The organism is Microbispora sp. H10670 (assembly GCF_014161385.1).
In the GTDB taxonomy this organism is placed as follows: domain Bacteria; phylum Actinomycetota; class Actinomycetes; order Streptosporangiales; family Streptosporangiaceae; genus Microbispora; species Microbispora triticiradicis.
In genome coordinates, this window is the sequence record NZ_JABBWW010000039.1 from 1 (window position 1) to 49,229 (window position 49,229).

The 49,229-nt window shown below is 71.1% G+C and carries 40 protein-coding genes and 2 pseudogenes; 24 read left to right on the forward strand and 18 right to left on the reverse strand.

The window, feature by feature from the left end; all coding sequences use genetic code 11:
- The 3 genes from HHX33_RS32220 to HHX33_RS32230 form a co-directional block, all read left to right on the forward strand.
- The coding region (locus HHX33_RS32220; protein ID WP_182877875.1) for a family 43 glycosylhydrolase at positions 1-1,097 on the forward strand (1,097 nt) is incomplete at its 5' end.
- A 26-nt stretch (positions 1,098-1,123) separates the two neighbouring features.
- A complete protein-coding gene (locus HHX33_RS32225) occupies positions 1,124-2,731 on the forward strand; it encodes a lectin (protein ID WP_182877876.1) in 1,608 nt (535 codons plus the stop codon).
- A 64-nt stretch (positions 2,732-2,795) separates the two neighbouring features.
- A complete protein-coding gene (locus HHX33_RS32230) occupies positions 2,796-3,620 on the forward strand; it encodes an SAM-dependent methyltransferase (RefSeq protein ID WP_182877877.1) in 825 nt (274 codons plus the stop codon).
- Between the two features lie 81 nt (positions 3,621-3,701).
- On the opposite strand, the gene HHX33_RS32235 is transcribed toward HHX33_RS32230, so the two are convergent.
- The 3 genes from HHX33_RS32235 to HHX33_RS32245 all read right to left on the reverse strand — a co-directional run bounded on the left by HHX33_RS32235 (position 3,702) and on the right by HHX33_RS32245 (position 7,588).
- Positions 3,702-4,391 carry a hypothetical protein gene (locus tag HHX33_RS32235; protein ID WP_182877878.1) on the reverse strand — a complete coding sequence of 230 codons (690 nt, stop codon included), beginning with the start codon at positions 4,389-4,391 and terminating at the stop codon, positions 3,702-3,704.
- A 132-nt stretch (positions 4,392-4,523) separates the two neighbouring features.
- The gene (locus HHX33_RS32240) at positions 4,524-5,792 is read right to left on the reverse strand and encodes a hypothetical protein (protein ID WP_182877879.1); all 1,269 of its coding nucleotides are present in this window, start codon (positions 5,790-5,792) and stop codon (positions 4,524-4,526) included.
- A gap of 455 nt (positions 5,793-6,247) precedes the next feature.
- Complete coding sequence (locus HHX33_RS32245) at positions 6,248-7,588, reverse strand: M1 family metallopeptidase (RefSeq protein WP_182877880.1); 1,341 nt, start codon at positions 7,586-7,588, stop codon at positions 6,248-6,250.
- Between the two features lie 394 nt (positions 7,589-7,982).
- Here HHX33_RS32245 and HHX33_RS36800 point away from each other — a divergent pair, with 394 nt between their 5' ends.
- Both HHX33_RS36800 and HHX33_RS32250 read left to right on the forward strand, forming a co-directional pair.
- Positions 7,983-8,111, forward strand: coding sequence for a hypothetical protein (locus HHX33_RS36800; protein ID WP_259403091.1), 129 nt, complete (start codon positions 7,983-7,985; stop codon positions 8,109-8,111).
- A 106-nt stretch (positions 8,112-8,217) separates the two neighbouring features.
- Positions 8,218-10,326 (forward strand): S8 family peptidase, encoded by a 2,109-nt coding sequence (locus HHX33_RS32250; RefSeq protein WP_182877881.1) that lies wholly within the window; start codon positions 8,218-8,220, stop codon positions 10,324-10,326.
- Positions 10,327-10,441: 115 nt separating this feature from the next.
- Here the strand turns inward: HHX33_RS32250 and HHX33_RS32255 are convergent, their stop codons facing one another.
- Positions 10,442-11,227, reverse strand: coding sequence for an SDR family oxidoreductase (locus HHX33_RS32255; RefSeq protein ID WP_220502442.1), 786 nt, complete (start codon positions 11,225-11,227; stop codon positions 10,442-10,444).
- A gap of 109 nt (positions 11,228-11,336) precedes the next feature.
- Between HHX33_RS32255 and HHX33_RS32260 the strand changes: the two genes are divergently transcribed.
- Entirely contained in the window at positions 11,337-11,948 is a 612-nt protein-coding gene (locus tag HHX33_RS32260; RefSeq protein WP_182877883.1) for a TetR family transcriptional regulator, read from the forward strand.
- Positions 11,949-12,002: 54 nt separating this feature from the next.
- Here the strand turns inward: HHX33_RS32260 and HHX33_RS32265 are convergent, their stop codons facing one another.
- Both HHX33_RS32265 and HHX33_RS32270 read right to left on the reverse strand, forming a co-directional pair.
- Entirely contained in the window at positions 12,003-12,470 is a 468-nt protein-coding gene (locus HHX33_RS32265) for a cupin domain-containing protein (protein WP_310741617.1), read from the reverse strand.
- Between the two features lie 112 nt (positions 12,471-12,582).
- Positions 12,583-13,791 carry a cytochrome P450 gene (locus tag HHX33_RS32270; RefSeq protein WP_182877885.1) on the reverse strand — a complete coding sequence of 403 codons (1,209 nt, stop codon included), beginning with the start codon at positions 13,789-13,791 and terminating at the stop codon, positions 12,583-12,585.
- A 184-nt stretch (positions 13,792-13,975) separates the two neighbouring features.
- Between HHX33_RS32270 and HHX33_RS32275 the strand changes: the two genes are divergently transcribed.
- Genes HHX33_RS32275 through HHX33_RS32285 form a run of 3 tightly spaced genes read left to right on the forward strand, consistent with a single transcriptional unit; the run spans position 13,976 to position 16,305 of the window.
- Positions 13,976-14,752, forward strand: coding sequence for a helix-turn-helix domain-containing protein (locus HHX33_RS32275; RefSeq protein WP_182877886.1), 777 nt, complete (start codon positions 13,976-13,978; stop codon positions 14,750-14,752).
- Between the two features lie 10 nt (positions 14,753-14,762).
- Positions 14,763-15,599: a class I SAM-dependent methyltransferase gene (locus tag HHX33_RS32280; protein WP_182877887.1), complete on the forward strand. Its 837-nt coding sequence runs from the start codon at positions 14,763-14,765 to the stop codon at positions 15,597-15,599.
- 49 nt (positions 15,600-15,648) lie between these two features.
- A complete protein-coding gene (locus tag HHX33_RS32285; protein ID WP_182877888.1) occupies positions 15,649-16,305 on the forward strand; it encodes a TetR/AcrR family transcriptional regulator in 657 nt (218 codons plus the stop codon).
- 60 nt (positions 16,306-16,365) lie between these two features.
- On the opposite strand, the gene HHX33_RS32290 is transcribed toward HHX33_RS32285, so the two are convergent.
- Entirely contained in the window at positions 16,366-17,457 is a 1,092-nt protein-coding gene (locus HHX33_RS32290) for a 3-keto-disaccharide hydrolase (RefSeq protein WP_220502443.1), read from the reverse strand.
- A 358-nt stretch (positions 17,458-17,815) separates the two neighbouring features.
- Here HHX33_RS32290 and HHX33_RS36805 point away from each other — a divergent pair, with 358 nt between their 5' ends.
- Entirely contained in the window at positions 17,816-20,194 is a 2,379-nt protein-coding gene (locus HHX33_RS36805) for a PHB depolymerase family esterase (RefSeq protein ID WP_182877889.1), read from the forward strand.
- A 101-nt stretch (positions 20,195-20,295) separates the two neighbouring features.
- On the opposite strand, the gene HHX33_RS32300 is transcribed toward HHX33_RS36805, so the two are convergent.
- Both HHX33_RS32300 and HHX33_RS37810 read right to left on the reverse strand, forming a co-directional pair.
- Positions 20,296-21,078: a DUF4259 domain-containing protein gene (locus HHX33_RS32300; RefSeq protein WP_182877890.1), complete on the reverse strand. Its 783-nt coding sequence runs from the start codon at positions 21,076-21,078 to the stop codon at positions 20,296-20,298.
- A 141-nt stretch (positions 21,079-21,219) separates the two neighbouring features.
- The gene (locus tag HHX33_RS37810; RefSeq protein WP_396786191.1) at positions 21,220-21,606 is read right to left on the reverse strand and encodes a cellulose binding domain-containing protein; all 387 of its coding nucleotides are present in this window, start codon (positions 21,604-21,606) and stop codon (positions 21,220-21,222) included.
- Between HHX33_RS37810 and HHX33_RS37815 the strand changes: the two genes are divergently transcribed.
- A complete protein-coding gene (locus HHX33_RS37815) occupies positions 21,518-21,814 on the forward strand; it encodes a hypothetical protein (RefSeq protein ID WP_396786194.1) in 297 nt (98 codons plus the stop codon). The genes HHX33_RS37810 and HHX33_RS37815 overlap by 89 nt on opposite strands.
- Before the next feature lie 545 nt (positions 21,815-22,359).
- Here the strand turns inward: HHX33_RS37815 and HHX33_RS37820 are convergent.
- A pseudogene (locus tag HHX33_RS37820) lies at positions 22,360-23,436 on the reverse strand (glycoside hydrolase family 44 protein); the annotation flags it as partial.
- 131 nt (positions 23,437-23,567) lie between these two features.
- Entirely contained in the window at positions 23,568-23,819 is a 252-nt protein-coding gene (locus tag HHX33_RS32310) for a LuxR C-terminal-related transcriptional regulator (RefSeq protein WP_138460897.1), read from the reverse strand.
- Between the two features lie 272 nt (positions 23,820-24,091).
- Between HHX33_RS32310 and HHX33_RS32315 the strand changes: the two genes are divergently transcribed.
- From HHX33_RS32315 to HHX33_RS32340, 6 genes are all read left to right on the forward strand, one after another.
- Positions 24,092-25,033 (forward strand): ABC transporter ATP-binding protein, encoded by a 942-nt coding sequence (locus HHX33_RS32315; protein WP_220499146.1) that lies wholly within the window; start codon positions 24,092-24,094, stop codon positions 25,031-25,033.
- Positions 25,034-25,035: 2 nt separating this feature from the next.
- Positions 25,036-25,848, forward strand: coding sequence for an ABC transporter permease (locus HHX33_RS32320; RefSeq protein WP_111700765.1), 813 nt, complete (start codon positions 25,036-25,038; stop codon positions 25,846-25,848).
- Positions 25,849-25,924: 76 nt separating this feature from the next.
- A complete protein-coding gene (locus HHX33_RS32325) occupies positions 25,925-27,088 on the forward strand; it encodes a YcaO-like family protein (protein ID WP_182877892.1) in 1,164 nt (387 codons plus the stop codon).
- 17 nt (positions 27,089-27,105) lie between these two features.
- Positions 27,106-28,449: a TfuA-like protein gene (locus tag HHX33_RS32330; protein ID WP_182877893.1), complete on the forward strand. Its 1,344-nt coding sequence runs from the start codon at positions 27,106-27,108 to the stop codon at positions 28,447-28,449.
- A 152-nt stretch (positions 28,450-28,601) separates the two neighbouring features.
- Positions 28,602-29,861 carry a cytochrome P450 family protein gene (locus HHX33_RS32335; protein WP_182877894.1) on the forward strand — a complete coding sequence of 420 codons (1,260 nt, stop codon included), beginning with the start codon at positions 28,602-28,604 and terminating at the stop codon, positions 29,859-29,861.
- 42 nt (positions 29,862-29,903) lie between these two features.
- Positions 29,904-30,938 carry a methyltransferase gene (locus tag HHX33_RS32340; RefSeq protein ID WP_182877895.1) on the forward strand — a complete coding sequence of 345 codons (1,035 nt, stop codon included), beginning with the start codon at positions 29,904-29,906 and terminating at the stop codon, positions 30,936-30,938.
- A 46-nt stretch (positions 30,939-30,984) separates the two neighbouring features.
- Here the strand turns inward: HHX33_RS32340 and HHX33_RS32345 are convergent, their stop codons facing one another.
- Positions 30,985-33,795 carry a hypothetical protein gene (locus tag HHX33_RS32345; protein ID WP_182877896.1) on the reverse strand — a complete coding sequence of 937 codons (2,811 nt, stop codon included), beginning with the start codon at positions 33,793-33,795 and terminating at the stop codon, positions 30,985-30,987.
- A gap of 231 nt (positions 33,796-34,026) precedes the next feature.
- Here HHX33_RS32345 and HHX33_RS32350 point away from each other — a divergent pair, with 231 nt between their 5' ends.
- A complete protein-coding gene (locus HHX33_RS32350; RefSeq protein ID WP_182877897.1) occupies positions 34,027-34,209 on the forward strand; it encodes a hypothetical protein in 183 nt (60 codons plus the stop codon).
- Positions 34,210-34,324: 115 nt separating this feature from the next.
- On the opposite strand, the gene HHX33_RS32355 is transcribed toward HHX33_RS32350, so the two are convergent.
- The 4 genes from HHX33_RS32355 to HHX33_RS32370 form a co-directional block, all read right to left on the reverse strand.
- Complete coding sequence (locus HHX33_RS32355; RefSeq protein ID WP_182877898.1) at positions 34,325-35,794, reverse strand: NAD(P)/FAD-dependent oxidoreductase; 1,470 nt, start codon at positions 35,792-35,794, stop codon at positions 34,325-34,327.
- Between the two features lie 148 nt (positions 35,795-35,942).
- Entirely contained in the window at positions 35,943-36,245 is a 303-nt protein-coding gene (locus HHX33_RS32360) for a PqqD family protein (protein WP_182877899.1), read from the reverse strand.
- 11 nt (positions 36,246-36,256) lie between these two features.
- Entirely contained in the window at positions 36,257-37,735 is a 1,479-nt protein-coding gene (stsB, locus tag HHX33_RS32365) for a StsB family radical SAM/SPASM domain sactipeptide maturase (RefSeq protein WP_396786186.1), read from the reverse strand.
- An 84-nt stretch (positions 37,736-37,819) separates the two neighbouring features.
- Complete coding sequence (locus tag HHX33_RS32370) at positions 37,820-38,098, reverse strand: StsA-related sactipeptide RiPP (RefSeq protein ID WP_111700756.1); 279 nt, start codon at positions 38,096-38,098, stop codon at positions 37,820-37,822.
- Positions 38,099-38,352: 254 nt separating this feature from the next.
- Between HHX33_RS32370 and HHX33_RS32375 the strand changes: the two genes are divergently transcribed.
- Positions 38,353-39,711, forward strand: a complete 1,359-nt coding sequence (locus tag HHX33_RS32375) for a DUF2786 domain-containing protein (RefSeq protein ID WP_182877900.1) — start codon at positions 38,353-38,355, stop codon at positions 39,709-39,711.
- Between the two features lie 80 nt (positions 39,712-39,791).
- Positions 39,792-40,931, forward strand: coding sequence for an XRE family transcriptional regulator (locus HHX33_RS37545; RefSeq protein WP_182877901.1), 1,140 nt, complete (start codon positions 39,792-39,794; stop codon positions 40,929-40,931).
- 14 nt (positions 40,932-40,945) lie between these two features.
- Here HHX33_RS37545 and HHX33_RS37825 read toward each other — a convergent pair.
- Positions 40,946-41,418: pseudogene (locus tag HHX33_RS37825) on the reverse strand (HNH endonuclease).
- A 192-nt stretch (positions 41,419-41,610) separates the two neighbouring features.
- On the opposite strand from HHX33_RS37825, the gene HHX33_RS32390 reads away from it, so the two are divergent.
- Both HHX33_RS32390 and HHX33_RS32395 read left to right on the forward strand, forming a co-directional pair.
- Positions 41,611-43,707 (forward strand): hypothetical protein, encoded by a 2,097-nt coding sequence (locus tag HHX33_RS32390; RefSeq protein ID WP_310741619.1) that lies wholly within the window; start codon positions 41,611-41,613, stop codon positions 43,705-43,707.
- A gap of 263 nt (positions 43,708-43,970) precedes the next feature.
- The gene (locus HHX33_RS32395; protein WP_182877902.1) at positions 43,971-44,504 is read left to right on the forward strand and encodes an RNA 2'-phosphotransferase; all 534 of its coding nucleotides are present in this window, start codon (positions 43,971-43,973) and stop codon (positions 44,502-44,504) included.
- Between the two features lie 132 nt (positions 44,505-44,636).
- On the opposite strand, the gene HHX33_RS32400 is transcribed toward HHX33_RS32395, so the two are convergent.
- Positions 44,637-47,147 carry a GmrSD restriction endonuclease domain-containing protein gene (locus HHX33_RS32400; RefSeq protein WP_182877903.1) on the reverse strand — a complete coding sequence of 837 codons (2,511 nt, stop codon included), beginning with the start codon at positions 47,145-47,147 and terminating at the stop codon, positions 44,637-44,639.
- 211 nt (positions 47,148-47,358) lie between these two features.
- On the opposite strand from HHX33_RS32400, the gene HHX33_RS32405 reads away from it, so the two are divergent.
- Positions 47,359-47,925: a DUF4365 domain-containing protein gene (locus tag HHX33_RS32405; protein WP_182877904.1), complete on the forward strand. Its 567-nt coding sequence runs from the start codon at positions 47,359-47,361 to the stop codon at positions 47,923-47,925.
- Positions 47,922-49,022, forward strand: coding sequence for a hypothetical protein (locus HHX33_RS32410; protein ID WP_182877905.1), 1,101 nt, complete (start codon positions 47,922-47,924; stop codon positions 49,020-49,022). The genes HHX33_RS32405 and HHX33_RS32410 overlap by 4 nt, the downstream gene beginning before the upstream one ends.
- Positions 49,023-49,229: the final 207 nt, after the last annotated feature.

Here is a 49,229-nt window from a genome sequence, read left to right on the forward strand (position 1 = left end):
ACAACGACACGATGTACGTCGCCTACGGCAACACGCAGATCAGCGTGGCCCAGCTGTCGGCCGACGGCAAGAGCGAGGTCCGCAGCCAGCAGGTGTTCTCCACCCCCTCCAGCGTCGGCACGCTGGAGGGCTCGCGGATGTACAAGCGCAACGGGAACTACTACATCTTCGTCACCCGCCCGGCCAACGGCCAGTACATCCTGAAGTCCACCAACGGGCCCTTCGGCCCGTACGAGATGCGCCAGGTCCTGCTGAACATGTCCGGCCCGGTCTCCGGCGGCGGCGTGCCGCACCAGGGCGGCCTGGTGCAGACCCAGAACGGCGCTTGGTACTACATGGCCTTCCAGGACGCCTACCCCGGTGGCCGGATCCCCGTCCTGGCCCCGATCACCTGGACCTCCGACGGATGGCCGACCGTGCAGACCGTCAACGGCGGCTGGGGCGCCTCCTACCCGAACCCGGTCACACCGCGTCAGGTGAAGTCGCCGACCGGGACCGACACGTTCACGGGCACGGAGCTGGGGCCGGAGTGGGAGTGGAACCACAACCCCGACACCACCAAGTTCAGCGTCGGCAGCGGACTGCGGCTGCAGACCGCCACCGTTACCAACGACCTGTACTCGGCCCGCAACACCCTCTCCCACCGCATCCTCGGGCCGTCCTCGACGGCGACGATCCAGCTGGACTACTCCCAGATGCGCGACGGTGACCGGGCGGGGCTGGCGATGCTGCGCGACTCCTCGGCCTGGATCGGCGTACGGCGCGACAACGGCCAGACCCGGCTGGTCGCGACCAACAACCTGACCATGAACGGCAGCTGGCAGACCACCTCCACCGGCACCGAGGTGGCCTCCACCGCCGTGTCCGGCGGGCGGATCTGGCTACGGGTCAACGCCGACATCCGGCCCGGCAGCGGCCGCCAGGCCAAGTTCTCCTACAGCACCGACGGGGTGAACTTCACCTCCTTCGGCCCCGCCTTCACGATGGGCAACGCCTGGCAGTTCTTCATGGGCTACCGCTTCGGCATCTTCAACTACGCCACCCAGTCCCTGGGCGGCTCGGTCACCGTCAACAGGTTCGACCTCACCACCCCCTGACGAACACGATGCTGAGGAGCAGTCAGATGGGCAGGATTCTCCGCTGGGCGATGGCGGCGGCACTCGCCGCCGGATCCCTGGTCGCGGTCGGCGGTGCGACAACCCCGGCCGCGGCCCTGGACAACGGGCTCGCCCGTACGCCCCAGCTGGGCTGGAACGACTGGAACAGCTTCGGCTGCAACGTCAACGACAGCCTGATCCGGCAGACCGCGGACATCATGGTGTCGAGCGGCATGGCGGCGGCGGGCTACCAGTACGTGAACATCGACGACTGCTGGTCCACCAAGAGCCGCAACGCCAGCGGCGACCTGGTGCCGGACCCGCAGAAGTTCCCCAACGGCATCAAGGCCGTGGCCGACTACGTCCACTCCAAGGGCCTGAAGCTCGGCATCTACTCGTCGGCGGGTCTCACGACCTGTGCGGGCTACCCGGCGAGCCTCGGCAACGAGCGGCGTGACGCGGCCCTGTGGGCGTCCTGGGGCGTCGACTACCTCAAGTACGACAACTGCGGCGACCACCAGGGCAAGAACGGGCAGCAGCGGTACCAGGCGATGCGCGACGCGCTGGCCGCGACCGGACGCCCGATCCTGTTCAGCCTGTGCAACTGGGGCCAGGAGAGCGTCTGGACCTGGGGCATGCAGACCGGCAACTCCTGGCGCAACACCGGCGACATCCAGGCGAACTGGAACTCGGTCATGGGCATCCTGGACCAGCAGGTCGGACTTGAGGCGTACTCGGGGCCGGGCGGCTGGAACGACCCCGACATGCTGGAGGTCGGCAACGGCTCGATCACCGGCACCGAGGGCCGGGCGCACTTCAGCCTGTGGGCGCTGCTGAACGCCCCGCTCATCGCGGGCAACGACCTGCGCACGATGAGCGCCGACACCCGGACGATCCTCACCAACACCGAGGTCATCGCCGTGAACCAGGACTGGGGCGGCCGGCAGGGCAGCAAGATCAGCGACAACGGGAACCTGGAGGTCTGGCGCAAGCCGATGTCGAACGGATCCGTCGCGGTCGTGCTGCTCAACCGGGGCACCTCGACGGCGACGGTGTCCACCACCACCTCCGCCCTGGGTCTCGGCGCCGCGTCCTCCTACTCGGTCCGCGACCTGTGGGCGCACAGCACCGGCTCCTCGACGGGCACGATCAGCGCGTCCGTGCCCGCGCACGGGGCCGCCATGTACGTCGTGACCGGTGGGGGAATCGTCACGCCCTCAGCCACGCCGTCGGCCACGCCGACGCCTCCGGGCCCGACCGGCGCGATCAAGGGGGTGGGTTCCAGCAGGTGCCTGGACGTCGCCTCGCAGACCAACGGCACGCAGGCGCAGATCTGGGACTGCAACGGCCAGACGAACCAGCGGTGGTCCCAGACCAGCTCTGGCGAGCTGCGCGTGTACGGCAACAAGTGCCTGGATGTGAACAACCGGGGCACGGCGGATGGCACTAATGTGATCATCTGGGATTGCAACGGCCAGAACAACCAGCAGTGGCGCTTCAACGCGGACGGCACCATCACCGCCGTCGGCGCGAACAAGTGCCTCGACGTGCCCAACAACGCCACCGCGAACGGCACCAAGCTGACAATCTGGTCCTGCAACGGCGGCGCGAACCAGCGATGGACCCGCGTCTGACCCCTACACGGTGACCTTTCTCGCCGGGGGACCATCCCCCGGCGAGGGACGGCAAGGAGCACGTATGTCCCACTCGACGGCCCACGAGTCCGCTGCCTCGCGAATAAACACGAGCATCCCCCATCCGGCGCGGGTGTACGACTATCTGCTGGGCGGCAAGGACAACTTCGCGGCCGACCGTGAGGCCGCCGAGCAGCTCCTGAAGATGTCGCCGGGCACGCGGGAGGGCGTCCAGGCCCACCGGGCCTTCCTGCGCCGTGCGGTGGGCTACCTCGCGGCGGAGGCGGGGATCACGCAGTTCCTCGACATCGGGACCGGCATCCCCACCCAGGGCAACACCCACGAGATCGCGCAGGAGGCCAACCCGCGGGCCAAGGTGGCCTACGTCGACAACGACCCGATCGTCCTGGTCCACGGCCGCGCACTCCTGCGGGGCAGCTCGGCCGGGGCGACGACGGTGATCGAGGCCGACATGCGGGAGCCGGAGACGATCCTGTCCCACCCGGAGGTCCGGGAGGTGATCGACTTCACCCGCCCGGTGGGCGTCATCCTGGCCGGGGTCCTGCACTTCCTCCCCGACGACGAGGGGCCGTACGCGCTGGTCGAGCGGTTCAAGGAGGCGGTCCCCCCGGGCAGCCACCTGCTGCTGTCGCACATCACGCTCGACTTCGCCCCCAAGGTGGACCGGGAGGAGTTCACCAAGCCGTACGACAACAGCACCGCCCCCATGGTGCCCCGTACGCTCGCCGAGGTGCTGCCGTTCTTCGACGGCTGGCGGGTGATCGACCCGGGCCTGGTCGAAGTGGTGCGGTGGCGGCCGGACGACGGCTACGAGTACATCCCGGGCGGGCACGCCTGGGCCTACGGCGGCGTCGCCGTGAAGCCCTGACGGCGCCCTGACGGCAGGCATCCTCGCACCGGCGCAGGCCGGCCGGCCCGTGCGGTCCCGTGAGGCGGGACCGCACGGGCCTCAGCGTGCCGGGATGAGCGTGGGCCCCGCCTCGACGACCTTCAGCGGCGCGGAGCCGTACCGCCGCCGCAGCGCGGCGGAGGCCCGGGCCACGCCGGTGACGCCGACCTCCACCGCGGTGCCGTCGGGACGGACGGCCACGGAGGTGACGGACACCCCGCGCCGGCGCCAGTAGCCGATGTCGCCGCGCACGCGGGCGGCCAGCGCGTCCAGTTCGCGGGCCGCGTGCGGGGCGTCGCGGATCTGAACCGGCGCCCCCGGAAACCGTCTGCGCAGCGCCGCGTCCAGGGTGGCCGACGGTCGCCGGTAGACGATCAGGCGGTGTCCCGAGGGGGCGAGGACGACCCCGGCGTAGTGCCGGGGGAAGTCTCGCCGCAGGATCGCGTCGATCCGGTCCGCGGTCCGGGCGAGCTTCACCTGGTCGACCGGTGCGCCGCCCGGCGTGTCGCCCACCGCGCGGCCCGTCGTGTCCGACGCGCCGCCCGCCCCGCCCGGGGCCGCGGGGCCGCCTCCGCCGGAGGCCGGCGACGCGCAGGCCGCCGTGGTGAGCAGGCACCCCGCGGCCAGCGCCCCGAGCAGCGCCGCTCCGGCCCTGCCGGCGATCTTCGCCCGGCGTCGCGGGGGCGCGGTGGCACCCAGGCCCGCCACGGCCCCTCCGGTGACCGGATCGTCCTGCTTGTGCCGGTTCATGGGCCGCCCTTCCTGTCAGTGTGAGCCACTGTGGCCCGCACCCTCCTCGCTGAGGGTACGGGCCGTGGTGGTGGCGGGGGCGGAACCGCGGTCGCGCCGCGGTCCCGCCCGATGCCAGGCCGGTCGGCCGGCTCAGCCGAGTGTGATCGCGATGCCGGGGAACGCGGAGGTCGCGTTGCTCCACGGCGAGTAGTACATCCGCCAGGCGCAGGTCCGGCCGCTGGTCACGTAGCCGGTGCAGGTGACGGCGGTGCTGGTGTCGATGGCGGTGTTGACGCCCGCCGCGTACACCTGGCTGGTGTTGGCGGAGTTGACGACCTCCACCGAGCCGCCGCTGTCGCCCTGCCCGACGGCGTTGGTGTGGGCCGTCTGCTCGGCGCGGACGGTGCCCGTGATCAGGTAGCCGACGTTGATGGTCACGCCCGTCTGCTGGACCTGGATGCTGCAGTTGGTGCCGGAGTAGGCGCCGGAGGTGCACAGCCACATGCCGACGTAGCTGCTGGTGGTGCCGATGACCGGGTTGTTGTACTCGGTGGACACGTTGCCGACGGGGTTGTTGAAGACCCGGCCCGCGGCGCTGGTGTTGATCAGCAGGACGTCCAGGCCGTTGTTGTCCTGGGTGACACTGCCGATCACCTCACCGGTGGGGTCGGTGGCCGTGTTGCCCGCCGCGGCGCAGTGACCCGCCGACAGGATCTTGCTCGACCCGCCGTAGGTCACCGCGAAGCCGGTGCTGCAGCCTCCGCCGGGGGACTGCCACGCGCCGCCGCCGTACCAGGGCGGTGAGTCGTTCCAGCGGGTGGCCAGCTGCGGGCGGACGCCCGCCTCCACGGTGATCGGCACGGTCTCGCCCGACGCCGCCGAGCGGGCCCTGCCGGCGTCGACGCCGGTGACGGTGAGGCCGGAGCCGTCCACGCGGGGCGCGATGGACGTGATCGCGCTGCCGGCCCTCTTGGTGATCCGGGCCATCGCGGCGGTGAGCTCCGCCGCGGAGTGCCGGGCGGGCAGGACGCTCACCGCGACGTCGCCGCGCAGCTGGCCGACGAGCCCGTCGATCGCCTGGGAGGTGCGGCCCTTCCAGTACAGGCGCAGCTCGTGGTTCTCGGGGGCGACCACGATGCCGGCGTAGCCGCCGCCGTTCCGCTCCTGCGCGACGGCGGCGGTGATGCGGTCCGCGGCGCGGACCAGCCGCTCCTGGGTCGCGAGGAGGTCCTTCCAGGACGCGAAGCCGCCGGGCACCGCACCGGCGGGCTCGATGGCCTGTGTCGTGGTGTCCTTGCCCGGGTCCTGTGCGGCGGCCGGGTGAGCACCGGCGACGGCCACGAGGACGAGGCCGGCGCCGAGCGCGGTCGCGAGGCGGGCGAAGCGTCCTGTGGTCCTGGTGGTGGGGGAGAGTTTCACGAAGGATTTCCTCCTTGCCGATTCGATCGGGGCGAATCCGGTATTTCACGAATTGCGGGTCCGATCAATGGCTTGACGCAGAGGTCTACCGGCGGTATTGCGCGAAGTCAGACAGCCGTATACGGGGATTGTGGTCGAGAATTATGCGAGCCTCGTCAGTGCCCTGTGCTGCGGTGATGGCGCTGCCTGCGGGGACTTCCGCGCTACCCGAATATCCCGTATCGGAATGTCTTCGGCGGAGCGGAATTGGTGAACCGAAAGCGGGGATGAAGGGAGCCCTGAACAACCATCCGGGCCGTCCGCGCGGGGAAAAGAGCGCGTGAGAATACGGCGCGGGCCGAGGGCGTGGGCCGGGGGCGCGGGCCACTGCCGCGGCGGTGCGACGGCCCTCCGGGCGCACGCCGAGATCGCGATCCGGCCGGGCGGGCCCGGCCGGATCGCGATCCGTCTCGCCGTCAGCCGTCGATGCGGTGCGTGGTCCAGAACGACGACAGGTCGGCCGAGGTCGCGGCCTGGGCCGCGGCCTTGAAGTCCGCCGTGGTCGAGACCCCGTACCAGTGGGCGGCGGCGTAGTTTCTCAGGAGGTTCTCCATGGCCGTCGTGCCGATCGCGCGCCGCAGGTCGTGCAGCGCGCACTTGCCGTAGCCGTAGACGACCGTCGAGTACCGGCTCGGGTGGGCGTCCCAGTAGGCCATCGAGTTGGTGATCTTCTCCGCGGACGACTGCCAGGAGACGCTGTTCCAGCAGTTGGTGCCGGAGAGGCCGTTGTAGAGGTCGGTGGCGTAGTCGGCGAACGACTCGTCCAGCCACGGGCTGGTGTACTCGTCGTCGCCGACGATGCCGTACCACCACTGGTGGGCCAGTTCGTGGGCGAGCGCCGTGGAGCTGATCACGTCGAGCACGAAGCCGGGATACTCCATGCCGCCGAACCAGAAGTTGTTGTCCAGCACCACGTCCACCTCGGCGTACGGAAACGCGCCGAACCGCCCGGCATGGGCGACCAGGGCGTTCTTCGCCGTGGTCATCATCGAACTCGCGCTGCTCGAACTGATCGAGCTCACCCGGTAGACGTTCACCGTGACGCCGGTGGTCGTGGTGCTGGTGGTCTTCGTGAACGGCCCGGCACCCCAGGCGAACTCACGGACGTTCTTCGCCGTGGCCCTGGTGACCGTGCGGCCGGAGGCGCCCGGCGTGTCGACGGAGGTGCCGGTCGCGGGCACGAGCAGCGACGTCGGGTGGTCGAGCGTGACGTCGTAGTCGCTGATGAGCGCGTAGAAGGACTCTCCGTTGTTCGTGTAGGGGTCGAGGTGCCATCCGCTCGCGTCCCGGACCGCCAGGACCGGCAGCGCGTTCCCGACGAAGTTGTACGACCCGTCGCGGCCGAAGCGGTCGGCGCCGCTGGGCACCACGATGCTGAGATCGAACCCGACCGAGGCGCTCTGGTTCTGGGCGAGGGCAGCGGGCAGCGTGATCTTCATCGCGGTGCAGCCGGCCGAGAGGGCGGACGGCGTGCCCCCGGTCACGTTGGTCACCGTGATCGGGGTGGACGGGCACGACCCGTGGGCGTTGTCCCACAACCGGAGGTAGACCTCCGTCAGGGGGTCGGCGGACGCGTTCGTGAAGGTGACGCTTTCGTGCCCCGTCCAGGTCGTGCCCGAGGTGTTGCTGCTCAGGGTGACGGTGTAGGAGGGCTTCGACGGCGTCCGGATGCCGTCCGCGGCGTGGGCCGCCGGCGGGACACCCAGGACGAGGAGCGACGCCGCGGCCGCGGCGGAGATCAGGACTCGTCGCAGCATGAGGACGGTCTCCCTTCAGGTACCCGGCCCCCGAATCTGCCGACGTAATCTAACTTTTTGTCAACAGCCGGTCAATGGACCTCCACGCCGGTCGCCCACCCCCGCCGCGTCCGGGCACGACGCCGGCGGCGCCGCCGAGTCGCATTCTGAGCGGTTCGTACGGCCGTTTTCGGTCGTCCTTTCCGCCCGCGTGAAACGGCGTCGTCTCCTCGATGTCATATCGGGAACGCCCCGCGCCGTCATTGCCGGTGACCGGACCTGAAATGGCCAAAATTTCAACGAACAAAAACTCTGGTTACACGGCTTTCACGCAATGTTCCGCCGTTCGAAACTCGGATCCGGTGCCGGGCGGTCAGGGATGCGGGGCGGGCGGGCGGCCCGTACACCAGGGCCGGTGGAGAAGACAACGTCGTCGGGCGTGATCGAGACCACAGACGCGCGGCTCGCTGCCGATCTCGTCGTACGGTCCGGCCCGCCACCACTGAAACCGATTTCAGCGGCGCGCGACACGCCGATTTTTTGATCACGAAGTCCGCTCAAAAACACGAATTTCGCACAATTCCCAATAACCCCGGAAAAGCCTAGCCTGATGCCGCATTGATCAACTCGCAGCAACCGGGAGACAACCCTTGCGAAGTTCATCCATGGCCGTCGCCCTCACGACGGCCGCCCTTCTCGGCCTGCCCGCCGTGTCCGCCGCGGCGCAGACCGTCCCGCCGGCCCTCTCCGGTGCGGTCCCCTCCGGCTCTTCCGCGGCGACGGGAGCCGCCGCGGCGTCCCCGGCCGGGGACCACACCGTCACCCTCGTCACCGGCGACACCGTGCGGGCGCGTCTGGAAGGCAACGACCTGCGCGTCCTGTCGGCCGAGCCGGGGGAGGGGCGTACGGGGATCACGTTCGACGTCACCGACCGCGGTGACCAGGTGTCGGTGGTCCCCTCGGACGCGGCCGCCCTCATCAAGGCCGGCCGCCTCGACCCCGAGCTCTTCGAGGTCGGCACCCTGATCGCGGACGGCTATGACGACGAGCGCAGCCAGTCCATCCCGGTCATGACCACGTACGGCAAGAGCACGACCACCGAGAACGCCGACCGGGCCCGTGCCGCGTTCGGCGGGGCGGCCAAGAGCCGGCGCGTCTTCCCCCGGCTGGGCATCAGCGCGCTCGCCATCGGGAAGAAGACCGCGCCCGACGCCTGGCGCGGCCTCACCGGCGGCTCCGCCAGGCCCACCGGCCTGCAGGGCGGTGTCACCAAGCTGTGGCTGGACGGCAGGGTGACGGCCGGGCTCGACCAGAGCGTCCCGCACATCGGCGCGCCGACGGCGTGGGCGAGCGGGTACGACGGCACCGGCGTCAAGGTCGCGGTGCTGGACAGCGGGTACGACACCGACCATCCCGACCTGGTCAACCAGGTCGTCGCCTCCGCGGACTTCACCGGCAACGCGAACGGGGTCGAGGACGGCCAGTCGCACGGCACGCACACCGCCTCGACCGTAGCCGGGACCGGCGCCGCCTCCGGGGGCCTGTACAAGGGGGTCGCCCCCGGCGCCGACCTGGTCATCGGCAAGGTCCTCAACGACGAGAACTGGGGCTACGACTCCTGGATCATCGACGGGATGAACTGGGCGGTCGGCCAGCAGGGCGTCAAGATCGTCAGCATGAGCATCCAGAGCGGCCCGGGCTACCCCGACCACCCGATCGCGACGGCGATCAACAGCCTGACCTCCGAGTACAACGCGCTGTTCGTGGTCTGCTCGGGCAACTACGGCTCCGGCACGTCCACCATCAGCTCCATCGGCGTCGCCGACAAGGCGCTGACCGTGGGCGCGGTGGACCTGACCGACACCGTGGCGGGCTTCTCCAGCCGCGGTCCGGTGGGCGACCAGGGCCTGAAGCCGGACATGACCGGCCCCGGCGTGGACATCACCGCGGCCGTGCCCGGCGGCGGCTACGGCACGATGAGCGGGTGCTCGATGGCGACGCCGCACGTCGCCGGGACGGCCGCGCTCGTCAAGCAGCGTCACCCCGCCTGGGGCGCGCAGCGGCTGAAGGACGCCCTGATGGGCACCGCCGCGGCCGCCGCCGGCTCCACCCCGTACACGTACGGCACCGGCCGGGTCAACGCGGCCCGGGCGGTCAGCCAGTCGCTCACCGCCAACCCGCCGAGCGCCGCGCTGTCGGTCACCGCGGCCCAGCCCACCGCCACGCAGACCGTGACCTACACCAACGACACGACCTCCGCGGTGACGCTGAACCTGGCCGTGTCCGCGACCGACGCGGCCGGGACGACGGCCGCCCCGTCGGGCCTGTTCACCCTGAGCGCGAGCACCGTGACGGTGCCCGCGAACGGCACCGCGCAGGTGACCGTCACCCTGCACCAGGTGAGCTCGGCGATCAGCCTCTTCGGGGGCGTCCTGACCGCCACGTCCTCCGGCGGCGCGTCGGTGCGCACCGCGCTGGGCGGCCGCATCCAGGCGACCTCCACCTACAACACCACGGTCCGCGTCCACTACAACCCCGGCGCGGGCAACACCATCACCCTCCGCGGTGACTCGCCGCTGAGCTGGTCCAGCGGGCAGAACTGCGTCAACACCGCGGCCGGCCTGTGGGAGTGCGGGTTCAACCTCGCCACCGGACAGGCGTTCCTGTACAAGCCGCTGATCAACGACACCGTCTGGGCCACCGGCTCCAACTACTACGGTGTCGGCGGCGGGACCTACGACATCTACCCCAGCTTCTAGCACCTGCTGACGAGACCCCGGCCGGACGCCTTCCGGCCGGGGTTCTCCGTTTCCGGCGGCGTACGAAGCCGCGGTCGCGGCCCGGGCCGGTCCCGCGGGGGGCCTCCGGGCCGGTTCAGGTGAGGGACTCGCCGCCGTCGACGGTGACGACCTGGCCGGTGACGTAGTTGTTGGCCATGAGGAAGAGGGCCGCGGCGGCGGCCTCCTCGGCCGTGCCGATGCGGCCGAGGGGAGCGGTCGACCCGGCGGCGGCGATCGCGGCGTCGGAGTCGAGTCCGGGCCGCGAGCGGATGAGCGGCGTGTCGATGCGGCCGAAGCGGACGGTGTTCACGCGGATCCGTGCAGGGGCGAGTTCCACGGCGAGGGCCTTGGTGAGGGTCTCCACGGCGCCGGCGACCGACAGCGGGGCGGTCAGCCCGGGGGCGGGGCGGACCACGAGGATCCCGGAGCTGAAGGTGAGCGAGCCGCCCGGCGGAAGCCGGTCCGCCGCCGCGCGGGCGACGGCGAAGGCCGGCCAGAGGCGGGAACCGAGGGTCGTGCGGATGTCGTCGGCCGACAGGCCGGTCAGGGGGCCGGCTCCGCTGAGGCCGCCCGCGGTGACGAGCGCGTGGTCGGCGTGCCCCGCCTTGTCGAAGGCCTCGGCGAGGGTCCGCTCGTCCCCGGCGTCACCGGGGACGGCCAGCACGGCGTCGTCGGGATCCTCGGCCGGGCCCGCGCTCCGCACCCGGGAGACGGCGGCCTTCAGGCGGCCGGGGTCGCGGCCGACCAGCACGACGCGGGCGCCGACCGAACGCAGCAGGACGCCCGCCGCCAGGCCGATGCCCGAGCTGCCGCCGACGAGGACCGCGGTCCTGCCGGAGAGGGCGCCCGGCAGCGGCGTACGAACGGGGATGGGAGCCATGGTTGTCACTGGAGAGCCTCCGATGAAATAAACCATCTGGTTGTTTTATTTCTGGCGCCGATCCTGCCGTCTGTACGGAGGGGAGTCAACCGGATGGTTTAATCCGTCCATGGCCTACGACGCGGAGCACACCAGGCGACGGATCTTCGAAGCCGCCGCCGCCGAGTTCGCCGAGCACGGACTCGCGGGGGCCAGGGTCGACCGGATCGCGACGACCGCCAAGGCCAACAAGCAGGCCATCTACCTGTACTACGGCGGCAAGGAGAAGCTGTTCGCGGCCGTCCTGCGGGCGAAGCTGGAGGAGGTCCGCGTCTCCGTCTCCATAGATCCCGACGCGGTGGCCGAGTCGGTGGGGCAGATCTTCGACTGGTACCGGGAGCACCCGGAGCTGATCAGGCTGCTGCTCTGGGAGGCGCTGGAGATGTGCGACGAAGTCGCCGAGAGCGAGCGGGAACGCCGTGACGGTTTCCGCGAGAAGGTGCGCCATCTCGCGGGCGAGGGCGTCGCCCCCCATCTTCCCGAGCGTGCGCGCGTCCGCGCCGCCCAGGACCTGCTGTTCACTCTCATGGGACTGATCGCCTGGAACTTCGCGGTGCCCCGCATGTGCCGCCTCGTCCTGGACGAGGAGACCGACCAGGCGGCTCTGGCCCGGCGCCGTGAGACGGTGATCGAAGTCGCTCGTGCGCTCGCCGCCGCCCCAGAGGTGTTCGGTGCGATATGACGCTCCCCGCGGCCGGTTCCCGGGGAGCGGGTACGGCCTGACCGCCGGCACCTGTCAGGCCGTGGTCCGGACCGGGCCGGTCCACTTCAGTTCCGGCAGGTTGACCACGATGGCCTCCTGGGTGCTCCGGGCGATGACGACGACGGCCTCCAGGCCGGGGTCCGGGTTCTCCTCCCGGTGGGGCACGAACGGAGGCACGAAGATGTAGTCTCCCGGCTTCGTGTCGATCCGCACCTCCCGCGGCTCCTCCGCGTCGACGTCGAGGAACACGAACGACGGGGTGCCGCTGACCACGTAGATGGCGGTCTCGGAGTCGCCGTGGTGGTGGTTCGCCGAGACGGTTCCCGGGGCCACATGCGTCTGGCCCATCCACAGGCGGCTCGAACCGACGGTGGCGCCGCTGATGGCGGCGCGCCGGGTCATCCCGCCCGTCTGCGCGGTCTCGGACGTCAGACCGGCCGGCGCCACGTGGTGCAGCCTGCGGTGGAACGGGTCCTCGGGAAGGACGATCCTGCTGCTCACGTGGCGCTCCTCCGGTGGCGACGGGTATTCACCCATCAAACCAGTAGGACGTGCCGGAATCTTCCGGGTGAACGGTAAACGGTCCGGCGACGCCGGCGAGTCCCCGCGGGGATCACGCGTCCCAGGTCACGGGCAGGCTCTTGACCCCGAAGATGTCGGCGGTCTCGGGGCGCAGGCCGACCTCCTCGGCCGGCACGGCCAGGCGGAGCGTGGGGAAGCGGTCGAGCAGCGCGGGGAAGGCGACCCGCATCTCGACGCGGGCCAGCTGCTGGCCCAGGCACTGGTGGATGCCGTGGCCGAAGGCCAGGTGCCCTCCGTTCTCCCTGCGGAGGTCGAGCACGTGGGGGTCGGCGAAGCGCTCGGGGTCGCGGTTGGCGGTGTTGTAGGACAGGATGACCGTCGTGCCGGCCTCGATGGTCCGGCCGGCCAGCTCGACGTCCTCCAGCGCCGTCCTCATGAACGTCTTGGCGACGCTCAGATACCGCAGCAGCTCCTCCACGGCCTGGTCGGTGAGCGCGGGATCGGCGCGCCACGCGGCCTGCTGCGCCGGGTGGCTCAGCAGCGCGAAGGTGCCCAGCGCCAGCATGTTCGCGGTGGTGTCGAATCCGGCCGACAGCAGGATCAGGGCCATCCCCCTCAGCTCCTCGTCGGTCAGGTCGCTGTCGGTGAGGTCGCTGAGCACGTCGTCGGTGGGGTTCGCGCGCTTGGCGGCCACCAGCTCCGCGAGATACCGCTGGGTCGCGGTGTAGGCCGCGATCAGCTCCTCGTCGCCGGCCTCTCCGCCGAGGAACTTGTCGATCTGGTCCTGGAAGCGGCCCCGGTCCTCGTACGGCACGCCCAGCAGCTCACAGATCACGATGGAGGGGATGGGCCTGGCGAACGCGGTCACCAGATCGGCCGGCGGCCCGGCCTGCTCCATGGCGTCCAGGTGGTCGGCGGTTATTCGTTCGACGCGCTCGGTGAGCTGTCGCATCCGCCGGACGGTGAACCTGCCCACCAGCGGTCTGCGATAGCGCCCGTGCTGCGGCTCGTCCATCAGCAGGAACTCGCCGGGCGGCGCCGGCGGCACCTCGACGTCCCCGTAGTCGACCAGCGGGTGGTGACGCATGAGCTCCCTGCGCGAGCTGAACCGCGGGTCGGCGAGAACCGACCGGACCAGGTCGTATCCGGTGATCAGCCAGCCCTGGTGTCCGTCGGGGAAGGGGAATCGGCTGATGGGGCCGTGCTCGCGGGCCTGGATGAGCTCCTTCGGCGGGTCGAAGGGGCAGCCGGGCCGACGGGCCGTCGGCAGCGTCGTGACGGTGTGGAGGGAGTCGCCCATCGCCGTTCCTCTTTTCGCGATAGTACGTGTTTGATGCATAGCGAAAGCTACGTTGCGTTCAGGGTAGATGTCAATGTCATAGTTGGCCTTTGCCCAGCTAGACGGCGATAATTTGATGCAATGGCACTGGAGGTGAATGCAACAGTGCGTTGCAATGAATGGAGGCGAAGGCAATACTGGCGGCATGCCAGGAGGACGACTGACCCAGCAGGAGCGTCAGCGCATCGCGGCCGGGCTCGCCGACGGGCTCTCCTACGCGGAGATCGCCAGGCGGCTCGGCCGGCCGACCTCGACGATCAGCCGGGAGGTCGGGCGCAACGGCGGCCCCGGCGGCTACCGGCCCCAGCAGGCGCACCAGGCGACGGCCCGGCGGGCGCGGCGCGGCGCCCCGGCGCCCTCGCACACGGCGGGACCACCGGGTGGCGCGATGGAAGAGGAGATCATCGAGATGGCCGTGCGGACGGGCCTCCCGAGGATGATCGCGCGCGTGCACCTCGACCTGTTGCTGTCCGAGGACGGCCGGCGCACCGCGGCCGAGCTGACCCGCAGGCTGAAGGTCAGCCCGGCCTCCGTCTCCATGTCCGTGAACTACCTGGTCCAGCACGGGTACGCCCGGCGTGAGCGCGATCCGCGGCGGCGTCGCGACGTCTACGTGGTCGACAACGAGGCGTGGTACCACTCGATCGTGACCGGCACGCGGCAGACGCTCGAAGCGGCCCGGGTCGCGATCGCCGCGGCGGAGACGGTCGGGCTCGACGGGCCCGTGGGGCAGCGGCTGGCCAGGGGAGGGGCGTTCCTGGAGCGGGTCAGCCTGGACATGATCGAGTCGGCCGACCGCTGGCGCGCCCTCCTGACCTGTGACGGGCGGAAGAGCTCACCGGGCTCCCCGCCCGGAAAGCCGTTGACGGGGGAGAACGGCCACGAGCATTATGAACACAGGTTCATGAACGACTGTTCATAATCTTGGAGGCATGGTGATCGTCAACAGCGAGCAGGCGGCGGCGTGGAACGGCTACGAGGGCGAGCACTGGGCCTCCCACCGCGACCGCTACGACGCGGTGAACAGCGGCTTCAACGACGCGCTCCTCGGCGCGGCGGCGATCGGCGAGCACGACCACGTGCTCGACCTCGGCTGCGGCAACGGTCAGGTGACCCGGCTCGCCGCGCGCCGGGCGGGTTCGGGAGGGGCCACCGGCGTCGACCTCTCCGAGCCGATGCTGCGCACCGCCCGGCTCGCCGCGCTGCGCGAGGGCGTCGGCAACGTGACCTTCGAGCGCGGCGACGTGCAGGTCCACCCGTTCCCGGACGCGGCGTTCGACGTGGCGGTGAGCCGCTTCGGGGTGATGTTCTTCGCCGATCCCGTCGCCGCCTTCGCCAACGTCCGCCGTGCCCTCCGTCCCGGGGGACGGCTGGCGTTCCTGTCCCTGCGGCAGGCCGGGAGCGGCGACCTGGAGGAGGTGTTCGCCGCCGTGGCCGAGCACGTTCCGGCGCTCCGGCCGGCGGAGACGGGCAGCGGCCCCGCCTCGCTGGCCGACCCGGACCGGGTCCGGGACGTCCTCGCCGCCGCGGGTTTCCGGGACGCCGGGTGCGCGCCCGTGACGGCTCCGCAGATCTGGGGCAGGGACGCGGCCGACGCGGCGGAGTTCCTCGGCGGCTGGGGGCCCGTGCGCCACCACCTCCGCGCGGTGGACGACGCCTCGGCGGCCCGCGCGCTCGACGCGCTGGAGACGGCGCTGCGGCGCTTCGAGGAGCCCGGCGGGCCGCTGCGGCTCACCGGCTCCGCGTGGCTCGTGACGGCCGTCCGGTGAGACGTGCGACCTGGGCGGGGCCGAGGGCGCCGCACTAGCATGCGGGGTGATGTCACCGAGGAAAGCGGCCGCGCTGCGAGACGGCGGGCGGAGCCTGCGTGAGCACCTGATCGCCACCGCCGAGCGGCTGATGGCCGAGCGCGGGGCGGCGGGGCTGACCGTGCGCGCCATCGCCCGGGAGGCCGGAGTCGCCGACGGTGTGCTCTACAACCACTTCGCCGACAAGGAGGAACTGCTGGCGTGCGCGCTGCGCGCCCGCGTGCGGGCCGTCGAGAGCGGCCTGGGCGACCTTCCCGAACCGGGCGCCGGCACCGTCGAGGCCGGTCTGCGCGCCTTCGTGGCGTACGGCATGGCCCTGCACGCGGGCATCCTGCCGGTGCTCGCCGGGCTGGCCGGGCAGCCGGCCGTGCTGGCCAGGTTCGCCGGCGGGCCCGTCCCCGGCCTGGACTGGCGCGACCGCCTGCTCGCCTACCTGAAGGCCGAACGGGACCTCGGCCGCCTGGCCCCGGACGCGCGGGTCGAGGCGGCGGCGCGGATGATCGTCGGCGTTTGCCACGAGCCGGTGACGTCCGCCATGGCCTCCGTGCCGCCGGCGGATCCGCCCGCCCCCGCGCCGCCCGCTTCAGCACCGGGCGCCGCCGGACCGGACGACGCGGGCTTGGACGATCTGGTCGCGGCCGTGCTGCACGGCCTCGGGAGGCGGTGAGCCGCGCCCGTCCCGGCCGTCCGGCCCGCGGCGTTCCCCTCGGCAGCCGCCCTGCTCCGCCTACCGGCCCAGGTCGCGTACGCGGATGTCGCGGAACGCGATGACCGACTCACCGTCGTGGTTCTGCAGCCCGATGTGACCCCGGGCGAACTGGCGGCCGCTCGTCCCGGGGTCCGCCGGGCGCCCGGGGAACGGGAGGCCGGGGCTGTTGTCGAACTCGTTCACGACCTCGCCGTTGCGGATCACCGTGTAGTGCTGCCCGACGACGCGGATCTCCAGGTCGTTCCAGACGTTCTTGGCGGTCGGCCGGGCCCGGGCCGGGCCGAGGTCGGCGAACCCGTAGACGGACCCGGTCTTGCTGGGGTCGCCGGCGCCGCCCTCGGGGGTGTCGTTGATCTGGATCTCGTGGCCGCAGTTGACCGCGACCCAGGCGGGGTCGCCGGTCCCGCACTCGGGGTCGGCGGCGGGGTCCACACCGGGGAACCGTACGAAAACACCGCCGTTGGACCTCGCGTTAGCGTCCCCGGCCCGCTCGTCCCGGAACCGGAGGCGCAGCGAGAAGTCGCCGAACCGCTCCGGCCGGTACCAGAGCAGGCCGAGCCCGCCGCCGGTGGGCGTGCCCAGGGTCACCACGGTCCCGTCGTCGCGCAGCGCGAAGCCCCGGTCGCCGACGTAGCCCCAGTCGCCGAACGACGCCCGCGTGCCGTCGAAGATCCACCGGTACGGCCTGGGCCCGTCCGGCCGGCCGATGCGGGACCGGGCGGCGGCCCGCGTGAGCGCCGCGCGCTCCCGCCCGCCGATCACCCCTGAGCGGCCGAGCCGCCGGGCGACCTCGCCCACGTGGGAGACGAACGCGCCGTGGTCCGGCCACGCGCGCTCGTCGTCGACCAGGTCGTTCACGGTGCAGCCGCCCCCGGCGGGCCGGTTCGCCACGCCGGTGTCGGCGTCCAGGAACCTGACCGTGGGCCGGGCGTCGGGCACCGCGCACGACACCGCCCGGGCGGCGGTCGCCGGAGGCGTGATCCCGCTGCTCGCGGCGGCCGCGACGGCGAGCAGGGCTCCGGCGAGCGTCGATCTACCCGCACGAGAGACGCCCGTGCCGGCCGTGGCCCTCGTCGCCGTCGGCCCGGTGGATCGCCAGGGCAGCCGCACGCGTGGTCCCTTTCACAAGGACGCGGCGCCGAACGCGTCATGGCCGAAAGACCGCCCCGGCCCTGCCGGCGTGCCGGCACCCGTCGAGCCCGGAGCACACACATTGTCACGGGCGTGCGACAGCGCGGTCAACAGCGGGCGTGGCGGTGCCTCCCGGCGTCCTCCTGCGTACGCGTGACGCGCGGTTGGAATTTTTCGGTAGTCATATGAAAGTTTCCGGTGTCCGACTCCTCCAAGGCGGCCTGGCCGACTCATGAGCTTTGGCTCTTTCGATTGCCCTTGCCACGTAACCGCCGCCGGTTGTGGCACCAGAAACTTTTAGGCAGTCTTCTGAAAAATTAAAGGAAGGAAACCTCACGTGAGACGACGCATCGTGGCCGTGCTGACGGCCGTGCTGATGCCCGTGGTCGCGATGGCCGCGTTACTGGTCGCCCAGCCGGCCGCCGCGGCCTCGCTGACCCGGGTGACCGGCTTCGGGAACAATCCGAGCAACCTCAACATGTACATCTACGTGCCGGACCGGGTGGCCTCCCGGCCGGCTCTGCTGGTCGCCGTCCACTACTGCACGGGAACCGCGTCCGCGCTGTACAGCGGCTACTTCCGGGACTACGTCACCGCGGCCGACCAGTACGGATACATCATCGTGTTCCCCGAGGCCACCCGGAGCGGGCAGTGCTTCGACGTGTACTCGCCCCAGGCGCTCAGGCGGGGCGGCGGCAGCGACCCGGTGGGCATCATGTCGATGGTCGACTACGCCCGGTCGCGCTACAACGTGGACCCCGGCCGGATCTACGTCAGCGGCGTCTCCTCCGGCGCGATGATGACGAACGTGCTCGCCGCCGAGTACCCGGACGTGTTCAGGGCGGGCTCGGCGTTCATGGGCGTCCCGGCGGGCTGCTTCGCGACGACCGACGGCTCCACCTGGAACAGCCAGTGCGCCAACGGGCAGGTCAGCAAGACCGCCCAGCAGTGGGGGGACCTGGCCCGCTCGATGTACTCCGGCTACAGCGGCTCCTACCCCCGGATGCAGCTGTGGCACGGCACCACCGACAGCACGCTGAACTACAACAACTTCGGTGAAGAGATCAAGCAGTGGACCAACCTCAACGGCGTCGGCCAGACGCCGGCCGCCACCGACACCCCGTCGTCGGGCTGGACCCGCACCCGGTACGGCGGTAACGGCACGCAGCCGCCCGTCGAGGGCGTCAGCGTCTCCGGCCAGGGCCACTCGCTGCCTCTCAGCGGCCAGATCGCCTACGCCATCAACTTCCTCGGCCTCAACAGCACGACGCCGACCTCGCCGTCTCCCACCCCGTCGCCCACGCCCCCGGACAGCCCGTCGCCGACCCCGCCGGCCAGCCCCTCGCCCAGCCCGTCGGTCAGCCCGTCGGCGGGTCCGCCCGCCTCCGCGCTCGGCGCGGCGGCGGCCCGCAGCGGCCGTTACTTCGGCACCGCGATCGCCTCGGGCAAGCTCGGCGACTCGCAGTACACGACCATCGCGAACCGTGAGTTCAACATGGTGACCGCCGAGAACGAGATGAAGATCGACGCGACCGAGCCGAACCGCGGTCAGTTCAACTTCACCAACGCCGACCGGATCTACAACTGGGCGGTGCAGAACGGCAAACAGGTACGCGGCCACACCCTGGCCTGGCACCAGCAGCAGCCGGGCTGGATGCAGTCGCTCTCGGGCAGCAGCCTGCGCCAGGCGATGATCGACCACATCAACGGGGTCATGTCCCACTACAAGGGCAAGATCTACGCCTGGGACGTCGTCAACGAGGCCTACGACGACAGCAGCGGCGGCCGCCGCGACTCCAACCTGCAGCGGACCGGAAACGACTGGATCGAGGTGGCCTTCCGCACCGCGCGCGCCGCCGACCCGGCCGCCAAGCTCTGCTACAACGACTACAACACCGACAACTGGTCCTGGGCCAAGACGCAGGGCGTCTACAACATGGTCAAGGACTTCAAGCAGCGCGGCGTGCCGATCGACTGCGTCGGCTTCCAGTCACACTTCAACAGCGGCAGCCCCTATCCGGGCAACTACCGGACCACCCTGCAGAACTTCGCCGCGCTCGGGGTGGACGTGCAGATCACCGAGCTGGACATCCAGGGCGCCTCCGCGCAGACCTACGCCGGCGTGGTCAACGACTGCCTCGCGGTGCCGCGCTGCAACGGCATCACCACGTGGGGCGTGCGTGACAGCGACTCGTGGCGCTCGGGTGACACCCCGCTGCTGTTCGATGGCAACGGCAACAAGAAGGCCGCCTACACGTCGGTCCTCAACGCCCTCAACGCCGCCGTCCCGAGCGAGTCGCCCAGCCCCACGCCGCCGGTGAGCCCCAGCGCGACGCCTTCCGACAGCCCGAGCCCGTCTCCTTCGGACAGCCCCAGTCCGACGCCGCCGGTCAGCCCGTCGCAGTCGCCCACGGCGGAGCCCGGCGGGTGCGGCGCGACGATCCGGACGGTCAACTCCTGGCCCGGCGGATTCCAGTCCGAGGTCACGGTGCGGGCGGGCGGTTCGGCGATCAGGGGCTGGACGGTGAGCTGGAACTGGTCCGGCTCCCCGTCCATCACCCAGCTGTGGAACGGCGTCCGGTCCGGCTCCGGCTCGGCTGTCACCGTCCGCAACGAGTCCTACAACGGCACGGTCGCCGCGGGCGGCACCACCACCTTCGGTTTCACCGGCAGCGGCAGCGCCGAGACGCCCAGCCTGACGTGCGACGCGTCCTGACCGGCGAAACCCGATGACGCGCTCCTGACCAGGAGGAGCGCACGACCGGGGGCGCCCCGTACGTGCGGGACGCACGGGGCGCCCCCGGGACCAGGCCCAGATCAGGGGTGGCCGGGCGGCGGCGGGAGGGACGCGAGGCCGAGGTAACGACCCGCCGCCGCCAGAGCCCGGTGCAGATCGGCGGCGACCTCCCGCTCGACGTCCTCGTCGGGGAGCGGATGCGGGTGCCCGAAGTCGATCCACGCCTCCGCGGTGAGGCGACCCCGGGAGACCTGTTCCGCGTACGGGCCCGTCGCGAGCGTGCCGAAGACGAGCAACTCGTGCAGGCCGGACGGACGCCACCACTCGGTCCAGGCCGGCGTCTCGTTGAGAGCGGAGACGAGCCGGCCGGCCGCCACGGCGTACGGCGAGCGGGCCGGGAGACTCCCGTTCCGGTGACTCCAGGTGGCCCACAACCAGCCCTTGGAGAGGTCCGGAACCGGCGGGGCGGGCGCCTCCTGAGGCTCCCCGGCCAGCGCCTTCCGGTACGGCTCGACGTGGGCCAGGAAGTCCTCCCAGTCGGAGCGCAGGTCGGCGAGCGGCCCGTCGGGTCGGGTCGCGAGGGCGAAGGCGGCGACGGCCAGACGGCGCAGGTCCTCGGTGACGTCGAAGGGGTTGCGGTCCAGCCAATGGTGGGCCTGCTCGTCGGGGGCGATCCCCGACATCCGGGCGGCGACCAGACAGGCGACCGCCAGGGCGGCGTCGACGGCGTCGGCGAGCTCGTCGCCCTCGTCCAGTTCCCCGAACCGCACGAACTCGCCGAGCAGTCCGGTCATCGCCGCCACCCCGTCGGCGGCCTCGTCGCTGTCGAACGGACCCTCCAGGAAGCCGAGCTCATCGTCCATGGCGGAGATCTTGTCATGCTCGCTCACGCCGCGCGGCGATCTCGCCGGCCGGAGTATCGAGGGACGGAGCCGGGCCGACGGGCCGGAGGGCGGCGCGGGATCGCGCCGCCCTCCCAGCCCTCAACTCACGCGGTCCTCAACTCACGCGCCGCACGCGGCGCCGTTCAGGGTGAACTGCTTGGGTGCGGTGTTGGAGCCGTTCCAGCCGCCGAGGAAGCCGAAGCTCACGCTGCCGCCGTTGGCCGGGATCGTGGCGTTGTAGCTCGCGTTGGTCACCGTCACCTTCGAACCGGTCTGGGTGTACGAGCCGTCCCACAGCTGGTTGACGGTCTGCCCGTTGCCGTACGTCCAGCCGAGCTGCCAGCCCTTCACGGCGGTGGCGCCGCGGTTGACGATCCGCACCTCGGCCTGGAACCCGCCGGGCCACTGGTTCGTGAGGGTGTACGTCACCGAGCAGGAGCCGGGCGGAACCGGAGTCCCGCTGGGCGACGGCGACGGGCTGGGGGAGGGGCTGCGCGAGGGCGACACGCTGGGCGAGGGAGAGGCGCTGGGCGACGGGGACGTGCTGGGGGAGGGGGAAGCGCTGGGAGACGGGCTGGGGGACGTCACGGTCCCCGCCGGGACGACGATCGTGCTGATCGAGTTCGCCGGGAACGTGCCGGTGAAGCCGCCCGCGCCCACCTGCACGTCGGCGTCCCTCTTGATGGCCGAGGTGTCGGCCGCGCCGTACCGGTAGACCTGCGCGGTCGCGCCGCCGGTGCGGCCCTTGATCGCGATGTCGCTGGTCAGGGCGTCGCCGGTCTTGTTGACCACCACGAGGGTGAGGGCCTTGTCGGAGGCGCGCTCGGCCGCGTACACCGCCAGCTTGCCCTGGTCGGCGCTGACCGAGCCGACCGCGGTCTCACCGAAGCGGCCGCCCTTGCCGTCGTAGTTCAGGTACATCCGGAAGGCGTACGCGCCGGGCTGGGAGGCGGTCGGCGGGCTCCAGAGGTTGGCCAGGTCGAGTCCCTCGCGGCCGAAGATGCCGAGGACGTCGGCCTGCGCCAGGGCGCCGTTGACGTGGTCGAGGGCGCCCCAGTTGTACTCGGTGATCGCGGTCCTGGTGCCCGGATACTCGGCGGCGACCAGCTCCTTCATCCGGGGGATCAGCCGGACCTGGGTGTTGATCCAGCTTTCGTCGGTGTACGACGGGTCCCACAGGGCCCGGGTGGAGCGCAGCCGCAGCGCGTCGGTCGTGGGGTCGCCGCCGCTCCCGAACGCGACACCCGAGGCCTGGGGGTAGAAGTGCTCGTCGAAGTAGTCGAGGACGCGCAGGCCGTGCGTGTCCTCGTACTTCTTCATCTGCCGCAGGTACCAGGTCGTGAAGGGCAGGCCGTCGCGGGCCGCCTTGTCGGGCGGGTTCGACCAGCAGTTGGTCCGGCCGCAGACCTCCTGGTCGAGGCCCGAGTAGTCCCACGAGGACCAGCCCCAGCCGACCGGTCCGAGCGTCTTCGCGCCGGGGTCGGCGGCCTTGATCGCGGCGCCGATGAGGTACGCCTTGTCACGCAGTTCGACCGAGCTCGCGCCCTCGGGGTGCACGTCGCGGTGTGTGCCGTGCCAGATGTCGGGCTCGTTGTCCAGGCTGTAGAACTTCACCCCGCCGGCGGCCGCCGTGCCGTACTTGCCGGTGAGGTGGGCGATCCAGTCCTTCACGTACGCCGCCCCGGCCTCCACGCTCGTGTCGTGGGGGTCGTTGCCGGTGATCTTCGTGCCGTCCGGCTTCACGCCGTTGCCGCAGTCGGGCCGCCACTGGTCGGTCTGCTGCTGCGGGCCGTACTTGGCGACGGAGAAGCCGCAGGAGGCGTCGCGGCCCTTCGGCACCCAGCCGATCAGCGGCATGGTGAGGATCGTGTCGGTGCCGGTGCGCCGGTCCTGCTCCACGAACCGGTCGACGCTGGAGCCGTCGGGGAGCGCGGAGGGGTCGGTGTTGTCCTCCGCGATGTTCTCGAAGAACCAGTCGGAGGCCCGGTTGCTGGTGTCGTACAGGTAGTTGTAGCGGGTGGTCGCGTTGCCGCCCCAGCGCCGTACGGGCAGGCGCAGCTCCTTGGCCAGCGTCTCGTCGGCGTGGTTCATACCGTAGACGTACGGGCTGATGGCGTGCCTTCCGGCGGTCACGTCCACCGTGACCGCCGGGCCGGTGGCGGCGGCGAGGGCGGCCGGAGCCGCTCCGGCCGCTGCGGCCGCGCCGGCGGCCAGGGCCATCGCCACCGTGAGAGCGGCGGGAAGCGTTGTTCTGAGCACGGGTTTCCTTCCGAATCCCTGGAATCTGCCGGCCTGACGGCGAGGGATTACCGGGAGTCGCCATCGCGGCCAGGGCATCACGCTGGCCAAGGGCCGGGCGGGACACAAGGAGGAAGGCCGCCGGGGCGCCGGAAGCGGGCGGTGAGCAGGTACGCCCCGTCGCGCGGGACGGAAAGTTTCAGAGCCGGCCGGGACCGCGCCGGGCCGGCCTACCCGAGGGCGTCGGAGACGCTGGGCGGCCAGATGCCGACGTGCAGGAGCCGGTGCGCGTAGAAGTAGGCCACGAGCTGGCTGCGGTTGCTGCAGGCGAACTGGACGAGCAGCTTGCTGATCCGCTCGGCCACGGTGTACCGGCTGAGGTGCATCTCGCGGGCGATCTTCGTCGTCGTGTAGCCCCTGGCCAGCATGACGATCAGCCATCGGTCGCGATCATTGATCAGGCCGTCGGAAACAAGGTCCATGCGCTGTCCCGCTTCGGATCGCCGTTCCATGAGTGACCTGGTGAGGTCCCTCTGCGGCGACCCTAGAAAGGGGCGCTTAACGATCGGTATGGCCTGACCATGGCCGTGGTTATGGCCCTCCGGGCCACGCCGGTAGCCCACGTTTGTGGGGTTGTGTCACCTGCTCGTCCCCGGCTCATACTCGACCAGCGACGCGTTCCGAGCAGGCCGGGGGACGATCGGAGGGCGACTCACATCGCTGAGCAGCGGGAGGGCGAAGTGAAGGGCAGGCTGTGTTGAGAGACGTCGTGACGGCCGTGGGGCTGACCAAACGCTATCGGGGCAGCGAGAGACCGGCCGTGGACGACGTCTCCTTCGAGATCGCCCAGGGGGAGACCATCGGGCTCCTGGGCCCCAACGGCGCCGGCAAGACCACTCTGATCAAGATGATCTGCGGCGTCACCACTCCGACCTCCGGTGAGATCCGGGTCTTCGAGGCCGATCCGGTGCGCCAGCCCGTCCTCGCCAAGAGCGGCATCGGCGCGATGCACCAGACCGGTCCGTTCGACATGATGCTTCCGGCGCTGGACAACCTGCGGATCGCCGCACGGTTCCGCGGGCTGCGGTGGCGCGAGGTACGGCCCTGGGCGTTCGAGGTGGCCGACTTCCTCGGTCTCAGCGGTGCGATGCAGCGCCTGGTGTTCCAGATGTCGGGTGGTCAGCGGCAGCGGCTGCAACTGGTGCGGGCCCTGCTCACCATCCCGCGGCTGCTCATCCTCGACGAGCCCTCCGCGGGCCTGGACGTCGCGGGGCGGCGCCAGGTCGAGCGGTTCGTGACCTGGCTGCGCGAGGAGCACGGCGTGACCGTGCTGTGGACCAGCCACCACATCGACGAACTGGAGCGCAACAGCCAGCGCGTCCTGGTGGTCGACCGCGGGCGGGTGGTGCGCTTCGCCAAGCCGCGCGAACTCGTGGAGGAGTTCGGCAGCACCCACCTGCTGGTGACCGTCGAGGACCCGGAGTCGGGCGGCCTGGTGGCCGCCTGGGCGGAGTCGGCCGGGCTCAGGGCCAAGGCCGAGGACAACGAGGTGCGCATCGACGACGCGAAGGCACGCGACCTGCTGCCGGAGCTGTCCCGGTACTGCCAGGACCACGCCATAGCGATCAACGGGGTGTCGACCGCCGTGGACTCGCTTGAGGAGGTCTTCCTCCGGATGACCGGGAACGAGGGGTGACGATGGCCGCCGGGCTGCACTTCCACACCGCGCCCCCCGCCCCCATGGCGAGGGCGACGGACCTGCTCGCGGTGCTCTACCGGGAGTACGCGCTGCTCGCCCGCAACCGGGTCTACCTGATCCTCGGCCTGACGCCGATGCTGGTCTACCTGCTGCTGGTGAACACCTCGCTGAGCAACCTCGTCAGGGTCGTCGACTACAAGGGCGTCAGCGTCGGGTTCGCGGTCTTCCTGCTCCCCATGACGCTGGCGATGTCGGTCGTGAGCGCGGCGGCCACGTCCGCCATGGCCGTGTTCCAGGAGGAGATGAGCGGGGTGGCGACCCAGTTGTGGTCGTACCCCATGCGCAGGTCGCGCTTCCTGCTCGGCAAGATGATCGCCGGCGTGTCGCTGGTGCTCGGGCAGACCCTGCTGGGCCTGGCCGTGGCGGCGCTCATCTTCGACCTGCCGTTCGGCCCGGAGAACTGGGTGGGGCTGCTGTCGGCGCTCACGCTGTCCGCCCTGGCGCTCAACGGGCTGTACCTGGCGGCGGCGATCACGATCACGGACTACCAGGCCTTCATGGTGCTGTCGAACGTGTCGATGCCCGTTCTCGTCTTCAGCGCCCCGTCGATGTACACCACCGAGAGCATGCCCACGGTGCTGCAGTGGATCTCCGTGGTCAACCCGCTGACGTACGCGATCAACGGCATGCGGGACGCCGCGGTCTTCGGTCTCGGCGAGGCCTGGGTGGACCTGCTCGTCCTGGCGGTCATGGCGGTCGTCGGCTACACCGTGGGCGGGCGCGCACTGATCAACCGCGCGCGCAACATCTGACATTCGGCACCTGACACTCGGCATCTGACACGGACGGCCCGACAGGGCGCCTCACCTCGACACGGGCAAGGGGACGATGCGGACAGAAACCTCCTCCCACTCCTGGCTCCTCTCCGGTTCCGACCAGTCGAAGGTCCGGCTGCCGGGGACGGACCGGGCCCGGGACCCCGCCGCCACACTGGAGATGGCCGGCCGCGCCGCGCGCCGGGCCGGGGTCACCCGGGTCGCGGACATCACCCGGCTCGACACCCTCGGCATCCCGACGTACCAGGCGATCAGGCCCACCGCGCGGACCCTCGCCGTCTCGCAGGGCAAGGGCGTCACGGCGGACCTGGCGAAGCTGTCCGCCATGATGGAGGCCGTCGAACTCTGGCACGCCGAGCAGCCCATGCGGCCGGTCACGACCGCGTCCCCCCGTGACCTCGCCGGGGAACTGGGCTACGACGTCGGCGCCCTCCCGCGGTGCGCGCCGAGCCTGCTGCACGACGGGCTGCCGGTGGACTGGGTCGCCGCCAGATCGCTGGCCGACGGCTCCCCGACGCTCGTCCCGATGGAGCTGGCGCAGTTCACCCTCGTCCGCAGGACAAGCTGGAACCCGCCGGTGTTCTTCTCCTCGACCAACGGCCTGGCCAGCGGGAACACGCTGACGGAGGGCGTGCTGCACGCGTTGTACGAGGTGATCGAGCGGGACGCCGTGACGGCCTTCATGACCGGCGGCGACCGGGGAACCCGGGTCGACCCGCGCTCGCTCGGCTCGCCGGTCGTCGACGACCTGTGCGTGACGATGGAGCGGGCCCGGGTCCGCATGGAGGTCAGGTCGCTGGCCTCGCCGACCGGGCTGCCGTGCTTCCTCGCCCGGATCACCTGCGACGACTATCCCCCGCCGTTCCTCGGCTTCGGCTGCCACCTCGGCTCGGAGATCGCGCTCAGCCGGGCCGTCACCGAGGCCGCGCAGGCCCGGCTGGGCTACATCGCGGGCTCACGCGACGACCTGCACGCGAACGTCCACGACGACCGGGGCGCGCCGCGACGGCCGGAGCCGGCGCCGGAGCCCGGCGCGCCGATCACGCCGCTGCACGCGCACGAGAGCCTGGTCGACGACCTGGACGACGTGGTGAAGCGCGCCACGGTCGCCTTCTCCCACGCGCCTCTCGTCGTCGACCTGACGAGGGAGGACCTCGGCGTGCCGGTCGTCAGGGTGCTGGCGCCGGGGAGCCGTGTGTGCCCGGAGGTCTTCTAGTGAGCGGGGGTGTTTCGATGAGCTCGCCGAACGTGGTCGTCTACGCGGGTCCGACGATCTCCGCCGACGAGGTCCGCGGCGTCGTGCCGCACGCGCGGGTGCGGCCGCCCGTCGCCCGGGGCGACCTCCTCAGCGAGACCTGGAGCCCGGACGACACCGCCGTCATCATCGACGGCTACTACCGCGAGAAGCTGGCGGTGGGCCACAAGGAGATCCTGTGGCTGATCGACGAGGGCGTGCACGTCGTCGGCGCGGCCAGCATGGGCGCGTTGCGCGCGGCCGAGCTGAGCCCGTACGGCATGAGCGGCGCCGGGACCGTGTTCGACATGTACGCGACGGGCGAGGTCGACGGCGACGACGAGGTCGCGGTGCTGCACGGGCCCGCCGACCTGGGGTACCCGGCCGGGACGGTCGCGCTGGTCAACCTCCGGTACGGCTGTCGGGAGGGGGCGAGGACGGGCCGGATCCCGGCGGAGGCCGGGGAGCGCATCGTCCGCACGGCCAAGGCGATGCCGTTCGCGCACCGCACCTGGCAGGAAATCGACGCGGTGGTGGACTCCGGCGACCGCGCCTGCCTGGAGACGCTGCGGCAGATGATCGGCACGGGGGAGTGGGACGTCAAGCGGCTGGACGCGCTGGCCGCGCTGCGGGCAACCGGAGAGCGCCGCGCCGGAAGGCCCGGCGAGGAGTCCGTGGCCTGGACGGCCGACACGGCGCTGACGGGGATCACCCACTACGAGGCGCTGAAGTGGCGGTCGAGGCGCGAGTACGCGGAGGGCCGGTGGATGACCGACCTCGACGTCGTCACCGCGGGACGGCTGTTCGGCGACGACTACCCCCGCCTGCACGAGGAGACTCTGACGGGCCTGCTGACCGGCTTCGCGGCCGCCCAGGACCTCGACCTGGAGGCGTACGCGCGGGCCACGCTCGGGGTCGCCGCGGCCGAGCCCCTGCCGCCCGTCCTCGCGTCGTGGCTCACCGAGACGGAACGCGCGGCGCTCCCCGCCGGAGAGCAGCTGCGGCTGGTCATGGTGCGGGTCTGGCCGGTCTGGCAGTCGGAGGACTGGCGGCCGGTCGTGCTGGAACGGGTCCGGGAGTCGGCCCACTGGCAGGAGTGGTCGGAGATCGTGGCCCGCGCCGACGAGGCGGCGGAGCGGACCCGCGGGCGGCTCGCCGTCCCGCCGCCGGAGATCTGCGCCAGGATCTTCCTGCGTCATTGGCACGGGAAGGGGACGTCGGCCGAGGTGGAGATGGCCCGGCGCGGATTCACCGGCCCGCAGGAGCTGGGACACGCCGTCAGGAGGTTCTTCGCCCTCGACGTCCAGAACGCGCGTGCCCCCGAGCGGCGAGCCAACGAGTGAGCGGAGTGGCGGGCCGAGGGACGAGGCCGCGCGCGTGGCGAACGAGGAGGGGAGCGCGACCATGAGCACGGGAACCGCTGGCGCCGGCCCGGCGCGGGGGCAGGTGCGGCCCGCGTCCCGGAACGTCCGTGCATCCGCGTGAGGAGAGGGTCATGACCGTGACCACACCCGGGCAGCCGCCCGGCCCGGCCGCGCAGCCGTTCGACCCGGCGGCCGCGCGGCACCGTCCGGACCCCCATCCGCTGTTCCACCGCATGCGCGAGCACGCGCCGGTCTACCGGTACGTGAGCCCGGCGAGCGGCCGGGTGCTGTGGTACCTGACCCGGTACGCCGACGTGCAGCGCGCGCTGCTCGACCCGGACGTCGGGCGGCAGCTCGACCGGCTGCCTCCCGGCCTCGCCGCGCCGCACCGCAGGGCCGAGCTGCGCGACCCGCTGGCCATGCTGCGGCGCAACGTCTTCCACCTCGATCCGCCCGACCACACCCGCATCCGCAGGCTGATGGCGCCGGCCTTCGGCGCCCGTACGGTGGCCGCGCTGGAAGAGCGCGTCCACCGGGTCGCCGGCGAACTGGTGGACGGCATGGCCGCCGCGGGCGGCGAGGCCGACCTGATCCGGGAACTGGCGCTGCCGCTGCCGGTCCTGGTCGTGGCCGAGCTGCTCGGCCTGCCCCCCGGGGACCGCGCCCGGCTGCGCGGATGGAGCGACGAGATCGTGGGCAGCGGGGACGCGGGCCGGGTGCGCCGGGCCGGCCTGGAGTTCGTCGCGTACGCCGACGAGAGGATCGACGAGCGCCGGGCGCACCCGGGGGACGACCTGCTGAGCCGGCTCGCCGAGGCCGAGCAGGCGGGCGGGATCAGCCGCGCCGAACTGGTCTCCAGCGTGTTCCAGCTGCTGCTCGCCGGGGACGAGACGACGGTCAACCTGATCGGGAACGGGGTGCTGGAGCTGCTGCGGCACCCACGCCAGCTGGATCGGCTGCGGGCGCGCCCGGAGCTGATCGGCTCGATGGTCGAGGAGGCGCTGCGGTACAACGGCCCGGTCGGGCACTCCCGCCCGCTGTACGTCCTCGCCGACGTGGAGATCGGCGGGACCGTGATCCCCCGGGGGGACGTGGTCGTGCCGGTGCTGCTGGCGGCCAACCGCGACCCGGCGGTCTTCCCCCGGCCGGACGTCTTCGACATCGGCCGCAGCCCGAACCGGCATCTGGGCTTCGGTCACGGCGCCCACTTCTGCCTCGGCGCGGCGCTGGCGCGGCTGCAGGCCGCGGCCGCCATCGGGGCGCTGGTGCGCCGCTTCGCCGGGATCGCCCTCGCGGTCGACCCCGCCGGCCTGGAGTGGACGCCGGACCTGTTCCTGCACGGCGTACGCCGCCTGCCGCTGCGGTTGCGGCTGGAGGCAGGCGTCGCGTGACACCTGCCCCGCACCTGTCAGAGACCCCGAAGGAGCAGGACCATGAGTGACCGACCGCGAGGCCTCACGGGGCAGGCGAACCTGTCCAGGATGGCCTTCGGCTACGCCACTTCGCAGATCCTCTACGCGGCCGTCCGGCTCGGCGTGCCGGACCTGCTCGCGGAGGAGGCCGTACCGGTCGCGCGGCTCGCGGAGCGCACCGGGTCGGACCCCGGCGCGCTGCACCGGCTGCTCCGCGCGCTGGTGGTGCTGGGCGTGGCGGAGGAGGGGGAGCCGGGAAGCTTCACGCTGACGCCGCAGGGGCGGCCCCTGTGCGCCGATCACCCGTGGTCGATGCGCTCCAGCCTCCTGCTGCTCGGCGACCCGGCCACGTGGCAGGCGTGGGGGGCGCTGACCCACAGTGTGCGGACCGGTGAGACGGCGTGGGACCACGCGCACGGCAGCCCGCTGTTCGACCACCTCGCCCGCCACCCGGACCTGTCGGCGGTGTTCAACAGGGCGATGCGCGAGGGCACCGAACGGATCGCGCCCGCGCTCCCCAGGGCGTACGACTTCAGCGGCGCGCAGACCGTGGTCGACGTGGGCGGCGGCAACGGCACGCTGCTGGCGGCGGTGCTGGCGGCCGTCCCGGGCCTCAAGGGGATCCTGTTCGACACCGCCGAGGGGGTCGCGGGCGCCGACGAGAATTTCCGGCGGGCGGGTCTGTCGGACCGGTGCGTCATCGAGACCGGCGACTTCTTCGAGGCCGTGCCCGGGGGCGACGTCATGCTGGTCAAGGGCGTGCTGCACGACTGGGACGACCGGCGCTGCGTCGCCCTGCTGCGTAGCTGCCGCCGGTCGATCGCGGCGGACGGACGCCTGCTCGTGCTGGAGCCGGTGATGCCGTCCGCCCTCGGCACGCTGGAGGCGGCCGGTGCCGTCATGAGCGACATCGCGATGCTCGTCTACACCGGCGGCCGGGAACGCGGCAGGACCGAGTTCCGGGATCTGCTCGCCGCGGCCGGGTTCGACCTGACCGAGGTCACACCGCCGCTCGGCGGCTCGGAGATCCGGATCCTCGTCGCGCGACCGTCCTGAGCCCCGCCCGGCCGACCGCCGCGGGTGTGGCCGCGGGGGTCGCCGTTCACTCCAGATCCTCCCACCCCCACCGGTCGGCGGCGCTCCCGTCAGGTTCCCGCCCGAACCGGAACCGCTCCCCGTAACCGTCGGTCCGCAGCAACTCATCGAACAATCCTGCGGCGGGCAACCGTTCGGCCAGTGCGACCATCTGGTCGTGTGCCTCGACCAGGCCCAGACCGAACATCAGCAAATACGGTGCGTCCGGGACAAGCGGGTTGAGCGTGGTGTTGGCGGCGGGATCGCGGGCCAGCAGCGTGGCGATCTGGTCATGCGCCTCGTCCAGGCAGTGCAGGTCGAACAGCAGCGCGCCCAAGCCGGCCGCGTTGTCGAGAAGAACGCGGCCGGCGGGATCGCGGGCCAGTAACGCGGCGACGTGGTCACGAGCTTCGAGAGAGCTCAGCGTTCTCAGCAGCGTTCCCACGGTGTACGGGTCGTCGAGAGGGGCGTGGGCGGCGGCTCGCCGGGCGAGCGCGGTGAACTGTTCGTGCGCCCCGACCTTGCGCAGGGCGTTCAGCAGCGCACGCACATCAGCGGTGTTGTCGAGAGGAACGCGGCCGGCGGGATCGCGGGCCAGCAGCGCGGCGATCTGGTCGTGCGCCTCGATCCCGTACAGGCTGTCCAGCAGCCGCGCCACTGTCAGCGCGCTGTGGCGGTTGTCCAGCGTAAGGCAGGCAGGGTGGCGAGCCCACACCGCCGCGATCTGCGCGTGCGCCTCAGCCGCATGCAGGCTGTCCATCAGCAGCCGGCCCTCGCTCAGCGGGTCGCCGTCGAACGCGGCGTGGGCGGCGGCTCGCCGGGCGAGCGCGGTGAACTGGTCGTGCGCCCCGGCCCTGCGCAGGCTGCGCAACAGCCGCCGCAGGCTCAGTGCGCCGTAGTGGGTGTCCAGTTGGACATGGGCGGCGGGATCGCGGGCCAGCAGCGTGGCGAGCTGGTCGTGCGCCCCGGCCTTGTGCAGGCTGTCCAGCAGCACACCCACGCCGAGCGGGTCGAGCGGGGCGTGGGCGGCGGCTCGCTCGGCCAGCGCGATGAACTGCTCGTGCGCCTCGACCTTGTGCAGGCCGTCCAGCAGCACACCCAGGCGGGCAGGGTTGTCGAGAGGAACGCGCCCGGCGGGATAGCGGGCCAGCACCGTGGCGATCTGGTCGTGCGCCCCGGCTCTGTGCAGGCTGTCCAGCAGGTTCCCCACGTGGAACGGGTCGTCGAGACAGGCGTGGGCGACAACCCACCGGGCAGGGCGTCGATCGGCGGGATCCAGTTCGTGAAGGCGACGGACGAGGGTGCCGGCGGCTACGACGTTCCCTTGGCGGACGGCCTGTTTGTGGAGCCGGGCGGCTTCGCGGCACAGGCCGCGGGCCCAGGCGGCGTCCCCCAGGACGCCCAGGTCGGCGGGGTGGGCATGGGCGGCCGCGGCGGTCCAGAGACCGACGGGTGGGATCTGGTCGGCACGGGTGACGCGGCCATGCTGGTCGAGGTAGTCGGCCAGCCGGTACACCGGCTCACCGTCAGGGTCTACCGCCGCAGCCGCACGGCCCTGGCTACGGCGAGGGCGGACGCGGGTGAGCGGCCCGCGGGCGCCCTTACACGGCTCGGCGGTGTAGGCCAGTGCCTGTCCGAGCCAGTCCTCCCCGGCCGCGTCCCACTCGGTGTCGGTCAGGTAGGCCGGTGCGGCCGCCTTGAGCAAGGCCAGCGGGATGGTGGTGCGGTGCCCGAGGCGGCGGAGGTCCATGGCCGCCCAGATGACCGCTTTGGCCGCAGGCTCCGCGGTTTCGAGCCGCTTCAGCAGCGCCGGGCCACCGGCCAGATACTGGTTGATCTTCCCGTCTACGGCGTGCTCGACCGCCTCGGCCAGCCTGGCATCGGCCTGGGCGGCCCGCCGCATCGCCTCCAGGGCGGCCCCGGTGAACGCCTCCGGCACCTCGATCACCACATCGTCCAGCAGTTGCGCCACCTGTGACCCCGAACTTCGGGTCAGGTCGGCGTGGTGCTTCCGCCACAACGTGCCCAGCACCAGCACCGGCGCCCGCGCCCGGTCGGTGAGCAGGGCACGCAGCTTGGCCGCGACCCGCTCCCCGCCCTCGCCCACGTACTCCTGGGTCTCGTTCAACCAGAGCACCGTGCGCGGGCCCACCCGGTCCAGCTCCTGCAGCGCCGCTTCGCGCCGGGTCGGGTCGAAGGGGTGCCACAACCGCCACCCGCCCGCCGCACGCAGTGGCCCAAGGGCTTCCCAGCACGCCCGGGTCTTGCCGGCCGAGGAGCCGGCCACCAGCACCGCCATCGCACTCGTGCCGCCGAGAACCCGATCGACCACCTGGCCCAGCCGCTCGTCGTGCACCCGCCGGACGTACGACGGCAGCACGCCCACCGTCGCGCCGTCCACAGTGATCGGCCGGTGCACCTCCAACATGAACGGGTCGGTCACCTGGTCCAGAGGGGTGCCCGGCCGTCCCGACTCCAGCACCGACCGGGCGTCGGCCGCCCGAACGGCCCGGCTGGTCTCTCCGGCGCGCCGGCGGGCCTCGGCGATGTGGGCATCGCGCCAGCACCGCTTGTCCCACAGCTCGGCGGGCTCACCGGCCCAGGCGTGCGTCGTCCGGCGGGCGTGCTCTCGCACCGCGTCCACAATCCTGATCAGCGGGTCGATCTGCTGGGGGAAGCGGGCGCCGCGCAGCCACGCTCCCACCGTGGTCGGGCTCACCCCGGCAGCTTTCGCCAGCGTCCGGTCCGACGGCTGCCCATCCAGTGTGATCTGACGGCGGACCCGAGCCAGTGCGGTGAGCAGCACGGCCAGGTCCGGTTCCCGGTCCGCTGCCCCCACTGCTGCTCCCTCTCCACCGATCGCCGGCCTTGGGTGTCCATCCGCCCTATGGACACTCCACGCCCTCGCCCCTGCCTTGTTGCGCACAGTAGGCCGTTCACCGGCCGCTACGCGGCATTGTGTCCAACCTGCGACCAACCGGCTCCAGGACACCCGTCTGGTCGGCAATCCTCGGCTCATCAACCCCTGGCCTCGTCCGCCAGGGCCACCCACCGCCCAAGGGAGCACCCGATGAGCCAGGCACAGATCCTGTCCCTGCTGCTGGCCCTGTCCTCTGCCCTCAACATCGCGATCACCGCCGCACTGATCGCCCGCCGCAGCAGCGCCGGCACCGCCAACGCGCTCCTCACCGGCGCGGGCGCGGCAGCCACCTTCCTCGGCCTGTACTTCGCCGCCGTCGCCGCCTACCAGTGAGCAGGCCGTTCACACGATTCCCGGCATCCGCGTACATGACGTCGGACATCGACGCGGAGGGATCGCGCGGCGTGGAGCCTTCGGGGTGCGAAAGGGCTCCGGCGGGCGCGCGGTCTCAGGGGGCCGCGGCGGCGAGGCGCGAGCGCAGCCACGCGGCCAGGCCGGGGTACTGCCCGATCGCCTCCTCGCTGGTGAGGAGGGGCTCCGGCCGCCCGGACAGCACCCGGGCGATCTCCGGCCTGTCCGTCGCGGTGTCGTCGGAGAGCAAGGTCTGGGCGGCGAAGAGCTTGGCGGCGATCCGCGGGTTGCTCAGCTTCGCCTGCGCCAGGCGGGTGCGGACCTCGCGTTCGAAGGCGTTCGGCTCGCGTCGCGGCGCGCCGTCCCGGCCGGTCCCCGCACCGGCCCGTTCAGCCGCGCCTGCGCCGGTACCTTGAGCCCGCTCTCCTGTGGCTGCGCCGGCCTGTTCGCCGTCCGCCTCCACTGCCATGCGCCAGGACTGCTCCGCCTCCGCCGCCAGTGCGAACTGCAGCCCGGGGAACAGGGCCGGTCCGATCCCGCCGTGCCGAGTCAGCTCCTCGTCGAGCCGGAGCGCGCAGCGCGCGGCGACCGACATCCCGTGCGAATGGACGGGGTTGACCGCCACGGCCGCGTCGCCGATCACCGCGAACCCGGCGGGCAGCCGTGCCCGCTCGAAGAACCGCCTCCTGTTGACGGTGTCCCGGTACGGCCGGATGAGTCCGAGGGGGGTGGCCTCCGCCATGAGGTCCGCCACGAGGGGGTCGCGCAGCGCGCGGGCGAAGGCCGCGAAGCCCTGCTCGTCGGTGGGCGGCTCACCACCCCGGGTGCCGGTCAGCGTGACGACCCATCTGCCGTCCTCGACGGGGAACAGCGTCGCCCCCCGGGCCGGCAGTCCCGGGCCGGGCCCGGGATGCAACATGATCGCCGGAATCGCCGCGGCGAGGCCGGCGGGCGCCCGGTAGAGCCGGGTGGCGTAGGCCAGGCCGGTGGCGACGGTCGTCTCCTCGACGTCCCGGACGCCGATCTCGGCGAGCCATCGGGGAGACGCCGACCTGCGTCCCGTGGCGTCGACGACGAGGTCCGCGCGTACGGTCTCGGGCGGGGCGCCCCGCCTGCTGACCGCCACCCCGCCGACCCGGGCCGCGTCCCCGAGGAGTCCGAGCGCGCGCGTGTCCTCCCACACCGCGACGGCCCCGCTCGCGAGCGCCCGGCGCCGCACCACCTCGTCCAGCAGCCCGCGGGTGCAGGAGATCAGGTGGGCGTCGGTGCGCATGCGGCGGAACCAGCCGTCGGCGGTGAGGATCAGGGCGTCGCCGGGGAGGCCGCGCAGCTGCGCGCCGTGCGCGAGGAGGGTGCCGACCGTGCCGGGCAGCAGCGCCTCCAGCGCCCTCGCGCCGCCGGCCACGAGCACGTGGCTGTGGTGCGACTGGGGCAGCCCCCGGCGCGGGCGGGGCCCGGCCGGGTAGCGGTCGCCCTCCACCACCACGACCTCGTCCACGTGGCGCGCGAGCACGGCGGCGGCGAGCACCCCCGCGAAGCCCCCGCCGAGGACGACCGCCCTGCTCATCGGCCCGAAGCCGGTGGACGCGGCACGGCGGTGACCGTCCGATTGCGCACTCCTCCAGCCGGCTCCCGGCCGATCACGACCGAGCTGATCACGACCGATCCGGGCGCGTCCGGGCTGGTCGCGTACGGGGCGGGCGCGGCCGGGCCGGTCACGTGGCGGCCTTCTCGGCCTTCTCGGACGGGACCTCCTCGATCAGGCCCTGCTCGATCATCGTGCCGATGAAGTCCCGCACGTCCGCCACGATCTGCCTGCTCATCGCGGAGTTGCTGCCGGCGAACTCGCGGGACAGCTTGAACATGACCGGCTCACGTTCGCCGTCGCTCGCCACCAGCTTCCATATCCGGGAGCCGGTGTCGTTCAGGCTGTGGAAGTCGCCCGTCTCCGTGTGGTAGAGCGAGACGCCCTCCCCGGTCTCCTGCCAGATCACGGCCTCGCTGATCCGGATTGACACACTGACCTCCTCTATACCGGCGTGATGGGAAGCAGCTCGCCGACCCTGACCGAGCCGGGCGAGGGGGGAACATAGGTCTTCCAGTCGTCGAAGACGGGATGGACGTCGCCGTTGACGACCAGGCGGGGCGTCGTCATCTCGCGGTCCTTGGCGGCGAGCTCCGACCGGTCGACCCCGGCTTCGAGCCACAACTGCGTGGCGACGCCGTGCCGCAGGATCCGGCACTGGTGACGGCTGTTGCGCCGCAGGTCCTTCGACTCGGACATGTGGGAGGCCCGGCATCCGCCGCCGCAGGACGCCTTGATGTAGCACTTCGCGCAGTCGGCGTGGTAGTCGCCGCCGAGCACGGTGCTGGTGCGCATCCCGCGCAGGAGCGGTCCGCCGAAGATCTCCGCCAGCGACTGCCGCCGTACGTTGCCCGCGTGGTGCGACCGCCCGGTGACCAGCTTGCACGGATACACGTCGCCCAGCGAGTTGATGTAGATCTCGTTGCCGCCCATCCCGCAGTTGGCCTTCACCGAGCACGGCGTGATCGGCCGGGGACCGTCCGGCAGTAGCTTGCCGGCGGCCGGTGACGTCCAGGTGAGCCGCTGGATCCGCATGTGGTCGTCCCAGCCGAAGTCGTACTCGTCGCTCTCTCCCCGGCCCAGGTCGTTGTGGTACATCAGCCGGATGCTGTGCACCTCGAGCCCTTCGGCGAACTTCGCGAAGTCCTCCAGCTCGTCGACGTTGTCCGAGGTGACGATGTGGTTGATCCGCGGCACCACGCCGGCCTCGTTGAGCAGCTGGAGGGCGCGGTAGGTCCGGGCGAAGGAGCCGGCGCCGCGGGTGCGGTCGTGGGTCTCGGCCGTGCCGCCGTCGACGCTCACCGTGACCATGCCGAACAGCTCGGCGAACCGTCTGGCCTGCGCGAGCGTCCTGATCATCGTGGCGTTGGTGATGATGTTCGACGTCAGCCCGCTGTCGTTGGCGTGCTCCACGATCTGGAACAGGTCCTTGCGGAGCATCGGCTCGCCGCCGGTGAAGATCATGTTTTTGGCGCCGAAGGCGGCGACCTGGGAGACCAGATCGAGTGATTCGGCGGTGGTGAGCTCGCCGGGGAGGCACTTCTCGGACGAGGCGTAGCAGTACGGGCAGCGGAGGTTGCAGCCGTCGGTGATCGCGTAATACACCTGGTGGAGCGACGGCTCCCTGAAGGTGAGCTCCGGGCGGTTCCCGTCGTAGTAGACGAGATAGTTCAGGATCAGCTTGGCGAGCGTCCGATCGGTCTCGTCGGACCCGCCGGCTTCCGTCTCGTCGAGGCGGGCCTGCTCCCCGCCCGCCCCGGGACGGGCCAGGGCCGCCAGGACGGCGAACTCGCGCGCGTTGAGCACGCACCGGCCACCCACCTGCGGGTTGACGACCAGGTACTCATCGTCGTGCACGAAGTAGGTCAGGTCCGCCGGTACTTCCATCAACGAGCGGTTCCGGGCGAGTTTCCCAGACATCATTCCCCTTACGCTCCCAGCCGCAGGTGCGGCCCCAGACCTCTGTGGGCGACGCGCGGCCGGAGCCGCACCCGCGACCTGTCCGGACTAGTCCGCCGCGCCGGATCCGGAGCCCGACCAGGCCCCGCACAGGCACTTGGACTCGACGGGCACGGTGTGGGCCTCCACCTCGGGCCGGGACCACTCGCCGCCCGCGCCGGCGTGCGCCAGCACACCGGGCAGCGCGGTGGGGAGCTTGTCCTTGAGCGAGATGAGCAGGTTCACTTCCTCCTGGGTCAAGGTGGCGAACGCCGCCTCGACTTCGGCTGCCAGGGGGCTGTTGAGGACGCCGGCTTCACGCAGAGCTTCCCTCGGATCGAAGGCCATGCCTTCACCTCTCTGTCTGACGGGGGAATGCGGTGTGAATCGAGTATGCGCAGGTGAGAAGGGGGTGAGAAACCCCACAAACGTGGGGATAGCCGCTGCCCGCCGGTCGGGTGACGGCCGGGAGGCGCGGCTCGACCTCCATGCGCGATCCACCGGCAGCCGGCCTGTGGACAACGTCCTCGGCGCGGCCGGGACGCTGTCAGAATCGTGAACTCCGTGAGCCCCCGGCGGGGGAGGCCGAGGCAGGAGGACACATGGGCAGGACGGACCGGGAGCGGAGCAGGGCCGGGGAGCAGACGCGTGGAAGCCGGTGGCAGGGCCCGCCCGGCGGAGCGCGGGCCTTCCCCCGGGAGCGGGGAGAGTCGTCGCCGGAGGAGATGGTGGCCGGACTGCTGTCGGCCGCGGTGGACGCGCGACTGAATGCGGGCAGGCCGGAGTTCCCGCGGCTCGTGGAGACGCTGGCCGGCGACCCCGGCCTGCGGCCCGTCGTCGACCGCGCGTTGCTGGGCATGCTCGGCGGCAACCTGGCGCGGGCCTGGCGGAACGGGTGGATGCCGGCCGACGTGGTCCGGCTCGTGGGGCGGCGGTTCGGGCCGCGGCACGCGTGCCTGGCCGTCGACGCCGTCGCGGCCGAGATGCGGGCCTACGCCCCGGCGACCGTGGACGAGCGCTGGCAGGACCAGCTGACCGCCCTGGACGCCACCGTCTGGTGGGGGAGAGACGAGGACTACCTGCGGGAGGACGGCGACCGGACCGCGATGGTCGCCCGGGCGCTGGAGGTGATCATCCTCCTGGCCACGCTGCAGCCGCTGGAACGGCTGTGCCCGCCGCCCGGTTCCGCGCGCCGTACGGCCCGGACGGCCGGGCGGGTGGACGAGCGGATGCTGGCGCGGGTGCGGGCGCTGCTGGCCAAGGCCGAGTCGACGGAGTTCGAGGCGGAGGCCGAGACGTTCACCGCCGCCGCCCAGTCGCTGATGGCCCGTTACAGCATCGACGCGGCGCTGCTGGCCGCCGGAGCGGCGAACCGCCCGGACGACGAACCGCAGGGGCGGCGCCTGGGGATCGACGCGCCCTACGAGGAGCCCAAGGCGGTGCTGCTCGACGTCATCGCCTCGGCCAACCACTGCCGGTCGATCTGGAGCCGCCACCTCGGGTTCGCCACCGTGCTGGGGTTCCCGGCCGGCCTGGCGGCGGTGGAGGTGCTGTTCACCTCCCTGCTGGTGCAGGCCACCACCGCGATGCGGCAGGCCGGCGCCCGCCGGGACGGCGCCGGCCGGTCCCGCACGCGGTCGTTCCGGCAGTCGTTCCTCGCCGCCTACGCCTATCGGATCGGCGAACGGCTGCACGAGGCGGCGGGGGAGGCGGTCCGGCAGGCGGCGGCGGAGACCAGTAGAGACCTGCTGCCGGTGCTGGCGGCCAGGGACCAGGCCGTCGACGCGGCGATGGAGAAGATGTTCCCCGAGCTCAGCATGGTCAGGACGGGCTCGGTCGGCAACCGCGAGGGCTGGATCTCCGGCCGCGCCGCCGCCGACCAGGCCGTGCTGGACGTGCACCCGAAGATCCCCTCCGGAAGCTCGTCTCGTGGGCGGGATCGCGGCACGGGGAACGGTTGACTCGACGTGCCGCCTCACATCACTGCTTTTTGTTAGTGTTTCGCCGGGATCGTCGCTGGGTCGGGCTTGGGAGGATCGTCGTGTCAGGTCCGTTCGGCGCGCCTCCGCAGCCCGATGGGCTCACCACGACCGCCGAGTTCGTCGCAGCACTGGGCAGTGTGCGCCAGTGGTCCGGCCGGACCTTCCGGCAGCTCACCGCCGCCGCGAGGGCGAACGGCGACACGCTCCCCGCCAGCACCATCGCCGGCGCGCTGGGGCGGGCGACCCTCCCGAGGGAGGAGTTCGTGGCCGCGTTCGTACGGGCGTGCGGGCTGGACGAGGCGGAGTCGGCTCGCTGGGTGGCCGCGAGGAAACGCCTGGCCGCCGAGATGCCGCTCTCGTCCGGCACGCCCGGCGGTCCCGCCGGCCGGGTCCCTGGGAGCCCGGCGCGGCCGGAGTCCCTCGCTCCGGCCGGACCCGGAGACCAGAACACACCGGACGGCGACGGCCCGGGCCGAGACTCACCGGACCGTAACGCCCTAATCCAAAACGCATCGGACCTGAGCGCACCGGACAGGCGACCCCTGCGCCCGGCGTCACGAGGGCCGCAGTGGCCGGCCCTGGTGGGCGTGGGAGCGGGTGTCCTCCTCCTGCTCCTCGCGGTGGTCTCGGTCCTCCCGTCGCTCTACGGTCCCCAGCCCGGTGGCGCGACCCCGCGGCCCGTGCCTACCCGCGCCGACGCGACCGCGGCGAGCGACCGCCTGCCGTCCGACGGGTGGTATCACATGGTTCCCGCGCACGTCGCGGAGGGCGGCCTGTGCATCGGGGAGGGGCGCGAGCGCAGCGGAAGGACGGATCGCCCGCTGGCCGTGCAGCGTCCCTGCGCGGGCCTGGTCCCGGACACCTTTCTGCGTGCGGTCGGTGACGGCGCATGGCAGATCGAGTGGCATCATCCCGTGGAGGGCCCCGGCTGTCTCACGGTGGACGAGGCGCTGAAGGCCTCCGGTGCGCTGATCGCGCCCGCGGAGTGCACGGGAGCGCCTCACCAGCAGTTCCTGCTGAAGCCCGCCGGATCGGGATTCGTCGTCCAACCCCTGCACAGCGGCCTGTGCGTCGGCGCGCTGTACGGCGAGTCCGACATGCGGGCGGGGGCGGAGATCGCTCAGAAGACCTGCACGGGACGGCGCGACCAGATCTTCCTCTTCCGCCCGGCGCTCGCGCCGACCTGGACGCCACGCTGACCCGGCGGAACGGGTCAGCGCCGGGCGGGGGCGCGGAACACCTGCCGGGTGTGCCAGTCGATGTGGCCGCCGTCGACGGGGTCGAGCCCGCGCAGGGGTTCCCGCAAGGGCCGTCCGGCCAGGGAGAGGACCATGTGCCCGGCCGCCGGGCTCCGGCTCGCGAACTTCCGGGAGACGGCGATCGTACGCTCCGGAGTGAGCCCGAGGACGCCCTTGTCGAACAGCTTGTGGTGGATCGCGCACAGGCACAGCCCTTTGGCCACGTCGTCCGGCCCGTCGAAGGCCCACCAGGACTGGTCCTGCGTGGCGGCCCGAACTCCTTGAGCAGGAGTCCTAACTCCGCCTCGGCCGCGCTGAAGGGGATCGGCCGGCCGCCGTCGCGCTGGAACCGCCCGAGCGCGTAGAGCAGCAGGAGCGGTTTGTGCGGCGCCCGTTCGCCGTGGCGCTTCCAGGGCTTGATGCCGGCGACTCGCCCGACCCACTCAATGACCGGCACCCTACGGTGATCTTCGCCCCTGCCGGGCGCCTTGTGCCCTAGTCGATACCCGCGCACGCTCCGAGGAAGGCCTCGTCGAGATGTCGCCGGCGGCCGACTCCTTCCGGAACATGGCCCGTCACCGTCGACGCGGCCCGGTATTCGAGTGGCGATCCGCCTGTAGTGGCCATATATCGTGCCTGCGTGGAAGATCTCGTCATTTCCCGGCGCCTGCGCGTTCCCGTCGACGCCGAGGGGGACGGCACGCCCGGTTGGGGTGAGGTGGCGGCCCGGCAGCTCGACGCGGCGCTGCTCAGCGTCGGCTTCACGTGTTCGCCGGCGCTGCTCGACCGCCTGGCCCGGCTCCCCGGCGAGCAGGTGATCGACCTCGGCGTGCGGGTCCTGGCCGCGGTCCGCCGCCTCGTGGGCGACCACGTCGTACACAACGCCTACTTCGTCGACTTTCCGAGGAACGTCCCGGACACCCTGGAGTTCTGGGCGGGGCTGCTGCGCGAGGCCATGCTCGACCCGGTCGCCGCCGCCCGGCTCCAGCCGGGCACCCTCAACCTGCTCGATCTGCCGCGGTACGGCCGCTACCAGCACACCTACGCCGACCTGCTGGCGGCGCACGACGAGCTGATCCCCCTGGCCAAGGACCGGGTGACCGTGCTGGAGCTGGGCGGGAGCCTCCGGGACGAGGCGCGCGAGCTCTACTTCTCGCTCGCCGGCTCCGAGGTCCCGCTCGCCGCCGAGGACCTCACGGCCCTGCGCGCCCTCGCCGCCTTCTGCGCCGGCGACCGGCCCGAGCACGTCCCCGTACGCGAGAACCGGGCCGTCGTCAACGAAGTGCGGCTGGCCGCCGGGCAGCCGCTGCTCGTCGACACCGTGACGGACGTGCTCAGGGTGGCCGCGCTCTGCTCCGAGGGCGACGTCACGCTGTCCACCCCCACCCGGCTGCGCTCCTTCCGCCGGGCCGAGCGCCGGATCCTGCTGGCCGCTCTCGACGCCGTCCCGGCCGCCAAGCACGGGGACGTGCTCCGGCACCGGGAGCAGTGGAAGCGGCTCGGCGAGCGCCTGCACCCCCACGAGTACCAGCAGTTCCCGAGGGCGGCCGAGGTCTTCGACGTGGCCAGGGGCGTGCGCGAGGCGGCCAGTTTCGGCGGCCGGGTCGAGGCCGCGCTGGCCGGGGGCCGTACCGGCGATGCCGTCGCACTGCTGGAGCACACGCCCGGCGCGCTGCTGCGGCGCCTCGACCACCTGCTGCGTACGGGCGGCGGCTCCGCCGTGCTGGAGGCGGCGGAGCGGGCCGCCGCGCACGCCTCCGGCCGCGTGCTGCTCTCCCTCCGCGAGCACCTGCAGAACCGGCTCGCCCCCGTGGACCGGGTCTTCACGAATCGGCACGGCAAGGCGTGGGCAACCCCCGACACCCGCTCTCCGCTGGACGAGGAGGCACTCACCCGGACCCTCGCCATCCTCGACGAGGAGATCACCCGCCGTCTGCCCGACCCCGGCGAGCTGATCGTCGAGGATGGCGTGCTCGACGTGGCGCTGCCCCTGTCGGGCAAGAGCGCCGCGCCCGGACTCGGGGTGCTGCCCCGCGGCTCGCTGTCACCCATGGACGGTGAGCTGCTCCGCTTCTTCGTGTACTGGCGCCAGGCCGGCCGGAGCACCGACTACGACCTGTCCGCGCTCATGCTCGATGCCACGTATGACAACCCGGTGCACATCTCGTGGACGTCCTACGGCAACGACTTCGCGACCTACTCGGGTGACCTCACCGACGCGGCCGACGGCGCCTCGGAGTTCATCGACATACGACTTCCGCATGCGACTCAGCCGATCGTCATCCCACAGGTCCACGTCTACGCCGGGGAGCGGTTCGACGAGGCCGCCGAGGCGTTCTTCGGCTACATGACCAGGGACGCCGCGCAGGAGGGCAGGCCGTTCGAGCCGCGCACCGTACGCATGAAGTCCGACCTGCGCGGGTCCGGCCGCATCGCGCTTCCGCTGGCCTTCCTGCGCGGGGACGACGGCGCCTGGCGGGTGAAGTGGCTGCATCTCTACCTGTCCGGCCATCCGGCGTTCAACCAGGTGGAGGGCAACCGCGTCACCACGTCGCTGCTCGTGCGCTCGATCGTGGAGCGGGACTACCTCCGGGTCGGCTACCTGGCCGACCTGCTCCGAAGCAAGGCCTCGGCGGGCGGTCACGTCACGTACATCGGGCTTGAGACACCCCCCGGCCTCCCGGAGGGGGCGCGCGTCTACACGCCCGCGACCCTGCACGAGCTGATCCCCGCCTGATATCGTGAAGATCGCGAGGCCATGGGAGGGCTTCCTTCTACCTCTTTGGGAACCGGTTTGCCCGCAAGGGCGCCTGTCTAGTCCGCCCGCTTTCCTCGCGCTCCGGCCCGGTGAGGCCATTCGGGGGCTTCCTTCTCTCCTGGTTCGATTCCAGGTGGGCCCGTGACGGGCCTGCTGGCACATCCAGCCTCCGAGCCCTCCTCACCCGGCCGGCCAGTCCCCGCGGCGTTCAGCGGGCTCATCGAGGACACCGGGAGACGCCCATGGACCAACGCAGGATGGTGCGGGTCTCGAAGTACCTGGCCAAGCATCTGCGCCACGAACCCGAGCGCATCGGCATCGAACTGGACGCGCACGGCTGGGTCGCCGTCGACACGCTGCTGACGGCGGCAGCCGCGAACGGGTTCCCGATCTCGCGTGCCGAGCTGGAGCAGGTGGTCGCCGACAACGACAAGCGGCGATACGTGATCGACGGCGATCGCATCCGCGCCAGTCAGGGGCACTCGGTGTCCGTCGATCTCGACCTGCCGGCGGCCGAGCCGCCCGCGATCCTCTATCACGGCACGGTCGCCCGGAACGTGGAGGCGATCCGCGAGGAGGGGTTGCGGCCGATGGCACGTCACCACGTCCACCTGTCGCCGGACCGGGAGACCGCCACCCGCGTCGGCGCCCGCAGGGGCAAGCCGGTCGTCCTCGTGGTGGACGCGGCGGCGATGCACGCGGCCGGGCATCAGTTCCGGCTGAGCGCCAACGGCGTCTGGCTTGTCGACCACGTCCCCCCGGCCTACCTCCGATAGCGCCGCACTCGATAGCCGCTCTTGCAGTCCACTACCAGCCCGATCCGGTCTACGGTGGTCGCGCAGTCGTGCGGGCCGCTGGACGGCGGTTCGGTGATGATCGGCCCGCCGTCCGGCCCCTCAGTCATGCGCCTACTGCTCTGGATTCAGTCCTGCCTGGGCAGCACACCAGTCGAGGGCCGCGACGACCACATCCCACACCTCGTCGTTAGCGAGCAGAGTGATCGGGAACGACGGGTAGAGCTCCAGCTTCGCCGCCGGAATGTCCACTCCAGGGGCTTCGTTGATCCGTCGCCGCAGTTCCTCGCGGAGTTCGGGATCCTTGAAGGGCATGCGCTTCCTCAATACGCCGAAAGTTACCTCGACCGTCTTGGCGTAGAAGCGGATGGGGTGCAGGGTCTCGCTCACCCCTTTGACCGTCGGAGCGCAGGACGCCCCGGCCGAACGGCCGAACTGCACATCCCCGCCCCGGTCCCTCCACCATTTGAGCAGGTGTGAGACCGCTCCCGCGGTCTGCGGGCCGCTCGCCTCGCCCAATTGCTGGAAGAAGCGCTGCTCCCACTCACTGATCGTCCCCACCTCGTCGGAGGACGCGGGTTCCGCCTCAGCGATGTCCTCCGCTCCCGGCAGGCCAAGCAACTCGGCGAGTTCCCGAGCACTGATGCGCTGCGCGGGATGGGCCCGCCAGCGGTCGTCGAACGTGATGCCGTCCGCTCGGAGGACTTCGTACGCATTGCGTTCGTCGTCCTCGTCAGCCCAGTAGAAGTTGTCCGAGACCTCTCCTGTCGACTTCAGCACGCGATGACCGTTGAGGATGCGACTGCCGGCGAGATGGGCGCCGACGGGCACCGCGTGCGAGCCGATCAGCTCAGCGAGATCGCCGTAGCTCGTCCAGGTGCCGGGCGGCAGCGCGGCGAGCGCCGCGTGCAGAAGGCTCCAGTCACGGGAAGGGCCGACCGGGCCCGTCTCGACAGGACTTGGCCAGGTGTCCACCGCACGGTCAGCCATCTCCTCGGCTCGGGCCGTGATCTCCGCCTTACCCCATCGGTCCTGCTTGGCGACGCGCTGGTTCATCACCAGCCCGCTGCGGGAAAGGAAGTCCTTCTTCTTGTCGAAGGACATGTTGCCGAGCTCGGAATTGTAGCCGGTGAGTGTGAGGTTGCCGAGTGTGTGTACCAGCTCCTTGTGCAGGGTCTCGGGATCCCCTTCGCCGACCAATTCCTTGAGCCAGTCGACGCCCGGGCTCTGCGGGAGGATGTGCTCAATGGTGATCTTCTTGTCGGACAGGTCCACGAGCTCCTTGGAGCCGTAGGACTCCTCCAGGCGCCGCAGGACCAGCTTCTGCTGCACCGTACGGCCCTGCCAGTAGAACGCCTTCTCTCGAATGTCCCTGCGGAACTGCTCATCTGTCGACCAGTAGAGACGGGGAGCGGACAGGGCGGTCCGCAGCACCTTCGCCACCGGTTCCTCACCGGTCAACTGGCGGGTGACCCGCATGAAGATCTTGTTGAGGCTCCCCGAAGTGACCCCGCCGATGAGTCGACGGACGAGGAAACTCTCGAGATAGCCGAGCGCCTCGACAACCTCGTCCTCTGTGGCATCCCCCTGGTCCTGCAGCTCCAGGAGCCTCATCACGACGGGGTAGACCGTGTTCGCCTTCCAGTCGTTGAGGAAACGCAGCCGGGCATCGATGGCGTTGTCGCCGTCCGGCTCCAGGATGTGATGCAGATACCGCGCCCTGCGGGCCAGGTCCTTGACGTACTGCTCGATGCGCTCCTCGCTGCCGCCGGTCGCGCGGAGGAGATCCTGATGACCTCGATAGGCGTCCTTGTACTGGGCCTCGTCTCCGTGTTCGAGGACCAGAACCAGGTACATGAGCTGGTCGAGGCCCTTGGCACCGAGGAGCTTCTGCGTCGGGAGCCAGTAAGTGTCGTAGACATGGCGGCTCTTGGTCGGCAGGCACATGAAGACGTAGTTGCGGATGAGGTCGACCTGGCTGAGGCCCATGCCGGTGTTGTTGATGGACTCGAAGATCCGGAAGGCGTTGTCGTCCTTGTCTACCTGGATGTGCACGAGGCTGAGCCGGTCGAGCACGACCCTCTCGATGCGGTGCACGTCTTGGTCGTCCGCCGGATCGTCGATCTCGACGAGCTTCGTACGGAAGAACTGGTAAGCGTTTCCCACCCGGCTGTCCAGGTCGGAGTTGGGATATCCCTCGATGCAGGCCTTGAACGCCTCACGGTCGACCTGAGTCGGCAGCAGCCGATAGCGCAGGGCGCCGTCCTTGTACTTGTTGATCAGGTGGAGTTCGTTGATGCGCTCGACGCTCCTCGGATCCTCGGCGGCCTGGTGGTCGCGTAACGCGCATAGCGCGAGCAGCAGCGTGGTGAGCCGCTGCTGGCCATCCACCACCACCCACTGGCTGAGGCTCGGGCTGAGGTCGGGACCGGGGGCAAGCACCACCGACCCGAGGAAGTGGCTGGCGGCCTGCTCCTTGGCCAGCGCCTCCGCCTGCACTTCGATGTCGCTCCACAGCCGTCTCAGCTGCTCGCGCTCCCAGGCGTACGGACGCTGGTAAAGCGGGATCATCAGCTGGATCTCGCCTTTGATGAGATTGCGCAGGGTGGTTTCGTTGGCCTTCACACAAGCTCCTGGACCGGTGCAACAAGTACCGGCCGATCATGGCACAGCGCACTGACAATCCGTGTTCGAAATGAGCGCTCACGGACGGAGACGCCACAGTGCCGAGGGTATCCATCGAGCAGTAAGGGTAGAGTCTTTATAGTGAATGCGGATATGACGAATATGGTCGGGGGTTTCTGGTATCCGCGTTAACTTGTAGCGTTCCGTCTGTATGGCGTCCGCCAACCGGGCGCGGCGGGGGAGCGTGGAGGCGGTCCTGAACTGCGAGTGGTGCCTGGACAAGTACAACCACCAGGGCTGGTACGGCGAATGCTTCGTGCAGGTGCTGGCCGCTGCTGCAGGTCTCCAGGCGAGCACGCTCACCCCGGACTGCACCGGTGTCGACTTCTACCTCTGCCTGCCGCGGGAGATAGACGGAGACTTCCCCCGGATGGAGGTCCAGGTCAAGACCTGGGCCAAGCCGAACAAGCGGAACGGTCATTACCACTATCGAGGGCTGACCGAGAAGCGCTTCAACGCGCTGGCCGGACGGCGCCGCATTCCGCGGTATCTCTTCCTCGTCGTCGTACCCGACGACACTCGTGCTTTCGCCGAGGTGGATGAGCATGCTCTGCGGCTGAGTCACGCCGCATACTGGGTCTCCCTGGAGGATGAGCAGCGAATCACGGCTCCCGAGTGCAAGCGGAAGGTCGAGGTGCGCGTTCCGGAGGGCAATTTGCTCACTGTGGACGCGCTCCTGAAACTGTTCGACCCCCTCCGCCCAGTGGAGGCGCCATGAACGACGCATTGAGCACCATCGACCCCGATGACCTCGTCGGCTACCTGTCCAGCCGAGGCTGGCGACACGAAGGATCATGGCGCGGAGCGATGGTTTGGCGCCTCGATGCAATGGGTGAGGTCCTCGTGCCGGCCCGGCGGGAGTACCCGGATGACGACGAGTTGCTTGAGGCCGCAGTACGTAAGCTCGCCCGGTGCGAGGAGCGGCCCGAACGTGAGGTTCTGCTCGACATCGCGGAACCGGCGATCGATACGCCCTCGTTCAGACTGGAGTCGGAGGCCCCTTCGGGGACGATCCCCCTGCCGTCGGCCGTGAAGGCCGTGCAGGGCATCCACGACCTACTGAAGATCGCCGCACAGACCGTCGAATCAGGGCCGCGTCTGCTGTTCACCGGTCAGCGCTCCCGATACGTCGACAACTTCCTGCACGGCGTACGACTCGGGACCACCCGGCCTGGCAGCTACATCTTCGACGCCCGGGTTCCCATTACCCAGCCACCGTCCAGGTCGCGAGCCATCTCATGGAACGACGAGCTGGCCGGACGTGATGTCATGATCGGCTTGTACAAGGCGCTGCACGCCGCCGCGGACGCCGCGACTGCTGGAGCAGAGCGCCATGACCCCACCGACGCCTTTGATGATCATCTCCAAGACGGTGTGTCGGCCAACCTGTGCACCGCACTTAGTGAGCTCAGCGGCAATCGGCCCTTCACCGTCAGCTTCACCTGGGCGCGAGCGGAGCCGGTCGACGTCACCTCACATTCCGTCGGCTTCAGTGCCCCGATGCTCCGCATCCTGGGCGCTGCGGGCAAGGATTTGGAGAGGCTTGCCAAGTCGGGTCACGCGACTGTGATCGGCGAAGTCGAAACGCTCCAGCATGCTCCGGGCGAACAACCACGCGTCAAGATTCGCGGGGAGTTCCGCAGTAGATCCAATGTCTTTCGTCGCTCCATTTGGGTGGTGTTGGATCCTGCCGACTATCAGCGAGCCTTCCACGCGCAGATCCAGAAACGGCGCCTTCGCGCGAGCGGAGAGCTCGACCCGAATCAAGGACGGCTTGAGCTGCGCCCGGATCCCGGAGGATTCGAGGTGCTGTGAGGCGTTGGTCTGGGTCTTCACACTTCTCGACGGTGGGGGACCTTCCGTCGCGAGACACTAGGGCGAGGCCGCGAAGGCTTAGAGCACCTAACAGAATGATCTCCGTTGTGGTTTGATCTCTCGCTGTAGTCGGGCGAGAGGAGTCACGGGTGGCGCGGCTGAAGCCGTGGGAGGTCAGCGATGAGTTATGGGCGGTCGTCGAGCCGT

Coding starts and splice junctions, on each gene's coding strand:
- HHX33_RS32355 (WP_182877898.1), bottom strand. CDS start 35,794: ATGAGCAGGGCGGTCGTCCTCGGCGGGGGCTTCGCGGGGGTGCTCGCC.
- HHX33_RS32225 (WP_182877876.1), top strand. CDS start 1,124: ATGGGCAGGATTCTCCGCTGGGCGATGGCGGCGGCACTCGCCGCCGGA.
- HHX33_RS32260 (WP_182877883.1), top strand. CDS start 11,337: ATGGCCTACGACGCGGAGCACACCAGGCGACGGATCTTCGAAGCCGCC.
- HHX33_RS32230 (WP_182877877.1), top strand. CDS start 2,796: ATGTCCCACTCGACGGCCCACGAGTCCGCTGCCTCGCGAATAAACACG.
- HHX33_RS32310 (WP_138460897.1), bottom strand. CDS start 23,819: ATGGACCTTGTTTCCGACGGCCTGATCAATGATCGCGACCGATGGCTG.
- HHX33_RS32395 (WP_182877902.1), top strand. CDS start 43,971: ATGGACCAACGCAGGATGGTGCGGGTCTCGAAGTACCTGGCCAAGCAT.
- HHX33_RS32405 (WP_182877904.1), top strand. CDS start 47,359: ATGGCGTCCGCCAACCGGGCGCGGCGGGGGAGCGTGGAGGCGGTCCTG.
- HHX33_RS32235 (WP_182877878.1), bottom strand. CDS start 4,391: ATGAACCGGCACAAGCAGGACGATCCGGTCACCGGAGGGGCCGTGGCG.
- HHX33_RS32280 (WP_182877887.1), top strand. CDS start 14,763: ATGGTGATCGTCAACAGCGAGCAGGCGGCGGCGTGGAACGGCTACGAG.
- HHX33_RS32320 (WP_111700765.1), top strand. CDS start 25,036: ATGGCCGCCGGGCTGCACTTCCACACCGCGCCCCCCGCCCCCATGGCG.
- HHX33_RS32270 (WP_182877885.1), bottom strand. CDS start 13,791: ATGGGCGACTCCCTCCACACCGTCACGACGCTGCCGACGGCCCGTCGG.
- HHX33_RS32285 (WP_182877888.1), top strand. CDS start 15,649: ATGTCACCGAGGAAAGCGGCCGCGCTGCGAGACGGCGGGCGGAGCCTG.
- HHX33_RS32335 (WP_182877894.1), top strand. CDS start 28,602: ATGACCGTGACCACACCCGGGCAGCCGCCCGGCCCGGCCGCGCAGCCG.
- HHX33_RS32370 (WP_111700756.1), bottom strand. CDS start 38,098: ATGGCCTTCGATCCGAGGGAAGCTCTGCGTGAAGCCGGCGTCCTCAAC.
- stsB (WP_396786186.1), bottom strand. CDS start 37,735: ATGATGTCTGGGAAACTCGCCCGGAACCGCTCGTTGATGGAAGTACCG.
- HHX33_RS32375 (WP_182877900.1), top strand. CDS start 38,353: ATGGGCAGGACGGACCGGGAGCGGAGCAGGGCCGGGGAGCAGACGCGT.
- HHX33_RS32275 (WP_182877886.1), top strand. CDS start 13,976: ATGCCAGGAGGACGACTGACCCAGCAGGAGCGTCAGCGCATCGCGGCC.
- HHX33_RS32255 (WP_220502442.1), bottom strand. CDS start 11,227: ATGGCTCCCATCCCCGTTCGTACGCCGCTGCCGGGCGCCCTCTCCGGC.
- HHX33_RS32300 (WP_182877890.1), bottom strand. CDS start 21,078: ATGGACGATGAGCTCGGCTTCCTGGAGGGTCCGTTCGACAGCGACGAG.
- HHX33_RS32410 (WP_182877905.1), top strand. CDS start 47,922: ATGAACGACGCATTGAGCACCATCGACCCCGATGACCTCGTCGGCTAC.
- HHX33_RS32325 (WP_182877892.1), top strand. CDS start 25,925: ATGCGGACAGAAACCTCCTCCCACTCCTGGCTCCTCTCCGGTTCCGAC.
- HHX33_RS32350 (WP_182877897.1), top strand. CDS start 34,027: ATGAGCCAGGCACAGATCCTGTCCCTGCTGCTGGCCCTGTCCTCTGCC.
- HHX33_RS32330 (WP_182877893.1), top strand. CDS start 27,106: ATGAGCTCGCCGAACGTGGTCGTCTACGCGGGTCCGACGATCTCCGCC.
- HHX33_RS32340 (WP_182877895.1), top strand. CDS start 29,904: ATGAGTGACCGACCGCGAGGCCTCACGGGGCAGGCGAACCTGTCCAGG.
- HHX33_RS32245 (WP_182877880.1), bottom strand. CDS start 7,588: ATGCTGCGACGAGTCCTGATCTCCGCCGCGGCCGCGGCGTCGCTCCTC.